44 protein-coding genes and 1 other RNA gene (2 of these 45 running past the window's edge) are annotated in these 57,671 nt (G+C 71.8%); 17 read left to right on the top strand and 28 right to left on the bottom strand.

The genetic code is table 11. The features are described from left to right. On the top strand, window positions 1-127 hold the 3' portion of the coding sequence (locus tag IEY87_RS23115) for a tyrosine-protein phosphatase (RefSeq protein WP_189140837.1). Its footprint begins 656 nt before the window's first position; 127 of the gene's 783 nt are visible here — the last part of the coding sequence; its start codon lies beyond the left edge, outside the window; its stop codon occupies window positions 125-127. Window positions 128-200: 73 nt separating this feature from the next. Here IEY87_RS23115 and IEY87_RS23110 read toward each other — a convergent pair whose 3' ends face one another. Further along, entirely contained in the window at window positions 201-1,241 is a 1,041-nt protein-coding gene (locus IEY87_RS23110; RefSeq protein ID WP_189140836.1) for a Gfo/Idh/MocA family protein, read from the bottom strand. 16 nt (window positions 1,242-1,257) lie between these two features. Further along, on the bottom strand, window positions 1,258-2,157 hold the full coding sequence (locus IEY87_RS23105; protein ID WP_189140835.1) for a proteasome assembly chaperone family protein: 900 nt from the start codon (window positions 2,155-2,157) through the stop codon (window positions 1,258-1,260). Window positions 2,158-2,252: 95 nt separating this feature from the next. Between IEY87_RS23105 and IEY87_RS23100 the strand changes: the two genes are divergently transcribed. Together IEY87_RS23100 and IEY87_RS23095 are read left to right on the top strand one after the other, a co-directional pair. Beyond that, window positions 2,253-2,636, top strand: coding sequence for an ankyrin repeat domain-containing protein (locus IEY87_RS23100; RefSeq protein ID WP_189140834.1), 384 nt, complete (start codon window positions 2,253-2,255; stop codon window positions 2,634-2,636). 70 nt (window positions 2,637-2,706) lie between these two features. Beyond that, window positions 2,707-3,705 carry a terpene synthase family protein gene (locus tag IEY87_RS23095; RefSeq protein ID WP_189140833.1) on the top strand — a complete coding sequence of 333 codons (999 nt, stop codon included), beginning with the start codon at window positions 2,707-2,709 and terminating at the stop codon, window positions 3,703-3,705. 9 nt (window positions 3,706-3,714) lie between these two features. On the opposite strand, the gene IEY87_RS23090 is transcribed toward IEY87_RS23095, so the two are convergent. The 5 genes from IEY87_RS23090 to IEY87_RS23070 all read right to left on the bottom strand — a co-directional run bounded on the left by IEY87_RS23090 (window position 3,715) and on the right by IEY87_RS23070 (window position 13,995). Beyond that, a complete protein-coding gene (locus tag IEY87_RS23090) occupies window positions 3,715-5,829 on the bottom strand; it encodes an ATP-binding protein (RefSeq protein WP_225277550.1) in 2,115 nt (704 codons plus the stop codon). Between the two features lie 228 nt (window positions 5,830-6,057). After that, entirely contained in the window at window positions 6,058-7,194 is a 1,137-nt protein-coding gene (locus IEY87_RS23085) for an FAD-dependent monooxygenase (protein WP_189140832.1), read from the bottom strand. Between the two features lie 31 nt (window positions 7,195-7,225). Next, window positions 7,226-10,606 carry an AfsR/SARP family transcriptional regulator gene (locus IEY87_RS23080; protein ID WP_189140831.1) on the bottom strand — a complete coding sequence of 1,127 codons (3,381 nt, stop codon included), beginning with the start codon at window positions 10,604-10,606 and terminating at the stop codon, window positions 7,226-7,228. 12 nt (window positions 10,607-10,618) lie between these two features. Then, window positions 10,619-11,467 carry an ABC transporter permease gene (locus IEY87_RS23075; protein WP_189140830.1) on the bottom strand — a complete coding sequence of 283 codons (849 nt, stop codon included), beginning with the start codon at window positions 11,465-11,467 and terminating at the stop codon, window positions 10,619-10,621. Continuing rightward, window positions 11,464-13,995, bottom strand: coding sequence for an alpha/beta fold hydrolase (locus IEY87_RS23070; protein ID WP_189140829.1), 2,532 nt, complete (start codon window positions 13,993-13,995; stop codon window positions 11,464-11,466). The genes IEY87_RS23075 and IEY87_RS23070 overlap by 4 nt, the downstream gene beginning before the upstream one ends. A gap of 156 nt (window positions 13,996-14,151) precedes the next feature. On the opposite strand from IEY87_RS23070, the gene IEY87_RS23065 reads away from it, so the two are divergent. Then, window positions 14,152-15,324: a hypothetical protein gene (locus IEY87_RS23065; protein ID WP_225277551.1), complete on the top strand. Its 1,173-nt coding sequence runs from the start codon at window positions 14,152-14,154 to the stop codon at window positions 15,322-15,324. Here IEY87_RS23065 and IEY87_RS23060 read toward each other — a convergent pair. From IEY87_RS23060 to IEY87_RS23045, 4 genes are all read right to left on the bottom strand, one after another. Continuing rightward, complete coding sequence (locus tag IEY87_RS23060; RefSeq protein ID WP_225277552.1) at window positions 15,282-16,310, bottom strand: CopD family protein; 1,029 nt, start codon at window positions 16,308-16,310, stop codon at window positions 15,282-15,284. The two genes, IEY87_RS23065 and IEY87_RS23060, sit on opposite strands and share 43 nt — an antisense overlap. After that, the gene (locus IEY87_RS23055; RefSeq protein ID WP_189140828.1) at window positions 16,307-16,906 is read right to left on the bottom strand and encodes a copper resistance CopC family protein; all 600 of its coding nucleotides are present in this window, start codon (window positions 16,904-16,906) and stop codon (window positions 16,307-16,309) included. Before IEY87_RS23055 ends, IEY87_RS23060 begins: the two co-directional genes overlap by 4 nt. Window positions 16,907-16,995: 89 nt before the next feature. Then, window positions 16,996-17,595, bottom strand: coding sequence for a TetR/AcrR family transcriptional regulator (locus IEY87_RS23050; RefSeq protein WP_189140827.1), 600 nt, complete (start codon window positions 17,593-17,595; stop codon window positions 16,996-16,998). Between the two features lie 148 nt (window positions 17,596-17,743). Further along, window positions 17,744-19,078, bottom strand: coding sequence for a sensor histidine kinase (locus tag IEY87_RS23045; protein WP_225277553.1), 1,335 nt, complete (start codon window positions 19,076-19,078; stop codon window positions 17,744-17,746). Between the two features lie 159 nt (window positions 19,079-19,237). On the opposite strand from IEY87_RS23045, the gene IEY87_RS23040 reads away from it, so the two are divergent. From IEY87_RS23040 to IEY87_RS23030, 3 genes are read left to right on the top strand one after another with little or no spacing between them, the layout of a single operon-like run. Then, window positions 19,238-20,404, top strand: coding sequence for an acyl-CoA dehydrogenase family protein (locus IEY87_RS23040; protein WP_189140826.1), 1,167 nt, complete (start codon window positions 19,238-19,240; stop codon window positions 20,402-20,404). Continuing rightward, window positions 20,401-21,444, top strand: a complete 1,044-nt coding sequence (locus IEY87_RS23035) for an acyl-CoA dehydrogenase family protein (protein ID WP_189140825.1) — start codon at window positions 20,401-20,403, stop codon at window positions 21,442-21,444. Before IEY87_RS23040 ends, IEY87_RS23035 begins: the two co-directional genes overlap by 4 nt. After that, on the top strand, window positions 21,444-22,937 hold the full coding sequence (locus IEY87_RS23030) for an AMP-binding protein (protein ID WP_189140824.1): 1,494 nt from the start codon (window positions 21,444-21,446) through the stop codon (window positions 22,935-22,937). The genes IEY87_RS23035 and IEY87_RS23030 overlap by 1 nt, the downstream gene beginning before the upstream one ends. Here IEY87_RS23030 and IEY87_RS23025 read toward each other — a convergent pair. The 5 genes from IEY87_RS23025 to IEY87_RS23005 all read right to left on the bottom strand — a co-directional run bounded on the left by IEY87_RS23025 (window position 22,909) and on the right by IEY87_RS23005 (window position 28,881). After that, a complete protein-coding gene (locus tag IEY87_RS23025; protein WP_189140823.1) occupies window positions 22,909-23,898 on the bottom strand; it encodes a helix-turn-helix transcriptional regulator in 990 nt (329 codons plus the stop codon). The two genes, IEY87_RS23030 and IEY87_RS23025, sit on opposite strands and share 29 nt — an antisense overlap. A gap of 52 nt (window positions 23,899-23,950) precedes the next feature. After that, the gene (locus tag IEY87_RS23020; protein WP_189140822.1) at window positions 23,951-25,384 is read right to left on the bottom strand and encodes an Nramp family divalent metal transporter; all 1,434 of its coding nucleotides are present in this window, start codon (window positions 25,382-25,384) and stop codon (window positions 23,951-23,953) included. Between the two features lie 69 nt (window positions 25,385-25,453). After that, complete coding sequence (locus tag IEY87_RS47005) at window positions 25,454-26,227, bottom strand: GNAT family N-acetyltransferase (protein ID WP_189140821.1); 774 nt, start codon at window positions 26,225-26,227, stop codon at window positions 25,454-25,456. Window positions 26,228-26,260: 33 nt separating this feature from the next. Next, window positions 26,261-27,283: a dipeptidase gene (locus IEY87_RS23010; protein ID WP_189140820.1), complete on the bottom strand. Its 1,023-nt coding sequence runs from the start codon at window positions 27,281-27,283 to the stop codon at window positions 26,261-26,263. 170 nt (window positions 27,284-27,453) lie between these two features. Then, window positions 27,454-28,881 carry a flavin-containing monooxygenase gene (locus IEY87_RS23005; protein ID WP_189140819.1) on the bottom strand — a complete coding sequence of 476 codons (1,428 nt, stop codon included), beginning with the start codon at window positions 28,879-28,881 and terminating at the stop codon, window positions 27,454-27,456. 264 nt (window positions 28,882-29,145) lie between these two features. Here IEY87_RS23005 and IEY87_RS23000 point away from each other — a divergent pair, with 264 nt between their 5' ends. From IEY87_RS23000 to rnpB, 4 genes are all read left to right on the top strand, one after another. Next, the gene (locus IEY87_RS23000) at window positions 29,146-29,946 is read left to right on the top strand and encodes a Nif3-like dinuclear metal center hexameric protein (protein WP_189141090.1); all 801 of its coding nucleotides are present in this window, start codon (window positions 29,146-29,148) and stop codon (window positions 29,944-29,946) included. 2 nt (window positions 29,947-29,948) lie between these two features. Next, window positions 29,949-30,689 carry a zinc ribbon domain-containing protein gene (locus IEY87_RS22995; RefSeq protein ID WP_189140818.1) on the top strand — a complete coding sequence of 247 codons (741 nt, stop codon included), beginning with the start codon at window positions 29,949-29,951 and terminating at the stop codon, window positions 30,687-30,689. Beyond that, window positions 30,686-32,005, top strand: coding sequence for a bifunctional RNase H/acid phosphatase (locus IEY87_RS22990; RefSeq protein ID WP_189140817.1), 1,320 nt, complete (start codon window positions 30,686-30,688; stop codon window positions 32,003-32,005). The genes IEY87_RS22995 and IEY87_RS22990 overlap by 4 nt, the downstream gene beginning before the upstream one ends. A gap of 222 nt (window positions 32,006-32,227) precedes the next feature. After that, window positions 32,228-32,620: RNase P RNA component class A (gene rnpB / locus IEY87_RS22985), an RNA gene on the top strand. Window positions 32,621-32,686: 66 nt separating this feature from the next. Here rnpB and IEY87_RS22980 read toward each other — a convergent pair. Next, a complete protein-coding gene (locus IEY87_RS22980; protein WP_189140816.1) occupies window positions 32,687-33,469 on the bottom strand; it encodes a protein phosphatase 2C domain-containing protein in 783 nt (260 codons plus the stop codon). A gap of 308 nt (window positions 33,470-33,777) precedes the next feature. Between IEY87_RS22980 and IEY87_RS22975 the strand changes: the two genes are divergently transcribed. Next, on the top strand, window positions 33,778-34,482 hold the full coding sequence (locus tag IEY87_RS22975; RefSeq protein WP_189140815.1) for a hypothetical protein: 705 nt from the start codon (window positions 33,778-33,780) through the stop codon (window positions 34,480-34,482). A 154-nt stretch (window positions 34,483-34,636) separates the two neighbouring features. Here the strand turns inward: IEY87_RS22975 and IEY87_RS22970 are convergent, their stop codons facing one another. The 3 genes from IEY87_RS22970 to IEY87_RS22960 all read right to left on the bottom strand — a co-directional run bounded on the left by IEY87_RS22970 (window position 34,637) and on the right by IEY87_RS22960 (window position 39,291). Beyond that, complete coding sequence (locus IEY87_RS22970; RefSeq protein ID WP_189140814.1) at window positions 34,637-36,850, bottom strand: SulP family inorganic anion transporter; 2,214 nt, start codon at window positions 36,848-36,850, stop codon at window positions 34,637-34,639. A 98-nt stretch (window positions 36,851-36,948) separates the two neighbouring features. Then, window positions 36,949-38,586: a hypothetical protein gene (locus tag IEY87_RS22965; protein ID WP_189140813.1), complete on the bottom strand. Its 1,638-nt coding sequence runs from the start codon at window positions 38,584-38,586 to the stop codon at window positions 36,949-36,951. A gap of 183 nt (window positions 38,587-38,769) precedes the next feature. Then, the gene (locus IEY87_RS22960) at window positions 38,770-39,291 is read right to left on the bottom strand and encodes a YbhB/YbcL family Raf kinase inhibitor-like protein (RefSeq protein ID WP_189140812.1); all 522 of its coding nucleotides are present in this window, start codon (window positions 39,289-39,291) and stop codon (window positions 38,770-38,772) included. Window positions 39,292-39,432: 141 nt separating this feature from the next. Here IEY87_RS22960 and IEY87_RS22955 point away from each other — a divergent pair, with 141 nt between their 5' ends. Continuing rightward, on the top strand, window positions 39,433-42,783 hold the full coding sequence (locus tag IEY87_RS22955; RefSeq protein ID WP_189140811.1) for an AfsR/SARP family transcriptional regulator: 3,351 nt from the start codon (window positions 39,433-39,435) through the stop codon (window positions 42,781-42,783). A 6-nt stretch (window positions 42,784-42,789) separates the two neighbouring features. Here IEY87_RS22955 and IEY87_RS22950 read toward each other — a convergent pair whose 3' ends face one another. Both IEY87_RS22950 and IEY87_RS22945 read right to left on the bottom strand, forming a co-directional pair. Further along, complete coding sequence (locus IEY87_RS22950) at window positions 42,790-43,596, bottom strand: ABC transporter permease (protein ID WP_189140810.1); 807 nt, start codon at window positions 43,594-43,596, stop codon at window positions 42,790-42,792. Further along, a complete protein-coding gene (locus IEY87_RS22945; protein ID WP_189140809.1) occupies window positions 43,593-44,558 on the bottom strand; it encodes an ATP-binding cassette domain-containing protein in 966 nt (321 codons plus the stop codon). Before IEY87_RS22945 ends, IEY87_RS22950 begins: the two co-directional genes overlap by 4 nt. Before the next feature lie 98 nt (window positions 44,559-44,656). On the opposite strand from IEY87_RS22945, the gene IEY87_RS22940 reads away from it, so the two are divergent. After that, window positions 44,657-45,175, top strand: coding sequence for a PH domain-containing protein (locus IEY87_RS22940; RefSeq protein WP_189140808.1), 519 nt, complete (start codon window positions 44,657-44,659; stop codon window positions 45,173-45,175). Next, window positions 45,172-46,818 carry a PH domain-containing protein gene (locus IEY87_RS22935; protein WP_225277555.1) on the top strand — a complete coding sequence of 549 codons (1,647 nt, stop codon included), beginning with the start codon at window positions 45,172-45,174 and terminating at the stop codon, window positions 46,816-46,818. The genes IEY87_RS22940 and IEY87_RS22935 overlap by 4 nt, the downstream gene beginning before the upstream one ends. 248 nt (window positions 46,819-47,066) lie before the next feature. On the opposite strand, the gene sepH is transcribed toward IEY87_RS22935, so the two are convergent. The 5 genes from sepH to IEY87_RS22910 all read right to left on the bottom strand — a co-directional run bounded on the left by sepH (window position 47,067) and on the right by IEY87_RS22910 (window position 54,290). Then, window positions 47,067-49,754: a septation protein SepH gene (gene sepH / locus IEY87_RS45915; protein ID WP_225277556.1), complete on the bottom strand. Its 2,688-nt coding sequence runs from the start codon at window positions 49,752-49,754 to the stop codon at window positions 47,067-47,069. A gap of 160 nt (window positions 49,755-49,914) precedes the next feature. Continuing rightward, the gene (locus IEY87_RS22925) at window positions 49,915-50,880 is read right to left on the bottom strand and encodes a S8 family serine peptidase (protein WP_189140807.1); all 966 of its coding nucleotides are present in this window, start codon (window positions 50,878-50,880) and stop codon (window positions 49,915-49,917) included. Window positions 50,881-50,976: 96 nt separating this feature from the next. After that, window positions 50,977-52,263: a D-arabinono-1,4-lactone oxidase gene (locus IEY87_RS22920; protein WP_189140806.1), complete on the bottom strand. Its 1,287-nt coding sequence runs from the start codon at window positions 52,261-52,263 to the stop codon at window positions 50,977-50,979. A 49-nt stretch (window positions 52,264-52,312) separates the two neighbouring features. Then, entirely contained in the window at window positions 52,313-53,032 is a 720-nt protein-coding gene (locus IEY87_RS22915; RefSeq protein ID WP_189140805.1) for a polysaccharide deacetylase family protein, read from the bottom strand. Window positions 53,033-53,087: 55 nt separating this feature from the next. Continuing rightward, a complete protein-coding gene (locus tag IEY87_RS22910) occupies window positions 53,088-54,290 on the bottom strand; it encodes an MFS transporter (protein ID WP_189140804.1) in 1,203 nt (400 codons plus the stop codon). A 91-nt stretch (window positions 54,291-54,381) separates the two neighbouring features. Here IEY87_RS22910 and IEY87_RS22905 point away from each other — a divergent pair, with 91 nt between their 5' ends. Then, window positions 54,382-55,539: a lytic transglycosylase domain-containing protein gene (locus IEY87_RS22905; protein WP_225277557.1), complete on the top strand. Its 1,158-nt coding sequence runs from the start codon at window positions 54,382-54,384 to the stop codon at window positions 55,537-55,539. Here the strand turns inward: IEY87_RS22905 and IEY87_RS22900 are convergent. Next, on the bottom strand, window positions 55,536-56,510 hold the full coding sequence (locus tag IEY87_RS22900) for a ferrochelatase (protein WP_225277558.1): 975 nt from the start codon (window positions 56,508-56,510) through the stop codon (window positions 55,536-55,538). The two genes, IEY87_RS22905 and IEY87_RS22900, sit on opposite strands and share 4 nt — an antisense overlap. A 68-nt stretch (window positions 56,511-56,578) precedes the next feature. Between IEY87_RS22900 and IEY87_RS22895 the strand changes: the two genes are divergently transcribed. Then, window positions 56,579-57,671, top strand: the 5' portion of a protein-coding gene (locus IEY87_RS22895; RefSeq protein WP_189140802.1) for a S9 family peptidase. Its footprint extends 884 nt past the window's final position; only the first 1,093 of its 1,977 coding nucleotides appear in the window; its start codon is at window positions 56,579-56,581; the stop codon falls past the right edge of the window.

The raw sequence follows: 57,671 nt of genomic DNA, 5'->3' as shown, positions 1-57,671 counted from the left end.
GCCGCGCTACATCGAGCAGTTCCTGAGTGTGCTGGACGAGCGCTTCGACGGGCCGCAGGGGTGGCTGGCGCGCAACGGCTGGACCGCCGACGACAGCGCCGCCATGCGTGCCCGCCTGCGCGAGTGACTGAGCCGGTCCGCACCGGTTTGCCCGCGCGAGTGGCTCAGCCGGTCCGCACCAGCCTGCTCGCGTGGGTGGCTCAGCCGGTCCGCACCACGATCCCCTGGGTGGCGGACAGCTTGGCCGCCTCGATCACGGCCAGCGCCTCCAGCGCGCTGTCCGCGCTCACCGGCGGCGGCGCCCCGGTCCACAGCGCCGTCGCCACGTCGCGGTAGAAGTCGAGGTAGGCGCCGGATTCGGTGGGCACCGGGCGCGCGTCGGCGTCCGTCCCGGCGACGCCCCACCGCTCCTCGCCCTCGTCGCCGAACCCCGCCGCCAGCGGCGACAGGCCCGCGCGCAGCCGCTCCTCCTGTACGTCCAAGCCGTGCTTGACGTACGCCCCCGCGCTGCCGAGTACCCGGAAGCGCGGCCCGAGCCGGGCCGTCATGGCGCTGACCCACAGATGCGAGCGGGCGCCGCCGGCATGCTTGAGCGCGATGAAGGTGTCGTCGTCGGCCGCGACCCCCTCGCGCCGTACGTCGCTCTCGCAGTAGACCTCCCGCACCGGCCCCAGCAGCCGCACCGCCTGGTCGACCAGATGGCTGCCGAGGTCGTACAGCAGACCTCCGACCTCCTCGGCGCCGCCCGCCTCCCGCCAGCCGCCCTTGGGCGCCGGCCGCCACCGCTCGAAGCGCGACTCCAGCCGCAGCACCCGGCCCAGCGCCCCCTCGTCGAGGAGCCGGCGCACCGTGAGGAAGTCGCCGTCCCAGCGCCGGTTCTGGAAGACGGTCAGCATGAGCCCCCGCTCCCGGGCCAGCTCCACCACCCCGCGCGCCTCCTCGACGGTCCGCGCGAAGGGTTTGTCCACGACCACCGCCTTGCCCTGCGCCAGCGCCTCGCCGGCCACGGCCACGTGGGTCCGGTTGGGGGAGGCGACGACGACGAGGTCGCACAGCCCCCACAACTCGGCGACGTCGCCCACGGCCGCGGCCCCGTAACGGGCGCGCACCTCGGCCTGCCGCCGCGGATCGCGCGTCACCACGGCCGCCAGCGCCAGCCCGTCGGCCGCCTCGATCAGCGGCGCGTGGAAGACGGCGCCGGCGGTCCCATAGCCGACCAGCCCCACCCTGATCTCATCCATCGCCCCAGGCTAAGGCCTATTCGTCGTCGCGCTCGGCGAGGAACCGCTCGAACTGGGCGGCCAGCTCGTCCCCCGTGGGCATCGGCGTGCTGTCGGCCATGAGGTTCTCCCGGTCGGTGCCCGCCGCGAAGGCGTCGTACTGCTGCTCCAGCCCGGTGATCGCGCTGGACAGCTCGGCGGAGGCCTGGATCTGCTCCTCGATCTCCGACGTGGTGCGCTGGGCCGCCTCCCGCAGTCCGTCCATCGGGAAGACCAGGCCGGTGTTGCGGGTGATCGCCTCCAGCGCGGCGACGGCCGCGCTCGGGTATTCGGCCTGCGAGAGATAGTGCGGTACGTGCACCGCGTAGCCGGCCACGTCGTGCCCCTCGGCGCCGAGCCGGAACTCCAGCAGCGCGGCGGCACTGCCCGGCACCTGGACCCGGCCGAACGCGCTGGCCTGCGGGCTGATCAGCTCGGGACGGCTGGCGTGCACGGTGACGCCGAGCGGGCGGGTGTGCGGCACGGCCATCGGGATGCCGTGCATGGTCACCAGCCTGCTCACGCCCAGCCGCTTGACCAGCGCGCCGACCGCCCGGGTGAACAGCTCCCACTGCACGTCCGGCTCAGGCCCGCTGAACAGCAGGAACGGGGTGCCGGTGGCGTCCTTGACGATGTGGACGATCAGTTCGTGGCTCTCACACTCCACCCATCTGTCGGTGTCGAAGGTCATGATCGGCCGTCGCGAGCGGTAGTCGATCAACCGGTCCACGTCGAACGTCGCGACAACCCGGTGCTCCAGCTCGGCCAGCAGGTGCCCCAGCGCGAGGCGCCCCGTGGATCCGGCATCGACAAAACCGTCGAAGTGGTACAGCAAAACCGGATCGGCCAGCTCGGGCACATCATCGGCGAGCTCATATAGATCCGTCGGGTCGAACACGGTTGGACAGCCTTTCCCTAGGTACTCTCATCCAGAACCTACGGCGAGCCGGAACGATTCCGTGCAGGGCACCCTATCGAGGCAGAACGCGAAGTATGGACGGGGACCCAGAGCTGGAAGAGTTCGCCACCAAGCTGTTCGCGCTGGCCAGAGCCGGGGAGACGGATGACTTGCGGGCTGATGTGGAAGCCGGCGTTCCGGCCGACCTCACCAACGGCAAAGGTGACACTTTGCTGATGCTGGCGGCTTATCACGGTCACGCCAGGACGGTCCGAATGCTGACCGGGCTGGGCGCCGATCCGGGCCGGGCCAACGACCGGGGCCAGACGCCGCTCGTGGGAGCGGTGTTCAAGAAGGAGTCAGAAGTGGTCCAAGCCCTGCTCGACGCGGGTGCCGACCCGCACGCCGGGACGCCGTCGGCGGTCGGCACCGCCCGGATGTTCGGTGTCGAGAGCTGGTTCGCCACCGACTCGCCGTAGCGAGAAGACGAAGAAGGGGCATTGCTGCGGCCGTATAGGCAGAATTGACGGTTATTGCGATGGTGGAGGCATGGCTACAACATCCGTACCCCCTGCCCCCCTCCGGATCCCGCCCTTACGCTGTCCGTTCGCCAACGAGGTCAACCCGCACGTGGCCGAAGCCAGCGAGGACAGCTTCGGCTGGCTCCTCGAGACGGGCATGCTCGGGGAGGCCGACATGCTCGAACGCTACAAGAGCGCTCGCTTCGGCTGGCTCACCGCGCGCGCCTACCCGCTCGTCGAACGCGACATGCTCAAGCTGCTCATGGACTGGTGCATCTGGCTGTTCGCCTTCGACGACGGCTTCTGCGAGTCGGAGGACCTCAGCACGCACACGGCGCTCATCGCCAGGGCGCTCCCGGAGATGTTCCGGGTGCTGCACGACATCGAGTCCGACGAGCCGATCACCAACGTCTTCGCCATCTCCCTGCGGGAACTCAAGAAGCGCATCGCCGTCCACGCCCAGCCCGACCAGCTCGACCGCTGGTGCAACGCCACGAAGGAGTACATCTTCGCGCAGGTCTGGGAGGCCGCCAACCGGGAGTCGGACGTGGTGCCGACCCCCCAGGACTACGTGTTCATGCGCCGCCGCACCGGGGCCATGTATCCCGTGTACGCGCTCATCGACATCGCCGGGGGCCACCGGCTGACCCCGGAGGAATGGCACCACCCCGACATCCGCGCGCTCACCGAGCACGCGAACGACCTCGTCGTCTGGGACAACGACCTGTTCTCGTACGCCAAGGAACGCATCCACGACCAGGCCCGCCACAACCTGGTGAACGTCCTGGTCACCCATCGCGGCTACTCCGTCCAGGAGGCGCTCGACGAGGTGGCGGCCATGCACGATCACGCCGTGGCGGAGATGGTGCGGCTACGCGGCACCGTCGAGACATGGGCCACGCCCGCGGTGCTGGCCTACGTCCAGGGTCTCGAGCACTGGGTCCGGGGGCACATCGAGTATTCCCTGGGCAGCGCACGCTACATCCGTGCCTGGCCGTCGGGCACGCAGTGGACGCAGACCCACTGACCTGCCCGTCTAGGACGAGGCGTCCAACTCGCCCAGCGCGAGCGCGGACGCCTCGTCCAGGTCGAGCCGCGCGCCCTCCTCGAAGGCCGCGTTGTAGCCGTCCAGGCCCATGATCCGCTGGCACTCCTTGACGCACTTCTCGTGATCGGTCTCCAGGAACGGAGCGCCGAGCATGGGCAGCCCGGCCGACTTCCAGTTCTGATGGAGGGCGCCGAGCAGCTGGGCCGCCATGTCGACGCGTTCGAGCGCGGTGAAGATCCTGGCCGTGGTCTCCAGCGCGATCAGAATGCCCAGCGTGTCGTGGAAGTGCCGCTTGATGCGCAGGCTCTCCTGGATGTTGCTGAGCGCCTGATCCGTCTTCATCGAGTGCAGCTGGGTCAGGGCCAGCGCCCAGTGCGCGTACGAGCTCACGAACAGCTCGCCACGCTCGGTGCAGACCTGCAGGCAGTCGGTCAGGAGCGATTCGGCCTCGTACATCTCACCCTGGGCGGTCAGCACGATCGACAGCTCGACGATGGCCGGCAGCAGGCCCGGGTTGAGCTCCTTGTTGTCGGTGTTGAACTCGATCGCCACACCCAGCAGCGCGCTGGCCTTCTGCAGGTCGCCCTGGAGGACCGCCGCGGTGCCCTGCATCTTGGAGGCGAGGATGACGGCCTTGGAGTCGCCCACCCTGACCGCTTCCTTGCTGCAGCGCTCGGCCGCCTCCAGCGCGCCCACGCTGTCGCCCTGGGCGCTGCGCACGTAGGACAGCACCCACAGCGCCTTGCACCGCTCCTTGCTCACGCCGCGGTTGGCCTCCAGCGCCCGCTCCAGGTAGAGCCGTCCCTCCCGCTGGAAGCCGCAGCACACCCACATGAACCAGAGCGACGACAGCAGTTGCAGCGACTGCACCGACTCGCCCGGTGTGCGCAGCGCGTGCTCCAGCGCCAGCCGTACGTTGTCGTGCTCCTGGCGCATGCGGATGAACCAGTAGATCTGCCTCGGCCCGGACCAGGCGTCCTCGCTGCGCTGCGCCAGCGCGAGGTAGTAGGCCAGATGCCGGTGCCGCAGGTCCTGTGTCTGCCCGAGCTTGTCCAGCCACTCCTCGCCGTACTCCGCGAGCGTGTCGATCAGCTTGTAGCGGACCCCGGCGTGATTGCTCCTGATCAGCAGGATCGACTTCTCCACCAGCCCGGTGACCAGGTTGGTGATGTGCTCGGCGGGCAGCCGGTCGTCGGAGCACACGTAACGGGCGGCGTCGAGCTCGAAGTCGCCGGAGAACACCGACAGCCGCGCCCACAGCAGCCGCTCGGCGGGCTCGCACAGCTCGTGACTCCACCCGATGGCCGCGCGCAGCGTCTGGTGCCGGGGCAGCGCCGTCCGGCTCGCGCCCGCCAGCAGGCTGAACCGGTCGGCCAGCAGGCCGAGGATCTGCTCGACGGAGAGCGCGCGCAGGCGGACGGCCGCCAGCTCGATCGCCAGCGGGATGCCGTCGAGCCGGCGGCACAGCTCGGCCACCGCGGCGATGTTCTGCTCCTCCAGCACGAAATCGGGCACCACGGCCCCGGCCCGCGCCGCGAACAGCTGCACCGACTCGTTGGTGAACAGGCTCTCCACCGGATCGTCGCCGGGCACCTGCAGCGGCGGCACCGGCACCACGTGCTCGTACGGCAACTGCAGCGACTGGCGGCTGGTGGCCAGCACCTTGAGGTTGGGCGCGGCCTCCAGCAGCTCGTGGACCAGCTCGGCGCAGCCCTGCACCAGATGCTCGCAGGTGTCGATGATGAGCAGCATGTCCCGCATGCCCACCCACTCCGCCAGCGACTCCGTCTCACTGCGGGAGGACTGGTCGGCGATGCCGAGCGCGGAGGCGATCGTGTGCCTGACCATCCCGGCGTCCTGCAGCCGGGCCAGGTCGGCGAACCAGACGCCGTCGGGATATTGCGCCCGGATCTGGTGCGCCAGCCGGAGCACCGTCCGCGACTTGCCGACCCCGCCGATCCCCGTGACGGTCACCAGGCGCGAGTCGCCGAGGTGCCGCTTGAGGTTGGCGAGCAGCCGCGTCCGCCCCACGAAGCTGGTCAGCTCCGCCGGTAGGTTGCCGTCTCGCCGCCATCCTGACGGGGTGGCCATGGGTAGCCTCACGGGGGATAGGCGACACATCTGCGTAGGCATCGTACCCCGGCCTTCGCCGCCTGTCCCGGCACCGGAAAGGGCGCTGGGGTCGGCTTTGTAGCACTGAGTAGCATGTATGCCGTGACGGAATTTCTCCCGGAGCAGACCTCCGATGACACCGACCAGGGCTGGGGCGAATGGCGCGAGGCCGACCCCGACGACTTCTACCGGGAGAACAAACCACCCCACTGGGATTGATCAGTAGTCCTTGAGCTCGATGTCCGTGGCGAACCGGTCGGTCATCCTGAGCATCCCGCGCAGCAGCAGCCGGCGCTTGAAGACCCAGTTGCGCATCGTGATCCGCGCGCGCGTGCCGGGCGCGAGGAACGGTCCGGCGCTGCCCTGCCTGGCCACCTTCGCATAGCCGCGGAACGCGCTCTCGTAGCCGGCGAACCCGGCCCGGTGATCACCGCGCGCGGCCGCCAGCTCTCCCGCCAGTACGTACGCCCCGACGACGGCCAGGCCGGTGCCGAAACCGCCCAGGGTGTTGCCGTAGGCGGCGTCCCCCAGCAGCACCACCCGGCCCTCGGCGTAACGGTCCAGCTCCACCCGGCTGATCGAGTCGAGATAGACGTCCGGCGCCTGCGCCACCCTGGCCAGGACCTCGGGGATCCGCCAGCCCCCGCCCCGGTAGGCGTCCAGCAGGATCCGCCGCTGCTGCTCGACGTCGTAACGGTCGTAGTCGAGCGGCTCGGAGGCGAAGACGAAGAACGACGGCGCCTTCGGCCCGCCCAGCGCCACCATCCGACCGGGCTCGTTGTACATCTGCCCGCCTTCTCCGGCGTCGATCTGGGCCAGCGCGTAGTAGTGGCCGAGGAAGCGCACGTACGCCTCCTCGGGGCCGAACGCCAGCCGCCGCACGTTCGAGTGGATGCCGTCCGCCCCCACCACCAGATCGAAGGTGCGCGGCGCGGCTCGCTCGAAGGTGACGCGTACGCCGTCGCCGGTCTGGGTCAGCGAGCTGATGGAGTCGCCGAAGACGTATGCGCACGTGTGCGCGGTCCGCTCGAACAGCAGGGCCGCCAGATCGCCGCGCGGGATCTCGATCTCCCCGCCGGTGAACTCGCCCGGCATGACCGCCAGCCGCCTGCCGTTCGCGTCGACGATGACCTGGTCGGAGCCGCCCGTCTGGCGTCGCCGTACCTCCTCCAGGATGCCCATGCGGGCCAGCACCGTGCGGTGCGTCACGCCCTTGAAGTCGACCGCCTGCCCGCCCGTCCGCAGGGCCGGCGCCTTCTCCACCACGGTGACGTCGCAGCCGTAGCGGTCGAGCCAGTAGGCGAGCGCGGGGCCGGCGATGCTCGCGCCCGAGATGAGGACCTTCATGTTCTGCATGGTCAGGACTGTGCCGGGGGCCGCTGACAGCTCACCCTCGGTCGGCTGACACCCAGGCCCGCGCCTGGTCCAGCACTGTCAGCGCCTCCTCACGGCCCGCCCGCGCGCCACGCGCGAACGCGACCGCGAACCCCTCCGCCCCGGCCTGCCGCCTGGCGGCCTCGGCGGTGCGAGCGACATGCGGATCCCCGGCCACGGCCACCCCCCGCAACGCCACGGCCACCCCCAGCAAAAGCGCCCCCCGCCGCCCCGCCACAGCCGAAGCCGCCGTGCTCCGGTGGGTCCGCGCCGGCGCTGGGATCCCGGTACGGCGGTCCGTGTCCCCATCCAGCCCCGCCAGAACCGCCTCGGCCTGCCACTCGGCGGCGTCGGCGAGATCCGACCCCAGCGGCGACCGACACGCGGCGGCGACCGCCCGCTCGTAAAGCACCCACGCGCCGCCGCCCTGGCCGCCACCGGCCCTGCCGGACCCGCCGGGCAGTCGGGCGAGGGCCGCCAGGACGTGGGCCTGGGCCTGCTGGGCGCCGAAACCACCGCCCTGGGCGGCGGCCAGCGCCGCCTCCAGCCTCATGAGGGCCTCGGCCGAATCCCCTGCGGCCCACGCGAGCTCTCCCAGCCCCAGCCCGGCCATGACAGGAGCCTGCGAGCGGCCCGCCCGCGCGGCGGCCTCCCCGGCACGCCGGAAGTCGACGCTCGCGGCCGCGAGCTCACCCGCCCGTACCAGCGCCTCACCCCGACGCGCCAGTACGTCCGCCGTCTCCTCCAGCGCGCCCAACTCGTCGAGCAGTTCCAGCGCCTCCCGCCACAGCACCCGGCAGCGGTCCCACTCCCCACGCCAGCTCGCGATCACCGCCAGCCAGTCCAGCGCCTGCGCGATGCCCCACCGCTCACCCAGGGCCCGGAACCGCGCGAGCACCTCCTCCAGCTCCACCTCGGCCTCGGCCGGCTCGCCGTCGAGCAACCGCAGCAAGGCCCGGCTCAACCGCCCCAGAGCCACGCTCCACGGATCGGAGCCGAGCATCCCATCCCGCTCCGGCCCTACCGGCAAGGCGGGCGGCCCCACGGTCATCCCCCACAGCGCGGCGGTGAACGGATGACGCAACGGCCGTTCCAGCCCGCTCATGTACGCCTCCGCCCGCGCCCAGTGCTCCGGCGCGGCCCTGGGCACGGCATGCAGCACGCACATGACGTACGCCTCCTCCAGCCCGGGAAACGGCGCGCCGGTGACCTTGAGCAGCTCGGCGGCCACGTCCCCGGCCTGGCTCTGCCGCCCGCTCAGCCACCAGCAGGTCGCCAGCTCCGTCACCATCCGCAGCGCCGCCTCCGGGTCATGCCGCACGGCCCAGCGCAGCGCGGCCATGAGGTTGCCGTGCTCGGCGGTCAGCAGAGCCAGCCAGCCGAGCTGCTCACCCCGCCGCAGCCACGGATCGGCCCGCCGCGCCAGCCCTTCGTACCAGCGAGCATGCCGCCCGCGTACACCGTCCTCCTCACCCGCCTCGGCCAGCCGCTCGGCACAGAACAACCTGATCGTCTCCAGCATCCGGTAACGCCCGCCGTCGACGCCGACCAGCGACTTGTCCACCAGATCCGCCAACACCCCGGCAACGTCGTCGGTGGCCCGCTCGCACACGGCTTCGACGGCCGCGATCGTCGCGCCTGCGGTGAACACCGCGAACCGCCTGGCCAGTGTCTGTTCCTCGGGGGTGAGCAGGTCCCAGCTCCACTCCACCACCGCCCGCAGCGCCCGATGCCTCGCCGCGCCCGTCCGATCGCCTCGGGACAGCAGCCGGAACCGGCCATGCTCGGCCAGCCGCGCGGCGATCTCCGCGACGTCGAACGACCGCAGCCGCGCCGCCGCCAGCTCGATGGCCAGCGGCAGCCCGTCCAGTGTGGCGCAGATCCGCACCACCGCGTCCACGTTGTCCTGCCGCACCTCGAACGCCGGCCGCACGGCTGCCGCTCGGTCGGCGAACAGCCGCACGGCGGGATACCCAAGCGCTTGCACCGCCGACATGCCGACCGTCGGAGCTTTCGCGGCCGGGGAGCCGGATGGGGGGATGCCCTCGGTGGGGAGGCCGGGGGGTTCGGGAGGGGGGATGGCCAGCGGCGTCAGCGGCACCAGCGCTTCGCCGGTGATGCCCAGCGGCTCGCGGCTGGTGGCCAGGACGCACAGCCGGGGACACTCGGCCAGCAGCGTGCGGACCAGCGCGGCGGCAGAGGCGATGAGATGTTCGCAGTTGTCCAGGACGATCACCGTGTCCCGCTCGGCGAGCGCCGACACCAAGCGCTGGACGGGATCACGCAGCTGAGGCGTGCGCAGCCCGCCTTCCCGCACCCCGAGCGCGCCCAGCACCACCCGAGCCACCTGCTCCACCCCGTACGAACCGGCAGCCGCTGAACCCTCCACCCCCGTAGGAGGGAGCGCGTCCCAGGCTGCTTCCGCATCCGTGGGTGTGGGGCGGGGGGCCGCTGAATCCTGCGCCTTCGGGGGTGGGAGGGGGGACAGGTCGGCGAAGTAGGTTTCGCGGCTGTCGCGGGCGGCCGCTTCGATGGCCAGCCGGGTCTTTCCGATGCCGCCGGGCCCCACGATCGTGCGCAGCCGGGAGCCGGGCGAGGCGAGCAGGGCGAGGTCGTGTTCGCGCCCCACGAAGCTGGTCAGCTGCGCCGGCAGTCTGCGGGGCGCGGGGGCGGGCGGCTCGGCGCGCAGGACGGCCAGGTGGGCGGCGGCGAGCTCGGGGGAGGGGTCGGCGCCGAGCTCGTCGGCGAGCAGGCGGCGGCCTTCCTCGAACGCCGCGAGCGCCTCCGCCTGCCGCCCGGCCGCGTGCAGCGCGCGCATCAACTGGGCCCTCAACCGCTCGCGCAGCGGATGGGCCGACACCAGCCGCCGCAGCTCCGCCACCGGGGCGCTCCCGGGCAGGGCCAGCTCCGCTTCGGCGAGGTCTTCTCCGGCGGTGAGCCGCAGCTCTTCCAGCCGTGCCGCCTGCGCCTGCCCGAACGGCAGGTCGGGGAGGGCGGGCCCACGCCAGAGCCCGAGCGCCTGGCGGAGCGTCCCGGCGGCGGCCTCGAACCGGCCCGCCGACAGCAACTCCCGCCCCTGCCGGGCCAGCCGTTCGAACCGGTGCGCGTCCACGGTGCCGGGGTCCACGGCGAGCAGGTATCCGCCGCCCCGGAACTCGATCTGGCCGGCCCCCAGAGCGCGCCGCAACCGGGACACCTGGGCCTGCACGGCGTTGGCCGCACCGGCGGGCGGGTCCTCGCCGTACTGGCCGTCGATCAGTGCTTCCACGCCGACCACCTGTCCGGCGTTCAGCAGCAGCATCACCAGCAGGGCGCGCGGCCGCGGCCCGCCGACGGGGATCAGCTCCCCGCCGGGGCCGCGCACCTCCAGGGGACCCAGAACGCCGAACCGCATGGACGCCAGTATCTAGCTGACCACGTCCTTACGGCGAAACCGGAGGAAGGCGGCGGCGATGAGGAGGGCGGCGTACGTGATCGACAGCGACGCGCCCCTGATCATGCCGCTCCAGTCCAGCTCCGGCGCGAGGGCGTCGAGCCAGGCGTTGTTCCAGAAGGTCGGCAGGAACTCGCGCAGCGCCCCCAGCGCCTCCACCGCCTGCAGGATGGTGCAGATGATCCACAGGCCCACGGCCCCGCCCACCGCGCCGAGCGGCGAGTCGGTGATGGTGGAGATGAGGAAGGCCAGGGCCGCCACGACGAGCTGGCTGACCATCGCGTAGCCGATGGCGATGCCGAAGCGCGGCAGGACGCTGAACGCCGGGATGGTCTCTCCCGTGCCGGGCACCTGGATGTCGGCCCAGCCGAACGCCAGCGTGCCCGCGAGCAGCGCCATCAGCGGCAGGCAGATCACGGCGGCGGCGGAGTAGCCGAGTGCCACGATGAGCTTCTGCCGCAGCAGGCGGTCGCGCGGCACCGGCGCCGCCAGCAGATAGCGCAGGGAGGACCAGCTCGCCTCGCTGGCCACGGTGTCACCGCAGAACAAGGCGACGGCGACGACCAGCAGGAAGCTCGCGGAGACCGACAGGGCGAACGCCGCGAAGTTGAGGCCGCTCGCGGTGGCCAGGTCGGAGATGCGCAGGGCGGACTGCTGGTTGCCGCCGCCCTGCGGGCCGAACTGGAAGGCCACCACGAGGATCCACGGCAACGCCAGCAGCAGCCCGAACATGACCAGGGTGCGCCGCCGCTTGAACTGCCGGACGATCTCCACCCGCAGCGGAAGGGTGCGGCGGGGCGCGTAGCCCGTCGCGGCGGTCATGCCTTGTCTCCGATCAGGTCCAGGAACACGTCTTCCAGGCGCGGGCCGTGCCCGTTGGTGGCGGTGGCGGAGCTGAGCAGCACCGACACCGGTCCGCTCGACACCAGCCTGCCCCGGTGCATGACGACGACGTGGGTGCAGGTCTGCTCGACCTCGGCCAGCAGATGGCTGGAGACGATGACGGTACGGCCGTCGCGCGCGTAGCGCTTGAGCACCTCGCGCATCTCCCTGATCTGGGGCGGGTCCAGGCCGTTGGTGGGCTCGTCCAGCACGAGCAGGTCGGGCATGCCGAGCATGGCCTGCGCGATCGCCAGGCGCTGGCGCATGCCTTGTGAGTAGGTGCGTACGGCCCGGTCCAGCGCCTTGCCGAGCCCGGCGATCGCCAGCGCCTCGTCGAAACGGGCGTCGGCGGTGGGGCGGCCGGTGGCGGCCCAGTAGAGATGGAGGTTGTCGCGGCCGGACAGGTGCGGCAGGAACCCGGGGCCTTCGACGAACACGCCGAGCCGGGACAGCACCGGCGCCCCCGGAGTAACCGTTTCACCAAATATCCGGATCTGGCCGTCGTCGGGGCGGATCAGGCCCAGCATCATCCGCATCGTGGTCGTCTTACCCGCGCCGTTCGGCCCGAGCAGACCCAGCACCTCGCCCTGCTCCACCCGGAACGACAGCCCGTCGACGGCCAGCTCACCGTTGCGGTAGGCCTTGGTGAGCCCGCTGATCTCCAGCGGGGCCACCGGCCCGCCCGGCGCGGCGGCGGACGCCGGGGCGGCGGCCCGCCGCCGGCGGGTGACCAGCAGGACACCGGCGAGCACGATCGATGCGAGCGGCATCGCCCACACCCACCACGCGACCCCGGTCACCGGCGCGGCCAGCGTGGCCACCGTCGGGACCGAGAGCGCGGGGGAGGCCAGGCCGATCCGGTAGGAGGCGGGCTCGGCGGGCGTGGCGAACCCCATGTCGGTGGTCGCCACCACCAGCCGGAGCCGGTGCCCGACGGCGAAGCGATAGTCCACGACCGGCAGCTTGACCTCGACCTCGACGAACTCGGCCCCCTCGGGGACGCTCACCCGCAGCGGGGCGACCAGGCCGGCGGGCAGGGCCGGCGGCTGGAGGGAGTCGGAGACGTCGAAGAGCTTGGCGAACAACGTCACCTCGCCGCTGCCGTACACCTTGATCTTGGTGGTGGGGCTGCCGGTGAGCTGGAGCGGGGCGGTGAGCGGCGCGGAGTCGAAGGCGGCGCTCTGGCCGGGCATGTCGAGCGAGACGCTCGCGGTGCCCTGGCCGCCCAGCAGGCCGCCGACGCCCGGCACGGTGGAGATCGAGGCGGGGGAGCCGCCGGGCGGGTTGACGATGTTCTGCTCGGGGCCGGTGAGCGTGACGGTGGTGACGTCGGTGCCGCTCAGGCCGGGGTAGGCGGCGGCCTCGGGATGCAGGCGGATCCGCTGGCGGGTGCCGGGGTCGCGGCCGCCGTCGCGGGTCACGGTGAAGGCGCTGACGGAGGCGGGCTCGCCCTTGAGGTGGCGGGCGAACCAGGCGGTCGTCTGCTCGTGCAGCCAGTCCGCCTCGCCGTTGCCGCCGTCATGGCCGCCGTCGTACCAGGCCAGGCTGACCGGGGTGCCGGCGGCGGCGATCGCCCTGGCGTTGGCGTCGGCGTGCTCCAGCGGGAACAGCGAGTCGCGCTGGCCCTGGATGAGCAGCGTCGGCGCCTTGATCTGCCCGGCCACCGCCACGGAGCTGGACTTGGCCAGCAACGCCAGGGCCTCGGGCGTGGCCCTGCCGGTCTTGGCGATCTCCTGGTAGGCCTCGCAGATGGCGGGCAGGAACCGGCCGCACCGCGCCTGCTCGGCGGTCAGCGCCTCGGGCTGCCGGTTGAGGGCGTCCAGGCCCTGCGCGACCCCGGCCCCGGCGCCGCCCCGGCCGAAGAAGATGCCTGCCCACATGCGCTTGAACACGCCGTTCTCGGGGCCCTTGCCGGTGACGTCCGGGAACAGCGCGTCGGCCAGGTCGGACCAGGTGATCTGGGGCACGATCGCGTCGACCCGGGCGTCGTGGGCGGCCGTCATCAGCGCGATGGAGCCGCCGTAGGAGCCGCCCGTGATGCCCACGCGCGGGTCGCCGGCGGCGTCGAGCCGGACCTCGGGCCGCTTGGCCAGCCAGTCGATGAGCTGCTTGACGTCCTTGACCTCGTAGTCGGCGGTGTTGAGCGCGATCTCGCCGGTGGAGGCGCCGAAGCCGCGCGCCGACCAGGTCAGCACGGCGTAGCCCGCCTCGGCCAGGCGGACGGCCTCCTGGCGGACGCTCTGCTTGCTGCCGCCGAAGCCGTGCGCGAGAAGCACCGCGGGCGCCTTCTCCCCGCCGGGCGGGGCGAAGAAGGTCGTGTCGAGCTCGACCCGCTGGTCGTCAGCGGGTCCGTCGACGACGGCGATCCGCTGATGCCGGCCGCTGACCTCCGGCCCCGACGGCCACACCGACCACGTCACCACCCCTACGAGGGCGAGCACCGTGACCAGCACGGCCGTACGTTTCATGGCGGTGAGCCTACTTTCCGCACCTGAGAGATCGCTGAGACGGCCTGGCAGCCGATTCTGACCAGCTGGTCAGGGTTCGCGGTCATCTCATGACCGAAAACTTGCCAGGCGAGGGGTGTAGCGGCCCCCGGGCCCGATGACCGTAAGATTTCGGCCGTGAAGTCACCAGCGACGCTTAAGACGGCCGCCCAGTGGGCCCTGCCGTACTGGACCAGAGGCCCGGCGGGACGCGCGACGCCGCCTGATCTGCTCCGGGTGCTCTACGTCGGATGGCTGGTGGCGTTCTCGCTCAAGGTGCTCGGCTCGGCGTGGGACGTCTCCTGGCACTTCATGTGGCTGCGCGACGACCTGGCCCCGCCCCACCTGCTCAACTCCGCGGGCACCGCCATCGTCCTCGCGTTGACGATCATCCACGGCTACACCGGCTACGGCGTCGACCGGGCGGCGCTGCGGCTGATCCAGTGGGGCACCGGCGTCTTCCTGGTCGCGGTGCCGCTCGACCTGATCAACCATCGGGTCAACGGCCTGGACATCACCTCCTGGAGCCCGTCGCACCTCGCGCTGTACATCGGCACCTTCTTCATGATCGCGGGCGTGGTGCGCGGCTGGTTCGTCAGCGCGTCCCCGGGGCGGACGCGCACCGTGATGCTGGGCGCGTTCCTCGCCTTCTTCCTGGAGAACGTGCACTTCCCCGAGCAGCACCAGGAGTACGGCATCCTGTCGCTGGGGGCGTGGAACAACGGCGTCGTCTACGCCGAGAAGATCCTGCTGGACTTCGCCGCCGACCAGATGGGCCGCCCGGTGGACCACATCATGGTCACCAACTTCACGCTGCCCGTCCCCGACCTCCTGTACCCGGTGTACGCGGTCGTCGTCGGCGTCGGCGTGCTGGTGGCCGCCCGGATGATGATCGGCGGGTTCGGCGCGGCGACGCTGGTGGCGGCCGCCTACGTGGGCGTCCGCGTGCTGTTCTGGCCGATGCTCACCTTCACCGGCTTCCCGCCGTCGGCGCTGCCGTTGTTCCTGGTGGCCGCCGGGCTCTGCGTGGACCTGGCCTTCCTGCTGCGGCATCCGCTGGTGCGGGCCGTGCTCGGGTCCGTCGTGGCGACGGCCGCCGTCTACGGCGGCCTGGTCGCGCAGAGCACGCTCATGGGACCTGTGTACGACCTGCTCATGGGCCAGGAGGACCTGCTGGGGGCGCCGCCCCTGGCCACGGCGTCGGCCGTCTGGGCCGGGCCCGGCCTGCTGGTCGTCTGGCTGGCCTGCGAGTGGTACGCCACCCGGCGTCAGCCGACGGCGGCCCGGGTGATCGCCACCGCCACGCCGTAGGCCAGCCCCATCACGGCCAGCTCCGCGGTCGCCCAGCCGGCCACCGTCGTGGCCTCGCCCCTGCGGATGCCGGGCATCAGCCGGAACCGGATGTGCGCCGCCAGCGGCACCAGCAGCACGGTCAGCGTCACCTTGGTCAGCACGAGGAGGCCGTACTGACTGGTCAGGATCGCGCCGGGCAGCTCGACGCCGGGCGTGAGCGCCATCGTGCCCAGCCCGCTCACCAGCCCGGACATGGCCACCATGAGCAGGCAGACGGTCGCCAGGCGGGAGAAGCGCGGCAGCACGACGGCCAGCAGCTCCCTGCGTGAGGCGACGAACACGACCGTCGCGACCAGGCCGCCCGTCCACGCGGCGGCGCCCATGACGTGCACCTCCATCATGATCATGATGGGGTCGTGCCAGACGGAGTTCACGGCGTGCCCGGTCACGGGGATGGGCAGCAGGCCGAACAGGGCCACGATGATGCGCAGCTCGGCCGGCACCTTCTCGCCGAACCGCACCGCCATCAGCCCGATCCCCGCCGCGGCCAGCGCGCAGGCGGCGCTGAAGAGCAGTCCCTGGCCGGTGCCGACGGTGTCCACGTAGGAAGCGATCATGCCGAGGGTGGGCACGCTGCCGGGGTTGAGCTCGGCCGTCTGGAGCACGATCGTCAGCAGGGCGCAGACGGCCCACGCCCAGGCGGCGGTGACGGTGAGCGGCCGCACCCGGCGCATGACCGGCTCGGTCCTGTCCGGCGCGTCGAAGCCCAGCAGCTTGGCCAGCAGGCTCAGCCCCACCACGGCCACGGCCGAGACGTCGAGCAGCACCCGCACCACGGGCAGCCCCACGGTCACGATCGCCCCGGGCATGGGGATGCCGGGCACCGCCTCCTGCGCGGTGAGCGTGCCGGCCACCACGGTGGCCACGACCGCGCTCACGGCGAACACCCCGGCGCTCAGCGACCCGCCGACCCGCTGCTCCCGCGGGGCGTCGGTGACCGTCACGCGCGCGCTCCCTCTCCGGGCCGAACCGGCGCGTCATCGGACCCGCCCTGGTCATCGGGGGAGGTGCGCGGGCCGGCTCGCCGTAGGGCCACGGCGGTGCCCGCCGCGAGCACCAGCAGGGCGGCCACGATCCACACCACGGCCATGCCCGCCCCGCCGTTCGCGGCGGCCTCGGCCGCCGCCGCTCCGGCGTCCGTCCCGGCGCCGGTCTCCTGCGGGGCCGGGGCGGGGGCGCCGCCGCCGGCGAGGGTGAAGTCGATCTTGCCCGTGACCGGGTGCCCGTCGGCCGACAGGATCCGGTAGCCGACCACGTACGCCCCGTCCGCCGTCAGCGGCTTGACCTTGACCGTCACCCGCTCGGCGGCCACCGTCGCCGCCCCGTCGGCCCACGCCGACCCGTCCGCCCCGGTCACGCCGATCTGCGCGTAGCCCTGGCGTACCGGCTGGTCGAACACCAGCGTGATCTGCTGGGGCGGGGCCGACAGCGCCGCCCCGTCCTTGGGGTCGCTGCTGATCAGCACGTTGTGCGCCTGTGCGGGGGGAGCGATCCCCAGCGCCGCGCAGGCGAGCAGCAGGACCGTGACTAGCCGCCTCACCGATCAAACCCTTCCGTGGTCGCGTCCGGACCCGTATATGCTCCCATCCCCCGGTGCGGCCTGTTCGCCGCCCTGCACCCCGGGATCGCTCAGAGGTCCTCCACGGCCACGCCCAGTTCCATGGCGGCCGCCGTACGGACGAGCTGGGTGACGCGGCGGCGCGACAGGAGCTTGCCGTGCACGTTGATCTGGATCGCCAGCCCGTCGCTGAGCGCGAAGATCCGCCAGGTGGCGGCCTCCGGGTCGGCGCAGGTGAAGACGCCCGACTCGACGCCGGCCTCGATGATGCCGCGCAGCACCACCCGCCCCTGTACGTCCAGCCGCCGCGAGGTCTCCTCCAGCTCGTCGCTGCGCATCGACTCAGCCCAGGCGTCGATCCACAGGCGCCAGCCCTCGGGCGAGCCGGTGGGCGAGCAGAGCCGCAGCAGCGCCCGCAGCCGATCCAGCGGTGGCCGCTGCGACCGCTCGACGCCGTTCAGCGATTCCAGGTGACGCCGGGCCGCGTACGCGAACGCCTGGGCGAAGAGCCGATCCTTCGTTTCGAAGTGATAGAAGAGCAGGCCCTGGCTGACACCGGCGGCTCGGGCGATGTCCATGGTTCGGGTATGACCGAAACCCTGAGCCGCGATCACCTCGCATGCGGTTTTCAACAAATCCTCGCGCCGTAACCGGCTGAAACCTGGAGTCACATGTAGTGACTTTAATCATTGCGCAAAGTCATTTGTAGGACAAAGCGGGCACCAGGGGCGGAGTCTTCGATCGTGAGAGAGACGTTATGTGCGCGCGCTATCTCGCGGGCGCTGGGCCGCCCTGTCGCAGCGGCGGTCGCAGTGCGGCTCAGTCCTGCCGCAGCGGCAGTCGCAGCACGAACCGGGCGCCGCTGTCGGAGTCCTCGATGGTGAGAGTGCCGCCGTGCGTCTCGGCGACGTCGCGCGCGATGGCCAGGCCGAGCCCGGTGCCCCCGGCGTCACGGCTGCGTGAGGCGTCCAGCCTGGTGAACCGCCGGAAGACCTCCTCGCGCTGTTCGGGCGCGATGCCCCCGCCGTCGTCCAGCACTTCCAGCGTGGCCTGGTCGTTCTTCCGGACGGAGACGTAGATCATCTTCTCCGCGTGCCGCTCGGCGTTGTCGAGCAGGTTCGTCAGCAGGCGGGCGAGCCTGAGCCGGTCGCCGGTGACCGTCACGCCGGACTGAAGCGTGATGACCATCAGCTTGGAGCGGTGCCTGGCGGTCTCCATGGTGACCAGCTCCGCCAGGTCCACCGGGTCCTTGGCGGCCAGGGTGCCCGCGTCGAGCTTGGCCAGCGTGAGCAGGTCGGCGACCAGGGCCTGCAGCCGCTCCAGGCTGGCCAGCAGGGCCTGGCCGGTCGCGGGCCAGTCGGTGTCCTCCGGGTAGAGCAGGGCCTCCTCGATCCGGGTGCGCATCGCGGTGATCGGGCTGCGCAGGTCGTGCGAGGCGTCGGAGGCGAACCTGCGCTGCTGCTCCATCGCCGCCTCCAGCCGCTCCAGCGTGTCGTTCGCGGTCACGGCCAGGGCGCGGATCTCGTCGTCGGTGGCGGGCACCGGCACGCGCATGCCGCCGCCGCCGGCGGCGATCTCGGCCAGGTAGGTGCGGATCCGATCCACCGGCGCGAGCGTGTCGGCCACGATCCGCGAGACGCCGAACCAGGTCAGCGCCACCAGCCCGAACGAGAGCACGAGCAGGGCGGTCGGCAGGCTCGGCGTGACGTACCAGGGGATCATCTTCTCCGTGCTGTACACCAGCCAGTCACCCGACGACCGGTAGGCGCGGAAGACGGCCAGGACGTTGCACTGGCCGGGAAACGGGGGCAGGTCACACCTCTCCTGGAGCAGTCTGGTCCCACGGGGCGGCTCGAGCGTGCTCATGCGCGGCGCTCCGGCGAGGTCCGGCGTCGAGGACGCCACCCGTCCCTGGCCGTCGATCGCCTGGATGCTGGGCTGGCCGGAACGCAGCACGTCGGGCAGCCGGTCCCGCTCGATCAGGTGGATCACCCGCAGCGCGGCGTTCGTCACCGCGGCCCGCTGTCCCTCGGCGGCCGTGGCATGCACTATGTAGAGCACGAGAGAGCTGACCACGACGCAGAGCAGCGCCATGGCCACGGTGGCGAGCACCGTCAGCCGCGCGCGCACGGACGTGCCGAACCGCTTGATCACACCTTTCCCCCCGGTGACCAGGTGATCACACTAAGCCGCATCGTTGCCAGTTAACGGAGATTCAGCGACAAATCTGGATAAAGCACCACCAGAGCATTGCTCTGTACGCCCTCCGCGCCGCTGGTTAGAGTAAGTGGGCACTGATGCCGAGGAGTCGACGTGAATCTCACTGATTACCGCCGTACCGCCAGGGCCTGGCTGGTGGCCAACACCCCGTCGGACGACCGTCCGCAGGGCGATCCGACCGCCCGGGCCAAGGAATTCATGGCCAAGCTCTACGACGCCGGCTACAGCGGCATCACCTGGCCGCGCCAGTGGGGCGGCCAGGGCCTGACCCAGGCCGAGGAGCGCGCCTTCGCCGCCGAGGCCACCCACTTCACCCTGCCCCTGTACGTCTTCTCCATCGGCCTCGGCATGACCGGCCCCACCCTGGTCGACCGCGGCACCGACGAGCAGCGCGCGCGCTTCGTCCGGCCGCTGCTGCGCGGCGAGGAGATCTGGTGCCAGCTGTTCTCCGAGCCCGGCGCGGGCAGCGACGTGGCCGCCCTGCAGACCAGGGCGGTGCGCGACGGCGGCGGCTGGATCGTCAGCGGCCAGAAGGTGTGGACCTCGGTCGCCCAATACGCCGACTGGGGGTTGCTGCTCGCCCGCACCGACGTGGACGTGCCCAAGCACAAGGGCCTGACCATGTTCGTGGTGGACATGCGCCACCCCGGCGTCACCGTCAGGCCGCTCCGGGACATGAGCGGCCGGGCGAACTTCAACGAGATCTTCTTCGATGACGTGCCGATCCCCGACGAGCACCGCGTCGGTGAGGTCAACGACGGCTGGAGCGTGGCGGTCACGACGCTGCTGCACGAGCGGCTGTCGATCTCGGCGGGCGTCGGCATGGGCGGCCAGAAGGACAACCCTGCCTCCGTGGCGGCGCTGCGCGAGGTGCTCGACACCAGCGACCCGCTGGTCCGCGACGAGCTCGTCGAGCTGCACATCCGCTCGCGCGCCCTGGCGCTGTTCAACCAGCGCCTGGCCCAGGAGACCAACGCGGGTGTCTTCCCCGGCGCCCGCGGCAGCGCCGCCAAGCTGCTGCTGGCCGAGCTCTACCTGTTCCAGGCCGACCTCGCCACCCGGCTGGCCGGCCCCGCCTCGGTCGTCGGCGGCCACCCGCTCGGCCACGCGCTCAGCCTCGCTCCCGGGATGGCCCTGGGCGGCGGCACCAACGAGATCATGCGCAACATCATCGGTGACCGCGTGCTCAACCTGCCGCCCGAGCCGAGGGTGGACAAGACCGTGCCGTTCAAGGACCTGAAGGTGGGGACGCAGACGTGAAGCTCGTACTCAGCCAGGAGCAGCGGGAACTGCGCGCGGCCGTCCGCGCCTTCCTGGGCGCGGCCTCGCCGCTGCCCAAGGTCCGCGAGGGCTACGACCCCGAGGTGTACGCGCGCCTGTCCGGCGAGCTCGGCCTGTCCGGGCTGATCGTCGCCGAGGAGTACGGCGGAGCCGGCGCGGGCTTCGCCGAGCTGGCGGTCGTGCTGGAGGAGACCGGCGCGGCGCTGCTGCCCGGCCCCTTCCTGGCCACCACGTTCGCCGCCATCGCGCTGGCCGAGGTGCCGGACAAGGAGCTGCTCACCGCGATCGCCGAAGGCCGGATCGCCGCCACCCTCGCCCAGCCGTCCATCGACCTCATCGCGGACGAGGTCGCGGGGGAGTCCGCCACCGTCACCGGGACACTGGCCCAGGTGCTGTCCGGCATGGAGGCCGACGTGCTGGTGTCGCCCGCCCTGACCGGAGACGGTGTGATCATGGTCGCCGTCGAGCTCGCCGGCGAGGGCGTCACCAGGACCGCGCTGGAGACGCTCGACCTCACCCGGGGCCAGGCCAGGGTGGAGCTCGCCGGCGCCCGTGCGCGGGTGCTCGGGCCCCGCACCGAGGGCGGCGTCGGCGACCGGCTGGCGGTGGCGCTGGCGGCCGAGCAGCTCGGCGTGATGCGGGCCGCGCTGGACGCCATCGTGGCGTACGCCAAGGTCCGGGTGACTTTCGGCCGATATATCGGCTCCTATCAGGGCGTCAAGCACAAGCTCGCCGACATGCACTGCAAGCTCGAACAGGCCGAGTCCATCGTCCGCTACGCCGCCTGGGCCGCCGACGAGTCACCCGGCGAGCTGCCCGAGGCCGCCGCGCTGGCCCAGGCGTACGTCGGCCGCGCCTGCTTCGAGGTGGCCCGCGACCACCTGCTGCTGCACGGCGGCATCGGCTACACCTGGGAGCACGACGCGCACCTGTTCTACAAGCGGGCCAAGACCGACGAGGTGCTGCTCGGCCCGCCCCGCGTCCACCGCGCCCGCCTCGCCGAGTCCCTGGGGCTGTGATGGACGTCAGCGCGCTGCCCGGCTTCTACGCGATCGCCCAGGCCGACCCCGACCGGCTCGCGGTGATCGACACCGACGGGTCGCGGACCACCTACGGCGAGTTGCTCGCAAGGGTCGACCAGGTGTCACACGGGCTGCGCGACCGCGGGCTCACCACCGGCGACGTCGTGGCGGGCGTGCTGCCCAACGGCCTCGACGCGATCGTCATGCTGATGGCCACCGGGCAGCTCGGCCTGTACTACGTGCCCGTCAACTGGCATCTGACCCAGGCCGAGGTGGCGTACATCCTGGATGACTGCGACGCCAGGCTGGTCGTGGCGGGAGAGGCGGAGGCGGCGGCCGTGCCGGGGGCCGAGATCGGGACGGACCGGCTGGCCGCGGGGCAGCCGGCCACCGCGCCGGAGGAGCGGGCCGCCGGGGCGGTCATGTGGTACACCTCCGGCACCACCGGCTTCCCCAAGGGGGTGCAGCGCCCGCTGCCGGGCGCCGCGCCGGAGAGCATCGTGCCGCTCTACACCTGGTTCCTCGGCGAGGTCCTCGACCTGCGGCCGGGCGACGGCGTGCACCTGGTGACCTCGCCGATGTACCACTCCGCGCCGTGCGCCCACACGCAGTTCGCGCTGCATCTAGGGCACACCGTGGTGATCGCGCCCCGGTTCGAGCCGGCCGCCGTCCTGGAGCTGATCGACCGGCACCGGGTGACGAACGCGATGATGGTGCCGACCATGTTCCACCGGATGCTGCGCCTGCCCGCGGAGGTCAGGCAGCGCTTCGACGTCTCCAGTCTCCGGCAGGTCATCCACACCGCCGCCGCCTGCCCGGTCGCGGTCAAGCAGGCGATGATGGACTGGTGGGGGCCGGTGCTGTACGAGTACTACGGCTCCACCGAGTCCACCATCGCCTTCGCCGTCCGGCCGCACGACTGGCTGGCCAGGCCCGGCACCGTGGGCCGGCCCGCGCCCACGTTCGAGGCGAAGATCCTGGACGCGGCGGGGGAGGAGGTGCCCGTGGGCGAGCCCGGCCTCATCCACGTCAAGTCCGGCCTGGGCGCCTTCGAATACCGCAAGGACCGGGCCAAGACCGCCGCCAGCATGCGCGGCGAGTGGTACGCCCCCGGCGACATCGGCTATCTGGACGAGGACGGCTTCCTGTTCCTGTGCGACCGGCGCACCGACCTGATCATCTCCGGCGGGGTCAACATCTATCCCGCCGAGATCGAGGCCGCACTGCTGGAGCACCCGGCGGTGGCCGACGTGGCCGTCATCGGGGTGCCGGACGAGGAGTGGGGCCACCAGGTGGTCGCCCTCGTCGAGCCGGCCGAGGGCGTCACGCCGGGGCCCGAGCTCACCGCCCGGCTGCTCGACCACTGCGGGCCGCGGATCGCCAAGTTCAAGCACCCGAGGGTGATCGAGTACCGCGAGCGGCTGCCCCGCACCCCCACGGGCAAGCTGTCCCGTTCCAAGGTCAGGCAGGCGTACCTGGAGGCGCGCTGACGGCCCCGCCGACCGCCCGGCCGTAGCGCTCCGCCAGCAGTCGTACGGCGTCCGCCAGCTCGGGCGGGTCGAGCACCTCGAAGTCCACCCCGAGGAGGCCGACCCAGGCGGCCATCCCGACGAGGTCGTCGCCGCCCAGCCGGAGCAGGCAGGTGCCGTCGTCGACCGGCTTGACGTCCAGCTCGGGGGAGGACAGCCGGGCCCGCAGTTCCGCCGCGGAGAGGTGCACGCGCACGGTCCCCCGATGCCGCCACATGGCGGTGTTCACGCCCTTCTCCACGAACGCCGCCACATCGCCGTCCGCGGGCAGCTCGCGCGCGGTGAAGCGGGGACCCGTCGGCGTGCGCGGCCTGAGGCGGTCGACCCGGAAGGTCCGCCAGTCCTTCCGCTCGCTGTCATAGCCGACGAGATACCACCGGCCCCGCCGGTGCACCAGCCGGTACGGCTCCACGTCCCGCACGCTCCCGGCGCCGTCGTGTCCGGTGTAGTCGAAGCGGAGCCGCTCGCGGTCGCGGGCCGCGTTCGCGATCGTGGTCAGCACCTCGGGTGCCACCAGCGGCGACCTGCCGGGGATCTGCACGGTGAAGGCGTTGAGCGTGCCGACCCGCCGCCGCAGCCGGGACGGCAGCACCTGCTCCAGCTTGGCCAGCGCGCGCACCGACGACTCCTCGATGCCCGCCACACCGCCGCCCGCCGCCCTGCCGAGCCCGACGGCGACCGCCACGGCCTCCTCGTCGTCGAGCAGCAGCGGCGGCAGCGCGGCCCCGGCGCCCAGCCGGTAACCGCCGGCGACGCCGGGCGTGGCGTGCACCGGGTAGCCGAGCTCGCGCAGCCGATCGATGTCGTTGCGGATCGTCCTGGTCGAGACCCCGAGCCGATCGGACAGCTCGGGGCCGGACCACTCCTTGTGCGCCTGGAGCAGCGACAGCAGCTTGAGCAGGCGGGCCGAGGTTGTCAGCATGCCTGCCAGTCTGCCCGCTATCGCGGCAAGGTGGCTTCCGCGTTGAGCACGGTCAGCCGCCGAAGATCCGCTGGATCTGCTGGAACACCACGATGACGGTCAGCGTGCCGAAGAAGGCCACCGACCAGATCAGCGCGCCGAGCCGGTAGGAGCGGACCTTGATGGCGTCGGGCAGCGACCTGCGGTTCAGGATGATCAGCAGGATCGAGTAGACGAACATCATCACGGCCGCGAAGCTCGCCGAGAACACGAGCAGGATGAGCGGCTGGTCGAAGCCCGCCAGCAGGATGAGCGTGCCGACCACCGCGGCGCCCCAGACCAGCAGGAAGTAGATCCGGTTGACCGAGATGGCGCGGTCGCGCAGGTAGACGGTCTTGAGCACGTCCGAGGCCAGCCGCGAGGTGTAGTCGACGATGCCCATCGCCGAGGCGAACAGCGCCAGCGCGCCGATCACCCAGAACAGCACACCGAACCACGGCGCCACGACCTCCTGCAGCACCTGGCCCTCGACCTGAAGGAAGTCGATGCCGTTGGCCAGGCCCTCCCGGCCGAACACGGTGGAGTAGGCCAGCATCGACATCAGCGCGATCGTCAGGAACGACACCAGCGCGAACGTGGACGCCTGCTCGATGTTGGCGAAGCGCCACCAGGCCCGCCAGCGGTCCAGGTTCGCCTTCGTGGGCGCGAACTGGAAGCCGGTCGACGCGGCGGCCTCCTCTTGCCCGGTGACCGGACTGACCAGGCGCGGCACGTACAGGCCCATGCCGAAGCCCTTGTCGCGGATCCAGTTGCTCTGGCACAGGTTCTGCCCGCCGCCCGCGCCCGCGTAGGCGATGGCGCCCATGAGCAGGGCGAAGTCCAGCGGCGGCACCGGGAACTGGGCGCCGACGGTCAGGCCGCGGCCGAGCTGCACCCAGCTCTCGGCGGTGATCGCGAAAATGATGGCGACCACCACGAGGATGATCACCAGGCCGATCTTGACGAAGATCACTCGTTCCAGCGCGTTGTAGATGACCGGCGCCAGCGTCAGCCCCAGCGCGATCACCAGCAGCATGCCGATGGCGATCCAGCGCACGCTCTCCTCGCCGGAGCCGGTCAGGTAGGTCACCATGGTGGCCGACGTGGTCACCCACCCCGGCCAGACGTTCGAGCCGAGCGTCATGAGGACGAACACGAGCCCCCAGTGTTTCCACATCCGGCTGAACCCGGTGAGCGCGGTCTCACCGGTGGCCAGCGTGTAGCGCTCGATCTCCATGTTGAGGAACCACTGGGTGACGATGCCGATCAGGGCGCCCCAGATGAACACCAGGCCCACCTGGGAGGCGATGTACGGCCACAGGATGAACTCGCCCGAGGCGAGTCCGACCCCCGCTCCCACCAGGCCGGGGCCGATGATGCGCCACTGCGACCGAGGCGGGTCGGGCAGATCACGGATGGCGACGGGGGGTAGGACTCGCGCAGGAACCGTTGGAGTGAATTCCGTCATGCGGCTCTCCTTGCTCGCTTTCCTTAACGCCACATTACAGAGACCCGAAACTCAGGTGGAATACCCCGGTCAACGATGATTCAGGATGTATTTTCCGTCGGTGGTGAAACCCGTGACCCGGGCCCCTTGGCCGAGCGGCCCGCCGAGCGCCTCCCGTACGGCCAGCCGCCACTCCCGCGCCGCCGCCGGATCTTCCCGCCGCAGGGTCTCGATGTCGCGCGGCGTCGCCACCAGCACCACCGGGCCGCGGACCGCGGTCACGACCGGCCGCTCGTCCACCGCCTCCAGCGCGCTCGGCCACGCCGGCGCGACCGCCTCGCCGCCGGGCGGCTCGGCCAGGTGCCAGACCGCCAGCAGCCGGTCCGACTCGTCCCCCTCGTTGATCGCGTCGACCATGACGCCGTAGAAACTCCTCAGGTACGCCTCCGGCCTGGCGCCCAGCTTGACCAGGTTGAAGTGCGCGTTCCTGCGCACCAGCGGGTCGAACGTCCAGGTGATCCGGTCCAGCCCGCGCTCCCGGCACCAGGCGCGCTGGTGCAGCTTGAGCGCGTGACCGACACCGCGTCCCATCACCGCCCCGGTGACGTGCGAGTGCAGCGTCCGATCCGCGGCCAGGAACCCCACCGACGCGCCCACGAGGGCGTCGCCCTCGAAGGCGCCCGCCACGTACCCGCCCGTGTGCGAGAAGGCGACCAGCAGCTCCATCGGCACGGGCGCGTTGCCCGGTTCGGGATGCCAGATGTCGTCGAAGAGCCGGTACACCCGCTCCCACTCGGCGAACTCCCGCAACTCGCGGATCACCACGCCGCCGCGCGCGGCCGCCTCCGCCGCCAGGTCTGTCACGAGGTCGTCATACCCACCTCGTGCCCACCGAGGTCACGCCAGCAGCTCGGTGAGGAGCCGGTGCACGTTCCCCCCGATGATCTTCTGTACGTCCTTGTCCGGCAGCCCGCGCCCGAGCAGCCCCTCGGTCACCATCGGCAACCCCGCCGGGCCGTCCAGGCCGGGCACCGCCGCGGTCGGGTCCAGGCCGTAGGAGTGCTCACAGCACGGCGGCGTCAGCTCCGTGATCACCTCGCGGACGAAGTCCGGCCCCATGCCGACGTGGTCGATCCCGGCCACCTCCGCGACGTGCTCGATGTGGTCGAGCAGGTGGTCCAGGGTCGCCTCGTGCTCGCGCTCGTGGAGGAACCCGGCGAAGAAGTTCACGCAGACCACGCCGCCCGTGGCGGCCACGCCGCGCAGCTGCTCGTCGGTGAGGTTGCGGTGGTGGTCGCGCAGCGCGCGGGCGGCGGAGTGGGTCGCGATCAGCGGCTTGGTGGCCAGCTCCAGGACGTGCGCCACCCCGGACGCGCCCAGGTGGGAGATGTCGAAGACGATGCCGAGCCGCTCCATCTCGCGCAGCGCGGCCACGCCGTCCGAGGTCAGCCCGCTCCCGGTGGCGTCCTCGCCGCTGCCGTCGGCCAGCGGCGTGCGCCCCCAGTGCGCCAGCGAGGCCACCCGCACGCCCAGCCGGTGCAGGGTGGAGATCAGCTCCACGCTCGCGTCCAGCCCCGGCATGCTCTCCATCGCCAGGACCAGCGCGATCCGCCCGGCGTCGAGCGCCGCGTCGATCTCCGCCGCGTCACGGCACAGCCGTACGTGCTCCTGATTGCCCTCGGCCAGCACGTGGGCGGCCTCGATCATCCGCAACGTCTGCCGCAGCGACCCTTCCGGCCGGTAGCCGTCGTCGATGAACACCGGCAGGACCTGGAGGTTCACCCCGCCGTCGAGGAGCTGCGGCAGCCAGCGCTCGCGGAAGAAGGCGGACCACTGCGCGGGCGGCCGCGCCGCGACGGCCATGAGCAGGTCGTTGTGGGTGTCGGCCACCAGGGAGCGCTGGTGCAGAGAGGTCGTCATGGCTCGGACGCTACCTCGTGCGCCCGGCCACGGACATGTGGCGCCGTACGAGATCCCCCGCCCCCCATTGGCGACGCGTCACACCTGCCTCCCGCCATCGGCGGGCGCGCCGCACCTGCCTCCCGCCATCGGCGGCGCGCCGCACCTGACCTCCCGTCGTCCGCGGCGCGTCATACCTGCCGGTACGCCGGTCTCGGTGGTCTCGCCGTCAGCCTGCGGTACAGCGTGGACGGGCCGGGCCAGTTGTTGGTGATGCGGCCCTCCGCCGTTTTGTACCAGCTCTGGCAGCCGCCCCACACCATCCGCGCCATCGACGCGTCGAGCTGGGCGCGCCAGGCGGCCATCACCTCCGGCCGCACCTCCAGCCGCCTGCCCGGCGACAGGTACGGCAGGCACGCCATGATGTGGTTCACCTGGCACTCGATCATGAAGACGATCGAGTTGTGCCCCAGGTTCGTGTTGGGGCCGTACAGCATGAAGAGGTTCGGGAAGTTCGGCGCGGAGATGCCGAGATAGGCCTCGGCGCCGTCCGCCCACTGCTCGGCGAGGTCACGGCCGCCGCGTCCGGTCACCCGCATGGGGGAGAGGAACTCGGTGCTCCTGAAGCCGGTGGCATAGATGATCGTGTCCGCCTCGTGGGCCGACTCCGCGGTCTGCACGCCGTTCGGCGTGACGCGGACGATCTTGTCGGTCACCACGTCGACGTTGGGCCGGCACAGCGCCGGATAGAAGGCGCTGTCGATGACCACCCGCTTGCAGCCGACCGGGTAGTCGGGCGTGAGCTTGGCCCGCAGGCGCGGATCGCGTACCTGGGCGTGCAGGTGGGCCAGGGCGCGCTTCTTCAGCAGGTCGCGGCTCCAGCCCTGGGCGAGCGCCGGGTAGAGGGCGTTCTCGGCGTAGCGGTAGGTCCACTCGCGGTAGGCGCGCTGGAGGCCGGGGAGGTAGCGGAAGGCCTGCCTGGTGGCCGGAGGGAAGGTGGCGTCGGGCTTGGGGATCACCCAGTTCGGGGTCCGCTGGAACACCTCCAGGCGCGCGGCCCGCGCGGCGACATGGGGGATGAACTGGGCGGCCGAGGAGCCGTTGCCGATCACGGCCACCCGTCTGCCGGTCAGGTCGTGCTCGTGGTTCCAGCGGGCCGAATGGAAGGACGTGCCGTTGAACTCCGCCATGCCGGGGATACCGGGTAAACGGGGGCGGTTGAGCTGGCCCACGCTCATCACCACCACGTCGAACGCCTCGGGCTCGCCGTCGGTGGTGAGATGCCACTGGGAGCCGTCGAACGTGGCGGCGGTGACTTCAGCCCCGAACCGGATTTTTCGCCTGACGCCGTATTTATCGGCGCAGTGGTGTAAATATCCGAGAATTTCGGCTTGGCTCGGATAGCGGCGGGTCCAGCTCGCGTACTTCTCGAAAGAGTACGAGTAGAGGTGCGAGGGGATGTCGCAGCCCGCGCCCGGATAGCCGTTGTCCCGCCAGGTGCCGCCGAGGTCACCCGCCTTCTCGAACACCGTGTACGACCCGATCCCGGCCCGTTCCAGCCGGATCGCCATGCACAGCCCGCCGAACCCCGCTCCGATGATCGCGACCTTAGGTGTCATGCCGGCCCTCCACCCGCGTCAGGATCCACTTACGGTACGTCGGCCGGCGCCCCGTGCCCACCCCCGAACCGTCGCGGCCCGCGCCGGGTACACCCCCTGAACCGGCGCGGCCCGCGCCGGGCACACTCTCCGAACCGGCGCGGGCCCACCCCGGGTACACCATCCGAACCGGCGCGGCCGTTGGTCACGGCGGCCGCGGTGGCGGGCCGTCGTCGTCCTCCACGGCGCGTGCCGGTGACCCGGTAGTCTGCGCGGGTGGCTGCTGTGACACTGACCGACGTGATCGACGTGCTGGAGGCGGCCTACCCGCCCGCCCGGGCCGAGTCCTGGGACGCGGTGGGCCTCGTCTGCGGCGATCCGGCCCTGCCGGTGAGCCGGGTGTTGTTCGCGGTGGATCCGGTCGCCGCCGTCGCCGAGGAGGCCCTTGACTGGGACGCCGACCTCATCGTCACCCATCATCCGCTCTACCTGCGCGGCACCACCAGCGTCGCCGCCACCACGCCCAAGGGCCGCCTGCTCCACACCCTGATCAAGCACGACATCGCCCTCTACACCGCGCACACCAACGCCGATGTGGCCAATCCGGGCGTGTCCGACGCCCTGGCCCGAGCCGTCGGCCTGGTGGGCGACCTGGTGCCGCTGCGGCCGTTCCCGGACGATCCCTGGCGCGGGCTCGGCCGCATCGGCGACCTGCCGGCGGAGACGACGCTCGGCGCGTTCGCCGAGCGGGCCGCCGCCGGGCTGCCGCGCACCTCGTGGGGGATCCGCGTCGCCGGCGACGAGTCCCGCCGCGTCTCCCGGGTGGCCGTCAGCGGGGGAGCGGGCGACTCGCTCCTGGCCACGGCGCGTGCCGCGGGCGTGGACGTGTTCCTCACGGCCGATCTGCGGCACCACCCGGCCAGCGAGTTCGTGGAGGCGGGCGGGCCCGCGCTGATCGACGCGGCGCACTGGGCCACCGAATGGCCGTGGCTCGACAGCGCCGCGTCCATCCTGGGCTCCAGTGGCATTAACGTTGAGACACGTGTCTCCGCCACGGTCACCGATGCTTGGACAAGAGGATATTGATCATGAAAGCAGCCCCTGAGGCCCAGAAGCGACTGCTCGACCTGGCTGAGCTCGACTCCAAGCTCTCCCGGCTGGCCCACCGCCGCCGCACCCTGCCCGAGCTGGCCGAGATCGACGAGCAGTCCAAGCGCTACGCCAGGCTGGTCACCCAGGCGATCGAGGCCGAGACCGAGGCGAGCGACCTGGCCCGCGATCAGATCAAGGCCGAGGGTGACGTCGACACCGTCCGCACCCGCGCCGACCGCGACCAGAAGCGGCTCGACTCCGGCGCCGTCGCCTCGCCGCGTGACCTGGCCGGCCTGCAGTCCGAGATCGCCTCGCTGCAGCGCCGGCAGGGCGACCTCGAAGAGGTCGTACTGGAGATCATGGAGCGCCGCGAGGCCGCCGACGCCCAGGTGCGCGCCTTCGGCACGCAGCGCGACGAGCTCGCCGCCGTCTTGTCCACCTCCGAGGCGCGCCGCGACGCCGCCTTCGCCGAGATCGACAAGGAGGCGGCCGAGCTGCGCACCAACCGCACCGCTGCCACCGAGGACATCCCCGCCGACCTGCTGAAGCTCTACGAGAAGCTCAAGGAGCAGTACACCGTCGGCGCCGCGATGCTGCACGGCGGCCGCTGCCAGGGCTGCAAGGTGGCCCTGTCGATCGCCGAGATGAACCGGATCAAGGCCGCGCCGCACGACGAGGTGCTGCGCTGCGACGAGTGCCGCAGGATCCTCGTCCGCACCCCGGAGTCAGGCATTTGACCTCGTACGTCATCGAAGCCGACGGCGGCTCACGCGGCAATCCGGGCCCGGCGGGTTACGGCGCCGTGGTCATGGACGCCTCCGACGGCCAGGTGCTGGCCGAGGCGGCCGAGGCGATCGGCGTCGCCACCAACAACGTGGCCGAGTACCGCGGACTGATCGCGGGCCTTCGCTCGGTGCTGGAGCTGGCCGGCGACGGCGCCGAGGTGGCCGTGCGGATGGACTCCAAGCTGGTCGTCGAGCAGATGGCCGGCCGCTGGAAGATCAAGAACGAAGGGCTGCGCCCGCTGGCCCTGGAGGCGGGCAAGCTCGCCAGGCGGCTGCGGGTGACGGAGTGGACCTGGATCCCACGCGCCCGCAACCAGCACGCCGACCGCCTGGCCAACGAGGCCATGGACGCCGCCGCCAAAGGACTGACGTGGAAGGCGGGCGGCTCAGCCACACCCCGCGAAACGATCACTGGCGCCTCACCCGCACAAGGCGCGGGCGGGCCCGCCACGAGCGATGCGGCCGCACGTCGGGCGGCGAGCGACTCGGGTGCGCAGCGGACGGGTGGTTCGGTGGCGCGGGGGGCGGCGTCTCTGGCGGAGCAGACGGACCTGCTGGATGCGGGCGACATTGCGGAGTTGTCCGCGCCGACCGCCTCCGTTGCCGCAGCCCAGCAGCGCACCCGAGGCACCGGCTGGTCCCCTCCCACCCATGTCGCGACCTCCCTGGTGCTGCTCAGGCACGGCGAGACGCCGCTGTCGATCGAGCGGCGCTTCTCGGGCCTCGGCGACCCCGACCTCACCCCCAACGGCCTGGCCCAGGCCGCGGCGGCCGCCGAGAAGCTGTCGCGTGACCCGTACCGACCCGACGTGATCGTCGCCTCCCCCCGCACCCGCGCCCAGCAGACGGCTCAGGCCGTGGCAGCCCGGACGGGCCTCGACTACGAGGTGGACGAAGACCTCAGGGAGACCGATTTCGGCGCCTGGGAAGGGCACACGTTCACCGAGGTCCAGCGACGCTGGCCCACCGAACTGGCCGCCTGGCTGACCGACCCGGACACCCCGCCGCCCGGAGGTGAGAGCTTCACCGCCGTCGCGCACCGCGTCGAACGAGCCGAGCAGCGCCTGAAGGACACCTACGAGGGCCGTACGATCCTGGTGGTCTCGCACGTCACGCCCATCAAGACCCTGCTGCGCCTGGCCCTGCTGGCACCCCCGGCGGCCCTTTACCGCATGCACCTCGACCTGGCCTGCCTGTCCCTGATCGAGCACTACGCCGACGGCCAGTCCGTCGTCAAGACCTTCAACGACACATCCCACCTGCGCTGACCGGCCGCCCGACCGGCCCTCCCGGGGCGGTCCCCCGAGACGATCGTGCCGAGACGATCGTGCCGGGGCGGTCGTGCCGGGGCGGTCGTGCCGGGTGCCGCCAGAACACCCGGCACGACCATCGTGCACCGCCCCCCTCAGGCGATGACACGTCCCCATCCCATCGCTCCGATCTTGTCATTTGCTTGCGAACAGCTTGCATGCGATAACCTCGACCCCAGACGAGCCGGCCGGGCGGCCGCGTCGGGCCCGCGAGGGCCCGCCGAGGAAGGTCCGGGCTCCACAGGGCAGGGTGGTCGGTAACGCCGACCCGGGGTGACCCGCGGGACAGTGCCACAGAAAACAGACCGCCTCCCGGTCTCCGGGAGGTAAGGGTGAAACGGTGGTGTAAGAGACCACCAGCGCCCACGGTGACGTGGGCGGCTCGGTAAACCCCACCTGGAGCAAGGTCAAGAAGGGACGCCTTCCGAGGCGTCCCGCGTGCACCGCTTGAGGGCTGCCCGCCCGAGGCGCACGGGTAGACCGCTTGAGGCCGCCGGCAACGACGGCCCTAGATGGATGGTCGCCCCTTCGCACCGCGAAGGACAGAACCCGGCCTACAGGCCGGCTCGTCTGCATTTTTCCCCGCCGGCTGTCGATGTGATCAGGTGTCGATCGACCTTTAAGCTCTTCCGGCGAAGGTCAAGCCTCGTTGAGATCGGTGCAGTGCGCGATCGACGCGTCGTCCGGAGTCACCGCGTGGTCTGCCTCCGCCAGTCGGACCCGGCGGATGATCTCGGCGGGTCCGCCGGCCGTCAGGACAGCCAGGGCCCCTGGCCAGTCGGTGAGCCGGAACCGGTCCACGATGCGGCTGGCGCCATTGCTGAGCAGGGCGGCGCTGGTCAGGTCGGAGATCGGGCAGGCGCCGGTGATCGCCTCGTACGCCGCCTGTGGGTCGTCCTTGGCCACCCAGAAGCCGCCCGGCCGGTTCCGGTTGGCGCGCAGCGCTCGCAGGAGCCGGTGGTACTCGTCGCTCCCCTGGGCGGCGGCTTCGAGCGCAGGCTGGTACGACCGGCTGATGATCACCTCCCGGGGGTCGGAGACGACGAGCGGCGTACCGTCCGCTCCGTCGAGGACGACGAACGCGTCGCCGAGCACCAGGTGCTCGACGAGGCCGCCGGACAGGCGCAGGATGGCCACGGCCGCCGACGGGCTGATGGGGTCGGCGACGTCGCAGGTGTCCCGGTGATCGTCCGTCACCTGCTCGATGGCCTCGGCGAGCAGCGCCGGAAGGGCGCGGTCCCGTACGCGTGACAGAAGGTCGAGGAGACGGCCTCCCAGGCGGGCGGCGTACCAGGCCACGCCGTGCCGGCAGATCGATGCGGTGCCGGGGATGCCGGCGCCGTCGATCAGCACCGCTGCCGTCGGTACGGCGCCGGTGAAGTCCTCGTTCGCGTGGCCGGTCCTGGCCGCAGCACTCGTCATCGTCACCCGCATGGTCCGGCGCCCCTCTCACTGATCAAGGCACCGACTCTAACAAGCGCTTGGGCCGGATTCCCCGGCTGCGGGCGCCTCGCCGGTCAGGGGGCCACCGAGCTCAGCAGGGGCCGCCGAGTTCGGCAGGGGGGCCACCGCGCTCAGCAGGGGCCGCCGATCTCAGCGCCGCCGTACCCGAGCTGCCCCGATCCGTGCTGCGCGCGCGTCCGGGCAGGGTCCTCGTCCGCCGAGAAGACGACAGGCGGTCATTCCGCAGGCGGACGACCGCCACGGCTTCCCCGCCTAACGTCGGCGACATGCTGAACAACCAGGTGACCTTCCGCCGCGTCGCAGCAGGTCTGCTGCTCATCGTGGCCCCGCTGCTGCAAGCGCTGGCCGTCCTCGTGGACCCCGGCACGTGGGGCGATGACCGCGAAGCGGTCAGCTTCGGCGACAACCCCGTCCTCGCCCAGACCCAGTCCGTGCTCTATCACTGGAGCTGGATGCTCATGGCGGTGGCCGCGTTCGGGCTCGTCCATCTCACCAGGCGCAGGGCGACCCGGCTCGGGCACGTGTCCGGCGCGCTGACCGTGATCGGCTATCTGTCGCTCTCCGGTCTGCTGCTGAGCGACCCCGTGGAGTGGTGGCTGGGCCAGCGCTACACGCCGGAGCAGGCGCAGAAGATCCTCGACGAGATGCTGGGCCTGCCGGGCGTCCTCTTCGGCTTCCAGATGCCGTGGATGTTCTTCGGGTTCCTCGGCCTGCCGGTGCTCGTCGCCGCGGTGTGGCGGGCGGGGTTCGCCGGCTGGTGGGTGCCGGCGCTGGTCGCCGCCGGTTACCTGGGGTCGTTCCTGGTGGAGTACGGGCCCGCCACGGCGGTCTTCTGGACCGTGCCGGTGATCGGGCTGGGCTGGCTCGGGGTGAAGGTGCTGCGCATGGGAGACGAGGCGTGGGCGGCCTACTATCCGGCCGTGGCCGCCGGACACCCAGGGGAGTCGTACGCGCGGACCAGCGCTGAATGAGGGGCGAAGGCACCCGACACCTCCGCCCCTCCGGCCCCTGGGAGACAGGACCCACCGCGAAGCGAGCCATGGGCATGGGGGACGACCTCGCGGATGCCGATGACGCTAGCCGCGCACACGAGCCCGTTCTGCGGAGGAATACGCAGAAGCGGGCTCACGTCTTCACCGAGAGCGTGGAGGGCACCGGCGGCAGCATGTGCACCCTGGCCGAGCCGATGTCGAAGTAGAGCCCCACCAACTTCAGCCGCCCGGACCGGATCTGCTCGTCCACTTTGCGGTAGGTGCGCAGATTCTCCAACTGCTGTTGTACGTTCACCCGGCAGAGCGTGTCCAGCGCGTTGCCGTCCAGCCGGTCGCCCTCGGTCTCGATGAACCGGGCCAGGCTGTGGTTGCCATGGCGCAGCCAGCGCCGCATCGCCGGGAGGCTGCCCGCCTTCACCCCGCCGCTGAGCAGCCCGGCCATCGCCCCGCAGCCCGAATGCCCGCACACCGTGATCGTGTGCACGCCGAGCACCTGCGTCGCGTACTCGATCGCCGCGCCGACCGAGTCGTCGTACGCCTCGGAGCCCTTGCGCGGCACCAGGTTGCCGATGTTGCGCACGGTGAACAGATCCCCGGGCCCGCTGGCGGTGATCAGGCTGGGCATGACCCTGGAGTCCGCGCATGTGATGAACAGGTGCGTGGGCTGCTGCTTACGGGCCAGCTCGGTGAAGATGGGACGCACCAGCGGAGCCGTACGCCGGTGAAACTCCCGCGCGCCCGCGGTGAGCTGGCAGTCCGGCTGCACGGGATTGCCGTGCAGCGGCATGACCCGGTGGGCAGGGCCGCGACGCCGGTGCGCCCACGGCAGCCACGAGCGGTCCGGCGCCCTGGCCGGGTTCTTCGCGGGATACATGCGGACCCCGCTGACCGCCATGGCGTACCACTCCTCGTGGAGCTCGTCGATGTCCACGGTGCCGCCGAGCCGCTCGTGGTCCTGCCGCCAGGAGTGGATCGCCTCGAAGGCGGCGTTGTCCATGAAGTCGATGTCCAGGTCGAGGTCCACGGCCGCCCCCGCCGGGATCGCCCGCAGGTCCTGGGTGAGCCGCGGCACGCCGAGGAAGGTGAGGGAGCCGGAGATCGTCGCGTGGTGGCGGCCGTCGGGCTCCACCCGGGTCTTGACGGTGACCCAGGTCAGCCGGCGCAGCGCGAGCAGCGCGGCCAGGGCCAGACCGAACAGCACGCCCTCGGCCAGCCCGAGGAAGATCACGCCCGCCATCGTCACGAAGTAGGCGGGCACCTCGCCGTGGCCGTGCACCTTCTTGATGTGGCCGAGATTGACCATCTGCACGCCGATGAACACCAGCAGCGCCGCCAGCGCCTCCACCGGGATCAGCTGGATCGTCCAGCCGAAGCCGATCGCGAACACCAGCACCCACACGCCGTGCAGGATCGTCGAGGCCCGGCTGCGCGCGCCCGCGCGCGCGTTCGCGGTGCTGCGGACGATCACACCCGCCAGCGGCAGGCCGCCCAGCGCCCCGGCGACCATGTTGGCCACGCCCTGCCCGGCCAGCTCCTGGTCCAGATCGGCGCGGGGGCCGGTGTGCATGCTGTCGACCGCGACCGAGCACAGCAGCGACTCGACCCCGGCCAGCAGCGCCACGAGCAGCACCGAGGCCATGATCAGATGCCAGTCTCCCTGCGGCAGCACGGGGAAGGCCCACTCGGTGAAGGTGCCGGACAGGTCGATGCGGGTGACGTCCCAGCCGAAACCCCAGGCGCTGGCCGAGGCGATGAGCAGCGCCGCCAGCGGCGCGGGCACCGCCTTGACCGGTTTGGGCATCCGCAGCCAGACGGCCAGCACCCCGATCGTGAGCAGACCCACCGCGATCTTGTGACCGTGCAGCTCGGCGAGCTGGCGGGGCAGCTCGATCAGGTTGGCCAGCGCCGAACGCTGCGGGCTGCCGCCCAGCACGATGTGCAGCTGGGACAGGGCGATGACCACGCCGACGCCCGCCAGCATGCCGTGCACGACCGCGGGGGAGACGGCCAGCGCCGCCCTCGCCGCCCTGAACACCCCCAGCAGCAGCTGCACCGCTCCCGCGAGCAGGGTGATCATGCAGGTCGCTCGCCAGCCGTACGTCTGCACCAGGTCGGCGACGACCAGGGACAGACCGGCCGCGGGCCCGCTCACCTGAACGGCCGAGCCGCCCAGCGCGCCCGCCACGATGCCGCCGACCACGGCGGCGATCAGTCCAGCGGCGAGAGGGGCCCCCGAGGCCATCGCGACGCCCAGGGAGAGGGGCACCGCGACGAGGAAGACCACGAGCGAGGCGGGCACGTCGTGCCTGAGAGTACTCAGGGCGCTACTGTCGGTCACGCGGGTCATGGTGCAAACCCTAGTGCCGACCCGGTTGTGTTTAAGACGCGGACAACGGGTTTTGCAAAACTATGCCTTGCCCGTCGTGTCGCTCGACGTCGCGCCGATCAACGGTAGTAGTCGGGGAACTCCTGCTCCGGTGTCGTCCGGCGGTGGCCGCCGGTCTGCTCTGTAGCGCTGCCCGTGCCGGACTCGGCGGCCGCGTTGTAGCCGGGCCAGGTGCCGGCGGCCGCGGCGGGCTGCTCCGGCCACGCGGCCACGGTGTAGGCGCCGGTCTCGTAGGCGTACGGCTGGCCGGCGGGCTGCTGAACGGGCGACGGGGCCGACAGCACGTCGTCATAGGCGGAGACGGTCCTGGCCGGCGCCGTGGGCGTGCCGGCGGCGGGGGAGGGGCCGGTCAGCGGGTCGGAGTCGTCGGCCACGGCCCAGCCGGGACGCACCTCGTAGGAGCTGGGATAGGTGGGTGCGGGCACGGGCTCGAACGCGGGCCAGGACCCGCTCGGCGTCGAGCCGGTGGGGGCGGGGTCGTCGAGGATGTCGGGGGAGGCCGCCCAGGAGCCGGACGTGGTGGCCGGCGTGCCGGACCAGTTGGGGTCGAGCGGGCCGGTGCCGCCGCCGGTGTAGGCGGGGAACGGGTCGCTGGTCGGTGCGCCGTGCAGGGGCGCGGCGGGCACGGCCGGGAAGGAGCCGCTGGACGCCGGGTGCACCGCAGGGAAGGAACCGCTGCCGGGAGAGCCGTTGCTGGACACCGACCGGTAACGCGAGTCGCCGCCGGAGGCGGGCTGGCCGTTGTTCGACAGGGACTGGCTCTGCGCCGCGGGGCTCGCGGGGGAGGAGCCGCCGGTCCGCAGCGGGTCGGGCCGGGTCGGCGGCACCGACTGGGCGCCGGCGCCCAGGATGCTCATCACGTCGGCGGTCGGGGCGGCGAACGTCACCGTGCGCTGGTCCGCCAGCTGACCGCTGGACTGCGCGGGGCGCTGCTGCACCGGCTCGACCAGGTCCGCCAGTCCGGCGGCGGCGGCGGCGGGAGCCGGAGCCTTCGCGGGGCGCTGGGGAAGCGGCGCCTGTACGGTCGCCGCGTTCGGGTCGGCGGCGACGGGCTCACGCCTGCTCCTGCGGGCGGGCCGGGCGGCCGGCCGGTCACGCTCTGCCGGGCCGGGGCGTTCGGCCCGGGCCGCGGGGCGCTCACGCTCTGCCGGGCTGGGACGTTCGGCCCGGGCCGCGGGCCGCTCACGCTGCTCCGCCGGGCCGGGACGCTCGGTTCGGGCCGCGGGCCGCTCGCGCTCTGCCGCACCGGGGCGCTCGCCTCCGCCGGGCTGATCGGCGGGCCGTTGACGATCGACGGGGCGGGAAGCGCCCTTACGAGCGGCGACCGTGCCGCCGGCGCCGAAACCACCCTCCTCGGCGTCGCTGCGGATGTTGGCCCAGAACTCCTCGTCCTCGTCATCAGAGTGGGGGTTGCCCCATTCGTCCACGCCACGCTTGCCACGCTGGCCGGTGCGCACAGGTTTGGCCTTGCGCTCGTCGATAGGGCTGAAGTCCGGGCTGAACTTGCTCATCTTGGGCTCCGATGCGGCGAACTCGTCCGTCGAGCGCGCGTGGGTCAGCCCTTCCTTCTCAGCCATCTCCTTCAGCCGCTCGGGAGGGAGCGAACTCTCCCGGCGATTCATGGAACGCATGCCCAGTGCCACGACGACGAGCACGAGGAGCACGACAGCGACCAAGCTCACGACGACCGCGATCATTGCACCACCCTCAAAGCCATGGCCTCCCTGTGGCGCCGGTGAGATCGCGCGGCCATCGACGCGACCTGCCCCCTGTGATCACCAGCACCTAACAATTTGATCTGATTCTGTCGGACCACTATGAGCGTTGTCACACCCTAAGTGAAGAATTGGTAACCACTAACACGTGCAGTATTCGGATTTTCACTCAATGTCCACAACTGTGAGCCGCCCACGGGCGATGGTCTTGTCCGCGATCTTCTTCAAGATCTCCGAGAGGGAGGCGCCCTCCTGGACGTCGACCCGCGCACTCAGCGTGTAGACGCTGAACCGGTACGTGCCCTTGTCGTTGCAAGGAGGCTCGTAGCCGACCTTGCTGCTGGTGACCTTCGCCTGACTGGAGCCTTCTGGCAGGCTCTCGGCGGAATCGGGGCCCAGCTCGGTCGTGGTGGCGGGGATGTTGTAGAGCACCCAGTGCACGGCCGAGGTGGACGGAGTATGGGAGTCGACGACGATCGCGATGGACTTCGCCTTGGACAGAGGCTGACTGGACCAGCGCAGCGCCGGGCTGCCTTCGCGGCCCTTGCAGGAGTGCTGGCGGGGCAGCGGTTTGCCCTCGCGCAGGTCCGGGCTCGAAACGTTGATCCTCGCGATCTCGCTGGCTTCGGACCTGCCGAAGAAGGCGGTGCAACCGGTGGAGGCGAGCATCGCCAGCACCGCTGTCACAATGACAGCAGCGTGTCGCACGCGCCTCGCGTTGTTACACAGCCCCATGCCGCATGATGCTACGCGGGTCCAGGCGCTGCGAAGACCGTTTCGCGATGGTCGGTGGCCGGTAAAGGACGCGAAATCCGTCAGAATCGAGGCATGGAGCGGGTGAGTTCGGACCCAAGCCTGACCTTCGCCATCCTCGGCCCGCTCGAGGTTCGCCGAGACGGCGAGGTCGTGGAGATCGCGGGGCAGCGGCTGCGGACCTTGCTTGGCCTGCTCGTTCTCGACGCGGGCCGGACTGTTCCGGTCGAGCGGCTGATCGCCGGGATTTGGGACGAGCAGGTGCCGTCGGGCGTCGGCAACGCGCTGCAGGCGCTGATCTCACGGCTACGCTCCGCGCTGGGAAAAAATCATGCCCGCCGGCTCGTGGTTGCCGAACCCGCCGGATACCGGCTGGCGGCCGGACCCGACCAGGTCGACGTACGCAGATTCGCGCTTCTCGCGCGTGCGGGTCAGGCGGCGCTGGCGGCCGGTGACGCCCGCACGGCTGCCGCCACCCTGCGGGAGGCGCTCGCGCTGTGGCGCGGTCCGGTGCCGGCGGAGCTGGCGGGCGCGGGGCTCGCCGCCGACGTCGCCCGGCTGGAGAGCGGGCGGCTGTCGGTGGCCGAGGACCGCATCGAGGCCGAGCTGCTGCTCGGCCGGCCCGCCGGCCTCATCGACGAGCTCTCCGGCCTGCTGACCGCGCACCCGCTGCGCGAGCGCCTGCACGCACAACGGATGAGAGCCCTGTACGGCGCGGGCCGGCGAGTGGAGGCCCTGGCCGCGTACGAGACGGCACGACGCACCTTCCGCGACGAACTCGGCGCCGACCCCTCACCGAGCCTGACAGAACTGCACCTGACCATGCTGCGCGACGACCCGCCCCCGCCAGAAGACGTCACCCCTACGACCGGCCCGCACGCCGGCCAGGGGTTGGAGGGGGCGTTGTCGGCGGGTGGGCGGCGGGGAAATTTACGGGCGCGGCTGACCAGCTTCGTCGGACGGGAGGACGATCTCGACCACACCGCCGATCTGCTGTCCGCGCACCGGCTGGTGACGCTGATCGGGCCCGGGGGCGCGGGCAAGACGCGGCTGGCCACGGAGGTCGCGGAGGCCGTGGCCGCGACCATGCCCGACGGGGTGTGGCTGGCCGAGCTGGCCTCCGTGAGCGACGAGACAGGGCTGGTGCAGAGCCTGCTGAGCGCGCTCGATCTGCGCGACGGCCGGCCGCTGCCGCTGGCCTCCCTGCCGCGGGACCCGTTCGAACGCCTGGTCAGGGCGCTGCGCGGCAAGCGGCTGCTGATCGTGCTGGACAACTGCGAGCACATCGTGGAGCAGGCGGCGCGGGTCGCCGACCAGGTGCTCGCCGACTGCCCGGACGTCCGGATCCTGGCCACCAGCCGGGAGCCGCTCGGCATCACCGGTGAGGTCACCTGGACGCTGCCGCCGCTCGGCCTGCCACCGGCCGGCGCCGACCCGGCCGACGCCGCCGGCTACCCCGCCGTGCGGCTCTTCGCCGACCGGGCCGCCGCCGTACGGCCCGGTTATCGGGTACGGCAGGACGCCGGGCCGGTCGTCGCCATCTGCCGGGCGCTGGACGGGCTGCCGCTCGCCATCGAGCTGGCCGCCGCCCGGCTGCGCTCGCTGACCGCCGAGGAGATCGCCGCCCGGCTGGGGGCGCGGGAGGGCAGGTTCCGGCTGCTCAGCTCGGGGAGCCGCACCGCCCAGGCGCGCCACCAGACGCTCCGCGCCGTCGTCGAGTGGAGCTGGAATCTGCTGGACGAGGAGGAGCGGACGCTGGGCCGGCGGCTGTCGGTGTTCGCGGGCGGCGCCACCCTCGACTCGATCGAACACCTCCACGCCGCCACCGACGAGCGCCTGCGGAGCCGACGCGCCGACGCCACGGTCGAGCGTCTTCAGGACGGACCTTCCGATGCCACCGACGAGCGGTTCCAGGGGGGACCGGCCGATGGCGCCGCCCATGACGTGCTGGGGTCGCTGGCCCGGCTGGTGGACAAGTCGTTCGTGATCTTTGACGCGGGGCGTTATCGGATGCTGGAGACGATCCGGGCCTACGCCGCTGAACGGCTCGACGAGTCCGGCGAGCTGGACGTCGTCCGGCGGGCGCACGCCGTTCACTTCACCGAGCTGGCCGAGGCCGCCGAGCCGGGGTTGCGTACCGGCGAGCAGATCGACCGGCTGGCCGAGCTGAGCGCCGAGCACGAGAACCTGTCCACCGCGTTGCGGTGGGCGATCGAGAGCGGCGCCGGCGAGCCGGCGCTGCGGCTGGTCGGCGCGCTCGGCTGGTACTGGTGGCTGCGCGGTCACCGGCTCGAAGGCGCGCTCCGGTCACGCGAGGCGCTCGCGGTCCCGGGCGGCGGTCCCGCCCCGCTGCGCGCCATGAATCTGGCGATACACGTGCTCAACGGGGTCGGCCTGCTCCTGTCGTGGGAGGAGGCGATGGTCATGCTGACGGAGATGCGGGAGCTGCGCTCGCCGGAGGTGGCGCCGCATCCGCTGGTGGCGCTGGCCGGGCCCATGTTCGTGCTGTCCGGCGGGGGCGCGCCGCAGTCGGAGGCGCTGGTGGCGGAGATGTCCGGGCACCCCGACCCGTGGGTGGTCGCCACCGGGATGCTGCTGCGCGGGCTGACGCACTATTCAGCCGGGCGCATTGAGCAGGGTGAGCGGGAGACCCTGACCGCGCTCGACGGCTATCGGACGATCGGCGACCGATGGGGCGCCGCCACCGCGCTCGCGACCCTGTCCGACGTGCACTTGCTGCGTGGCGAGTCCGAGCTCGGCATCGAGGTGATGCGGGAGGCCCTGGAGCTGGTCGACGCGCTCGGCGCGCTGGAGGACACCGCGTACATGCGGGCCAGGCTGGCGCTCGGCCTCAACCTGCTGGGCCGCCGCGCCGAGGCCGAGCGGCTGCTGCGCGACATCGCCCAGGTGGCGGCCGACAGTGGTGACCAGCTCGGCGAGGCGGGGATCCTGGCGGTCTGGGGCGAGTTCGCCAGACAGGACGGCGACCTGGGAAGCGCCCGCGAGCACTACGCGCGGGCCCTGAGCATGATGGACGCGAGCGTCGCCGTCCCGGTCCAGATGATTTCGGCCGTCAACTCCTCGCTCGGCCTGCTCGCCGTACAGGAAGGTGATCTCGATGGGGCGCGGCGGCTGCTCACGCTGGCGTTGAAGCAGGCGACCGAGGTGGGGGACGCCCAGCTCACCGGGATCGCCGTCATCGCCTGCGCGGGGCTGGCCCTCGCGCACGGACGGGCGGAGGAGGCCGCGGCGCTGCTCGGTGGCGCGGAGGTGATCAAGGGCATCGCGGCGGTGGTGGACTTCGACCATGTACGGCTCACCGCCGACGCGAAGGCCGCGCTCGGGGATCGGGAGTTTCTCCGTCACCTCGAACGCGGCCGGGGGATGGACCAGGACGACGTCGTCGCGCTCGCGCTGCGCACGTGACCCCGGTCAGACGCGGCTGCGGAAGACTCTGATCGCCAGCGGGGCGAACACTACGACGAAGCCCGCCGACCACAGCAGCGAGATCATGGCCGAGCCGGCCACCTCGCCGCCGATCAGCAGCCCGCGGATCGCGTCGGACAGATGGGTCACCGGGTTGACGTCGGACCAGGCCCGCAGCCAGCCGGGGAAGGTGTCGGGCGACACCAGCGCGCTGCTGGTGAACGTCAGCGGCATCATCACCGAGAAAGCGATCATCTGCACCTTCTCGGGGCTGGACGCCTTGAGCCCGATCAGCACCGACATCCACGACATGGCCAGCGCCACGATCACCAGCAGGGCCAGCGCCCCGAGCAGGCCGGCCACGCCGGTGGAGATCCTGAAGCCGAGCACCATGCCGAACCCGACGAGCAGCGCGAACGCCCACACCTGCTTGAACGTGTCGGCGATGATCCGCCCGGCCAGCGGCGCCGTGCGCGCGATCGGCAGGCTGCGCAGCCGGTCGAAGACGCCCTTGGTGATGTCGGTGTTGAGGCCGATCGCCGTGGACAGGGTGTAGAACAGCGCGTTCTGGACGAGCAGACCGGGCAGCGCGAACTGCAGGTAGTCACCGGTCGAGCCGGAGATGGCGCCGCCGAACACGTACGTGAACAGCAGCAGGAACATGATCGGCTGGATGGAGAGGTCGAGCAACTCCCAGGGGTTGTGCTTGATCTGCACCAGGCTGCGCCAGGCCAGCGTCAGCGTCTGCCTGACCGTGGCCCCTGGACTCACCCTCCTGGGCAGGGCGGGCAGGGGGGTGGTGATCGCGGTCATGAGAAGATCTCCTCTTCGGCCTTCGCCGGCTCCTCGGCGCGGTGGCCGGTCAGGGCCAGGAACACCTCGTCCAGGCTGGACTTGCGCAGCGCCAGCTCCGAGGCGACGATCCCCAGATCGTCGAGGCGGCGCACGATGGCCGGCATCACCGTGGGGTCGTGCACGGCGACGGTGACCTTGCCGCCCGACGTCTCGGGCCGGTCGGCCACGAGCTCGGCGACGACCTTGCCGACCAGCTCCAGCTGATGCGCCTCCAGCGGCCGCACCTCCAGCACCTGCCCGCCGGTGGTGGCCTTGAGCTCGTCGGAGGTGCCCGAGGCGATCACCTTGCCGTGGTCGAAGACCACGATGTCATCGGCGAGCTGGTCGGCCTCCTCCAGGTATTGGGTGGTCAGCAGCACGGTCACGCCGTCGGCCATCAGCCCCCGCACGACGCCCCACAGCTCGGTGCGGCTGCGCGGGTCGAGCCCGGTGGTGGGCTCGTCCAGGAACAGCACCTGCGGCCTGCCCACCAGGCTGGCGGCCAGGTCGAGTCGCCTGCGCATGCCGCCGGAGAAGGTCTTGGCCGCCCGGCCGCCCGCGGCGGCGAGGTCGAACCTCTCCAGTAAGGACATCGCCTGCTCGCGCGACTCACGGCGGGACAATCCGAGCAAGCGGCCGATCATCACCAGGTTTTCGACACCGGTCAGCATCTCGTCCACCGCGGCGTACTGCCCCGTCAGGCCGATCAGCGACCTGACCTGGTGCGACTGGCGCCCCACGTCGAATCCCAGCACCGAGGCCCGGCCGGAGTCCGGCACCAGCAGCGTCGCCAGAATGCGCACCGCGGTGGTCTTTCCCGCGCCATTGGGGCCCAGCACGCCGAGCAGCCTGCCAGGGGGCACGACGAGATCGACGCCGTCCAGCGCCTTGGTCTCGCCGTAGCGTTTCACCAGGCCTTCAGCCTCTATCGCATATCGCATGCCTCCACAGTGACCTACGCCACTGACATTTTCCGGATACGGATCGGCATGCCGCTGACAGATCGCTGATATGCCGCGAGCCATAAGCTGGTGCTGTGATGTCATCTGGCCCCCTCCGCGATCCGGCGAACCGCGTCTCGCCCAAGGCCCGCGGCCTCTGGCTGCTCGAGGCGCTGATCGGTTTCGTGCTCCTGATCGGCGGATCTATCCTGGTCGGCGGCTGGGTGGGCGGGAGCGGGTGGTCGTGGGTGCCGGACTGGTTCGCCGCCCGGCCCTGGGCGCTGCCGGTCGCCGTCGGCGTGCTGACGACGCCGTTCCTGGTGGCCGAGCCGTTCGTGCGCTACCGGGTGCACCGGTGGGAGCTGTCCGGCGACGTCCTCTACGCCCGGCAGGGGTTCCTGACCAGGGAGTGGGTGTTCGTGCCCGTCAGCCGCATCCAGACGGTGGACAAGGAGCAGGGCTGGCTGGAACGGATGCTCGGGCTGGCGACGCTCGAGGTCCGCACCGCCTCGCACGCCGGCTCCTCCACGATCAAGGGACTCGACTACCTCGTGGCCGCGGGCCTGGCCGAAGGGCTGGCCCAGCGCGCCGAGCAGCTCAGGGACGACGCGACATGACCGGCCCGACCCAGCCCCCACAGCCCGACGACCCGTCCCCGGACGATCGCCCGCCTCCGTCCGACGGTCCGCCCTCGTTCGAAGCCCCCGCTGTGGACCCGTCACCTGTCGGCTCGCCGCCGGGTGGCGGGGGGTGGGATCCGGGTACGTTGCCGGCGCCGGCGCCGGTGACGTCGCGGCGGCTGAGTCCCAAGGTGCTGCTCATCGACCCGGTCCGGATGCTGCCCTCGCTGCTGCTGCCGCTGGCCGGGGTGCTCGTCGTCGGCGGCTTCTCCGGCAGGTCCTACCTGTGGGCCGCGCTGGGCCTGGTCGGCACCGTGGTGTTCGCGGTGATCAGGTGGCTCACCTTCACCTACGACTTCGCCGGCGACCGGCTGGAGATCAAACGCTCGCTGATCAGCCGTTCGGTCCGCACCATCCCCCTCGAACGGGTACGCGGGGTCGACGTGTCCACCCCGCCCATGCACCGGCTGCTGGGCCTGGCCGTACTCAAGATCGACACGGGCGCGAGCGGGGGCGACGGCGAGGCCACCCTCGACGGCGTCACCCTGGGGGAGGCCGAGCGGCTGAGACCCATCCTGCTGCGCCGCGCCCGCGCCGCGGGAGTCGAGGTCGAGGACGTCACGCCGGAGGTGGCGCCGTCGCCCGGCCAGGGGGCCGATGCGGACGTCATCGTCGCCGTGCCGCGCACCTGGCTCCTGTACGGTCCGCTTTCGGGCGCGTACCTGCTCACCCCGTTCGCGCTCGCGGGCGGCGCCATCGGCCTGGCCTTCCAGTGGGGCGACGAGTTCGGCCTCGGCAGGGACGCCGCCTTGACGGCCGGCGAGTGGCTCTGGGAACGGCCGTCCCTGCTGGTGGCCGCCGCGGTGCTGCTCGTGGTGGCGATGCCGTTCGTGGGCGGCGTGATGTACGCGGTGTTCAACTGGAACTTCAGGCTCAACAGGCGCGATGGCTACCTCGTCGCCGAGCGCGGCCTCATCAACAGGCGCAGCGTGTCGCTGGAGTCCAGGCGGGTGCGCGGGTACGAGATCGTCGAAGGTCTGGCCGAGCGCTGGGCCGGGGTCGCCCGGGCCTGGGCCATCGTGACCGGCCTCGGTGATTCGGAGACCCGCGGGCAACTCCTGCCGGTGGTGCCCCGGCACGTGGCCCTCAGCGTCACCGGCGACGCCATCGGCCCGTACGAGGCCGAGGTGCGGCCGCACCCGCCCATCGCCCGCAACCGCCGCCTGTTCCGGGCCATCGCCCCGTGGCTCGTCCTCGCGGCAGTCGCCGCCGCGCTGATCTGGGCGACCGGGTCGCCGCTGTGGTGGGTCCTCCTGGTGCTCAGTCTGCTCCTGGCGGCCGTCGGCGTCCCCCTGGGCATCGACCGCTACCACTCGCTCGGCCACGGCTACGACGGCGTCCGCGTGACGGTGCGTTCCGGCTCGCTACGGCGCGCGCAGGCGGTGGTGGAGCGGCGCGCCGTGGTGGGCTGGCGCCTGCGCCAGACCTGGTTCCAGCGGCGCGCCGGAGTCCTCACCATGATCACGGGTGTCGGCGCGGGCAAGGGCGGCTACTCGGCCATCGACGTCTCCGAAGCCCAGGCCACCGCCTTCCCCGCAGAGGTCACCCCAGAATGGCTGGCACCGTTCCTGAAGACATGACCTTCACGCGGCCCTGCCCTGACCAGGTCACATTCTGGCTTGGTATGGAACGGTCCCAACCCGACTCCTGACTGGCCCGATCCTTTGCGCTGGGCCAGGTGGTTCCGGGTGAGTCGGGTGGAGTGGTCGCGGGCTGGTCTCTGGCTGGCTCGGTCCTAAGGGCCGGGCCAGGGACTGAGCTCGGTGTGAAGTGGTTCCGGACTGGCTCAGTCTTGGTGCGGGCTGGTGCGGGGCGGTGGTGGGTCGGGTCAGTCCTGGCGGCGGGCGCCGAACATGATCTCGTCCCAGGTGGGCACCGACGCACGCCTGCCTCGGGAGCCCTTGCGCGGCTGACGTGCGGCCGGGGCAGGGGGCGGGGAGGGCACCGGCACCGGAGGCTCCTCCTTGGCGGCGGGCTCCTCCTTCGCCTCGTCCTCCTTGCTCGGACGTGCGGCGGGCACGGGCTTGCTCCCTGCCGCGCCCTTACCCTCGGGCTTCGCCTTCGCCGCAGGCTCCGCCTTGACCTCGGGCTCGGCCCTGGTCTCGGGCTCCGCCTTGACCTCGGACTCGGCCTTGGTCTCGAGTTCGGCCTTGGCCGCGGGCTCCGCCTTGGTCTCGGGTGTCGCGTCCTTCGCCGGTGCCGCGTCCTCACGGGGGGCGGCCGGCGTGGCGTCCTGTGTGGGCGCTGCGGAGGCGGCCTCCTTCGCGGGCGCGGGCGTCGTCTCCTTTTGAGGAGCGGCCTCCTGCTGAGGAGCGCTCGACGCGGCGTCCCGCTGAGGCGGGTCGGCGGGCCTCTGCTGGGGTGCCGGTGAGGCGTCCTTCGCTGGTACGGCGGCTGCGACGTGCTTGTCGGCGGCGGGTGGCGCTGCGTCCTCCTGGCGCGCGGCGAGCGCTGGGTCCTTCTCCGGTACGGCGGGCTTCGCAGTCTCGGCCGTGGCCGGTGCCGTCTCTGCGATGGCGGCCGGTGTCGCCTGGCCGGAGGCGCTCACCGTCGGCTTCTCGGAGGTGGTTCCCGTTGCTGCAGGCGCCTCTTGCGGGGCGTGGTCCTTGGTCTCGGCGGTGTGGCTCGTCACCTCGGTCGGGGAGGTCGCCGCCTCCACAGTGGGACTCGGTGCCTGTGCCACCTCCTGGCCGGCGGATACCTGCGACGGGCGCGCGTCGGCGGCGGATGTGTCGGTTGCCTGCACGTCGGTGCCATCGGCGGACCCTGCGTTGACGGCCTGAGGCGTCGAGTCGGACACTCGGGCTTCGGCCTGAGGCTCCGGGTCGGACTCGGGCTCCGGAGCGGAGGATGCATCCGAGGCGGCGGACTGGGAGGGGGACGTCGCGGCGTCGGTGTTGGGCTGCGGGCTGGTGGCGTCGGCGGTGGACCCGGGGCCGTCCTGGGCGACTGCTGGTGCGGGGGTCCCGGCGCCAGGGCCGGTCTCCGTGGCACCGCTGGTGAGCGACTGTGCCTGGGCAGGTGCTTCAACGGCCGACTGTGTCCGCGGGGTGGTGTCGATGACCCCCTGTGACTGCGAGGCAGTCTCGGTGGCCTGCTGGTGCTGCCCTGGAGTCTCGGTGGCGGAGCGTGACTGAGTCGGTGCCTCCACAACACGCATCGTGTCTACAGCGGACGTCTCCACAGCAGGCGTCTCTGTGACAGTCGTCTCTGCAGCGGGCGCCGTCGTTGCGGACGCGGTCTCGGCAGGGTGTGCCGGCGCGGACGTAGGTGCAGGCGTGCTGTCGGCGCCGGGCGTGGCGGGCGAGGTCGGGAGGGGGTCGGTCGCGGGGGGCTCGGGTGCCGGAGAGGTTCTCGGGGGCTGCGCCGTTTCGGGCTCGACAGCACGGGAGACCTCGGTGGAGGCCGCTGCACCGCTGGTCCCGGTGTCGGTGGTGGAAGGGCGTTCGACCGGTGCGGCCTCGACGGACGGTGTGCGGTCGTCGGGGCGTGGGCCGGGAGTGGCGGGCGAGGAGGGGCGGGGGGTGTGGAAGGGCTCGCGGGACTGCCCGAAGTCGGGCAGCCATGGCGAAGACCCGCCTCGCCGGGAGATGGTCTCGCCGGGACGGGTGTGGCCGGTCTCCCTGGCGGGCGGCTCTGTCCGGTGGGTGTCGGATGCGCGGGAGCCGTCGCGGTGCGCCGGGTCGTTGTCGCGGGCCGGCGACCGGTCGTACGGGGCGTCCATGGCGGGGGTGGGCGGCGGCACCTCGTAGGAGGGAGGGTAGGTCTCGGGGCCTCTGACCTGCGGCTGGTAGCCGACGGCCGGCTCCTCGTGATCCTGCTGCCGGATGACGGACGGGAACGGCAGCGGGTCGGCGGCGAGCGGCGGGACCGGCTGGAGCTTGGCCACGCGCGGGGCGAACGGCGTGACGGTGGTGTCCTCGACCACGGGGTCGGGGTCGAAGTCGGCCGACGACAGCCGCAGCGCCTCGTCGTCGTTGGGGCTCACGTGGCGGCGGCGCGGGTCGAAGAGCCATTCGGCGTGCCTGGTGTGACCGTTCCAGACGTAGCCGAGCTTGACCCGCCACAGGCCGTCGTCGCGCTTGGCGGAGTCCCAGTCGATCTCGTCGGTGGGCACGCCGCGCCGGTTGAGCCGTTCGGCGACGAGGTCGCCGAGGACGGGACCGGAGGAGGACTCGCCGGGCATCCGGACGGCGGCGCGCTGCGCCTGCTGCGCGACGTACTCGCGCTCCTGGAGCACGGGCCCCTCGAACCAGCGGACACGCTCGACCGGGATGCCGGCGGTCGCGGCGATCTCCTCCGCGGTTTCGCCGGCACGAATGCGGGCCTGGATCTCCTTGGGGCGCAACGGACTCTCCACTTCGATCTCGTACTGGCCGAGACGGGAGAAGTTGCCGCGGACGGCAGCACGGAGCCGGTCGTCCACGGGAAGTGTGAAGCGCGTGCCTCGCCCGGCAGTAGCCAGCACGAGATAGGTGCCGTCCTCACTCACCGCGACGAGTCGGAGCTCCTGCATGCGAGTCCCTTCGTCAGCGTGCTCATTCTTCCCCCGGACCCTTGAGTCTCTCGCGTGTGCCGGTTGCCTGCCAGCACCGTACCCGGCATGTCCGAACATCGCCTTCGTGGGATAGCCTCGGGGCGTTGTGACGCCGGTCACATTTGACGAATCCATCCTTTCAGAGCCCGCCGCCGCGCATGAGGAGGTTCGAGGTCCTCGACGGATTCTGGCGAATATCTCCGCGTGCCGCCGTGCAGTTCAGCGAAGACGCCAAGGTGGCGGGACTCGCGTTCGGATGGAGCTCCAACTCGCGGGCGGCGGTGCCGGCGAGTTGCGGCGCGGCCGCCGAGTACGCCTGCCCGCCGGGAGTGGTCCGGCAGCCGCCGGAGTCCGCCGCCGCGGTGACGAAGACGCCCGAGCGTACGAGCTCGCGCGTGGCGGCGTTCAGCGCGGGGGAGTCGGCCCCGTCGAGCGAGAGGATGGTGACGGCCGGGCCGCGCGCGTGCCGGTGCACCCAGTCGAGGCCGGCCAGCAGGTCCGACAGGGTGCCGGAGCCGCGGCAGCCGAGCACGCGCACCGAGGCGATCCTGGCCTGCGGCGCCACGCCGTGCGAGCGGCCGGCGACGGCGCGGGCGACCTGGGTGCCGTGTCCGGTGCAGTCCTGCCCGGTGCCGCCGGTGGCGTCGAAGGCCCGCCAGGCGCGGTCACCGAACTCGCTACCGGTGAGGTCGAGGCCGCTGTCCATGACGTAGACCGTGACGCCTTTGCCGCCCTCGGCCGGCACGGTGGCGGGCGCGCGGCCGGTCATGGGGTGGATCTCGCGGTCGGGCTCCAGCGCCCGTACGCGCGGGTCGGCGCGCAGCTCCGTCTCCTCGGCGGCGCTCAGCCAGGTGGCGAAGCCGGGCAGCGCGGCGGTGTAGTAGCGCCGCACGCGCCAGCGCACCTCGCCGACGAGATCGCGGGCGGCGGCCCGGTCACGCGCCGTGACGATGTAGGGCCGGGTGGGCTCGGTCACGGCGGGGCGGCCGGCCAGGCCGGCGGCGGGGGTCATGGCGAGGGGCACAGCGGTGGTCACGGCCGTCGCCGCGGCTGTGACCACGGCCGCCGCGAGGTATACGGAGGGCAGGCCGAATCGTCGGGGCACGAGCGACGAGGGTGCCCCGCGCGCGGCGCGCGGGAACCACGGGACACGCGCTCGCGGCCGATCAGGGTACGTTTTTTACCTTCGCCATGGCCGCGATCAGCCGAGAACCGTGTCCAGGTAGGCGTTGCCGAACAGGCGGCCCGGGTCGAGCCGGTCGCGCAGGGCGACGAAGTCGGCGAAGCGCGGATAGACGCCCCGCAGATAGGCGGCGTCCTTGGTGTGCAGTTTGCCCCAGTGCGGCCGCCCGCCCAGCCGGGTCATGATCTCCTCGACGCCCTCGAAGTAGGCGGGGTTGGGCGTGCGCCGGTAGACATGGCAGGCCAGATAGGCCGTCGGCCTGCCGTACGCGGTGGACAGCCACGCGTCGCTGGCGGGCGTGACCCGCACCTCCACCGGAAAGGTGATCGTCCAGCCCGTCCGCTCGATCAGGTCGCGCGTCTCGCGCAGCGCCTGTCCCAGGCGCTCGCGCGGGATGGCGTACTCCATCTCCAGAAAGCGCACGTCGCGCCGCGCGGTGAAGATCTTGTACGAGGCGTCGACGGCCTCGGAGTCGCCGAGGGCGGCCGCGCTGAGGGCGTTGATCCGCGGGATCAGCGCGGGGAAGCGGGCGCCGGTGGCGCAGGCGGCGCCGAAGAGGGTGTTCTCCAGGAACACGTTGTCCAGCCAGTACTTGAAGGAGCTGGGCGGCCGGGCCGGGCCGGGGTGCCGGTTATTGGTCTTGACCAGGCAGGCGTCGGTGTGCGGCAGCCAGAAGAAGTCCAAGTGCTCGTTGCCGGAGGTGGTGGCGTCGAGTGCGCCGAGGATGGCGCTCAGCGTCATCCGCCGCCGCTGGTTGCGCAGCAGGAACGCGGGCTCCACCCGGAACGTCACCGCCGTCAGCACGCCGAGCGCGCCGAGGCCCACCCGGGCGGCGTCGAACAGGTCCTGTTCGACGCCGCCCGGCCCGGCCGTCACCACACTGCCGTCGGCGAGCACCAGCTCCAGCTCGGTGATCTGGTCGGCCAGGCCGCCGGTGTCGCGGCCGGTGCCGTGCGTGCCGGTCTGGATCGCGCCGGCGACGGTCTGCTCGGTGATGTCGCCCATGTTGGCCAGGGCCAGGCCGCGCTCGTCGAGCAGCTCGTTCAGCGCCTTGAGCGGGGTGCCGGCCAGCACGGTGACGCGGTCGTGGTGCCAGGACCTGACGCCGGTGAGCCCGCCGGGGAGCAGCAGGATGCCGTCGGTGAGGGCGACTCCGGTGAAGGAGTGCCCGGTGCCGGCCATGCGCAGCCGCCGCCCGCTCGCGGCGGCGGCCCGCACGGCGTTGACGATCTCCTCGGTGGAGGCCGGGGTACGAACCTCGGCGGGGACGCCGGTCTGGTTACCTGCCCAATTGGTGAAGACCATGAGCCGCGTCCCTGCCTAGAAGAGCACCGTGATTAAACGTGAACGGTACTCAGTTTTCCCAGCCTGCGGGAAGGGGGAAGGTGTCGCCGGGCTTGAGGTTCTCGTGCTTGGTGATGTCGGTGACCTTGACGAGGTGGTAGCCGTTCTTCTGCAGCGTCTGGATGATCGACGGCATCGCGTCGACGGTCTGCTTCACCCAGTCGTGCATCAGGACGATGCTGTCGTCCTTGGCGACCGCGAGGGTCTGCTTCTTGATCGCGGCCTCGTTCTTGGACTCCCAATCACGGGAGCCGCCGGTCCACAGGATGATCGGCATGTCGAACTCGGCCGCGACCTCCGAGATCAGCACGCCTCCCAGACCGTACGGAGGGCGCAGCAGCTTGGGCTCGGCGCCCGAGGCCTTCTTGATCGCGTCGTTGGTCTTCTTGATCTCGGACCGGATAGCGGTGGCGCTCATCTTCGTGAAATCGGGGTGTTTGTAGCTGTGATTGCCGATCTCGTGCCCTTCCTTCACCATGCGCTTGACATAGGAAGGACGGCTTTTCACGTACTGCCCCTCCAGGAAGAACGTCGCTTTCGCGTTGTACTTCTTGAAGGTGTCGAGCAGGGTCCCCGCGTACTGGCCCGGGCCGTCGTCGAAGGTCAGCGCGACGCATTTCACCTGCGTGCAGTCGACCTCCTTGGGGGTGGGCTGGGCGAGCGCGGGTGCCGGGGTGAGGGTGACGGCAACTGCAGCAATGGCCAGAAGTGAACTGAATTGTCGGGACATGAAAAATAGCTTCCAGTGTGAAGGGTGATGCGAGGGATGTCTCGACGGTAGCGGATCAGCTCTCGGCCGGTGAAGCCGCTCCGGGAAGTCTCAGCAAACCCGAACCTGCCAGTCCCACGGTCACCGCGACGAGCGCGCAGGCCAGCGAGAAGCCGTAGGCGTTGGAGGCGCCGAACTCCTCGGTGAGCCTGCCGCCCGCCCACGCGCCCATCGCCACGCCCAGCCCGATCGAGGTGGAGATCCAGGCCAGGCCCTCGGTGAGCAGCGACGCCGGCACCAGTCGCTCGGTCAGCGAGAAGCCGGTGATGAGCGTCGGCGAGATGGCCAGACCGGCCACGAAGAGGCCCGCCGCCATGACCCGCACGTCGCCGATGAACATGATCGGCAGCAGGCCGACCACGAAGACGCCCAGGGATCGCACGAACCGGCCGCGCAGGGAGACCCGCCACCGCCGCGAGCCGAACCAGAGCCCCGACACCATCGAGCCGCCCGCGAAGGCGGCCAGCAGGAACCCGGCGGCCCACTTCACCCCGTGGTCCTCGGCGTAGGCCACGGTGATCAGGTCCACCGAGCCGAAGACCCCGCCCACCGCCAGGTAGACGCAGGACAGCAGGGCGATCCCGGGAATGAGGATGGGCGTGCCGCCGGCCGCCCGGACCGGCTGGACGACAGGCTGGGTGCGCCGCTGCAGCGCCAGCGCGACCGACCCGCCGACCATGCACACCAGCGCCACGATCAGGCCCGCGTACGGGTTGATCGCGGTGGCCAGCACCGTGACCAGGGCCGGCCCGGTCACGAAGATCACCTCATCGGCGACGGACTCGAAGGCGAAGGCCGCGTTCAGCTTCGCCGAGCCGCCGTACAGGCGGGACCAGCGTGCCCGCACCATCGAGCCCAGGGAGAGCGAGGTGGCGCCGACCAGCAGGCCGGAGGCGTACAGGGTCCACTCCGGCAGGCCCAGGCGGGCGCTGAGCATGAGCGCCACGAGCGCGACCGCGTTGAGCGCGGCGAAGGGGATGATCACCCGGTTCTGGCCGAATCGGTCCACCAGGCGCCCGGACAGGGGCGCGGCGACGGCGAAGGAGATGTTGGAGGCGGCGGCCACGGCCCCGGCGATCGCGTACGACCCGGTGAGCCCCTGGACCAGCAGCACGATCCCGATGCCGAGCATGGACATCGGCATCCGCCCGATGAACCCGGCGAGCACGAAGGCTTTGACGCCGGGCCCGTTGAACAACCCCCGGTAAGGCCCGACCATGGACGACTCTCCTTACTGTGCCCGCTTACCTTTGCGTGGCGTCTGTCCGGAATGCAACTCATTTCTCGGCGAGTGGGTTAACGTGTGCCGGGTGTCCGGTCTTCCCTCCTTCCGTGGTGTCCTCTTCATGGTCGTGGCCGTACTCGCCGTCACCCTCGCGGCCGGTGGCGTCGTGCTGGTCCTGGGGGGAGACCCGCAGGAGACCGCGCACGAACCGCCCCGGCGGCGGACGCCCCAGCAACAGACCCCCGCGCTCGACAAGCTCGTCCCCACGACCGCTCCCGTCAAGGACTTCGGCGCGGGCGGCGCCGGCGTCACCCCCACCCCGCCCCGCGTGCTCGCCGTCGCGCCCGCCACGATCCCCAGGCGGACCCGCCTCGCGCTGGCGAAGCTGACGCACGTGACCAAGGCAGCCGTGGTGGACGCGGGCGCGGTCAAGATCTCGGGCACCGGGCTGAACCTGCTCGCCGTCGACCCCGCCGACTTCCGCTCCTGGACGCCCCGGCCGGTAGCCGACCAGCCCGCCGTCTGGAGCGCCCTGGCCAGGGGCGAGCTCGTCGCCGACGCCGCCGCGACGCGCGAGTTCGGCCTGGTGCTGGGCGCTCACTACCAGGTGGACGGCGGACCCAGGCTGCGCGTCGCGGCCTCGGCCCCGCTGGGCCTGTCCGGGGTCGACGGCCTGGTGAGCGCCGAGCTGGGCCGGACGCTCGGGCTGGCGCCGGGCGTCGCGGTGCTGCTGCACGGCAAGGAGGGCCGCATCGGCGAGGCGGGCGTGCGCAAGCTGCTCGGCAAGGGCGCCCAGGTCCTCCTGCTGGACGCGGGGACCCGCAAGAAGAAGCAGCGCGAGCAGCCGGTCGCCACCACCGGGCGGCCCGGCAGCTATCTGGACCTCTACAAGCTCTCGGCCACCCGCTGCCCGGGGCTGTCCTGGACGGTGCTGGCCGCGATCGGGCAGGTGGAGACCGGCCACGGGCGCAACAACGGCCCCTCCAGCGCGGGCGCGCTCGGGCCGATGCAGTTCATGCCCGCCACCTGGAAGTCCTACGGGGTGGACGGCGACGGCGACGGCACGGCCGACATCTGGAGCCCGTACGACGCGGTGCCGGGCGCGGCCAACTACCTCTGCGCGACCGGCGCCGGCCAGGGCGGCGAGAAGCTGCGCAAGGCGATCTGGCACTACAACCATTCATGGGACTACGTCGACAAGGTGATGGGCATCGCCGAGGCGTACGCCCGCACCTACGCCTAAGGAGCCTGAGAGCCTGAGGGGGCCTGCGCCGGACGGCGGCGGGGCGGCGGGCAGCAGGTCAACGCGCAGGCGACGGGCTCGGGCTCGTCCATGAGCTCGCGCACCATCCGGACGAAGGCCGGGTGGGTGCCGGCGGTCGCCGCCCGCTCCATGGGCAGCCCCAGCTCGTCGGCCACCTGCCTGGCCTCGGTGTCGAGGTCGTAGACGACCTCCATGTGGTCGGAGACGAACCCGATCGGCACCAGCACCACGGACTTGGCGTCGATGGCCCGCAGGTGGTCGCAGACGTCCGGCTCCAGCCACGGCACCTGAGGCGGGCCGCTGCGCGACTGCCACACCAGGTCGAAGCGCTCGGTACGGCCCAGCGACCGGCAGACCAGCTCGGCGGTGCGGCGCAGCTGCGCTTCGTACAGACCGCCCGAGGGGCCGGCCGTCTCGGCCATCGAGACCGGGATGCTGTGCGCGGTGAACACCAGGCGCGCGTCGTCGCGCCCGAGCCGCGCCAGCGCCTGCCGGGTGTGGTCCGTCATGGCTTCGACGAAGCCCGGGTGGTCGCCGTAGTGCCGGAGCTTGACCAGCTCGGGGCCGCCGACGACGGAGATCCTGGCGATGTCCTCGTAGTATTGGCGGCAGCTGGAGTAGCCGGCGTAGGCGGAGGTGGCGAAGACCGCCGCCTTGCGCACGCCGTCGGCCGCCATCCGCCGCACGGTGTCCTCGCCGAAGGGGTGCCAGTTGCGGTTGCCCCAGTAGACCGGCACGCCCGCGATCGGCCGCAGTGCCTCGACGAGCTCGCGGTTCTGCCGGTTGATCGGGCTGACGCCGCCGAAGCCCTGGTAGTGCTCGGCGACCTCCATCAGCCGCTCCCGGGGGACGCCGCGGCCGCGCACGACGTTCTCCAGGAACGGCAGCACGTCGTCGGGCCCCTCCGGACCCCCGAACGACAACACCAGCAGCGCGTCGTAATCTCCCACGCCATCTCCCACGCCGCCAACCCTATGCCGCAGTGCCGGTGGTCCTCGCACGAGGTAGGTTCGATCGAGTGAGCGCATTTGACGATATCCGCGACTATGTCGCCATCCCTCGAGTCCTCTCACTGAAGCTGGCGCCTGACGGCTCCCGGCTGGTCTCGGCGGTGCAGACCCTCAACCCCGACGGGAAGTCGTACGGCACCGCGCTGTGGTCCATCCCGCTGGACGGCGAGCCGTACCGGCTGACCAGGTCGGCCAAGGGGGAGACGGCGGCGGAGTTCACCGCCGCCGGTGACCTGCTGTTCACCTCCGCCCGGCCGGACCCCACCGTCAAGGACGGCGACGGTGAGGTGCCCGCGCTCTGGCTGCTGCCCCGCGCCGGCGGTGAGGCCCGCCAGGTGGCCACCAGGCCCGGCGGCATCGGCGCCTTCCGTACGGCGGGTGACGTGGTGGTGTTCGCCTCCGACGTGCTCGACGGCGAGGAGGCGACGGAGCAGGAGCGCCGTAAGGCCCGCAAGGACGCCGGAAGCAGCGCGATCCTGCACGAGGGCTACCCGGTCCGCTACTGGGACCACGACCTCGGCCCCGGCCACGTCAGGCTGTTCGCGGCCCGGCTCGGCGACGACCGGCTGGAGGAGGTGCGCGAGCTCACCCCCGACCCCGGCGAGGCGCTGCGCGAGGCCTCCTTCGCGCTCACCCCGGACGGCTCCACCGTGCTCGCCACCTGGCGGATCCCGCTGCCCGCCGGCGAGCAGCGGACGGAGCTGGTGGCGATCGACGTGGCGAGCGGGGAGCGGCGCACCCTGTTCGGCGAGGAGGGCTGGGACTTCGGCGGTCCGCTGGCCGTCTCCCCGGACGGCATGCGGGTCGCCTGCGCCCGGGAGCGGCTCACCGGCTCGGACCTCTCGGCCAGGGTCGAGCTCTGGCTGGGCGACCTGGCCACGGGAGAGGGCCGCGCCTACGCGCCCGACCTGTTCCCGTCGGACGTCGCGTGGGCGCCCGACTCCTCGGCCGTCTACATCACCGCCGACCATCAGGGCCGCCGTCCGATCTTCCGCGTCCCGCTGACCGGCGCGCACACCCGGCTCACCGGGGACGACGCCGCCTACCTCGGGCTCAACGCCTCCGCCGACGGCCGCTTCGTCCACGCGCTGCGCAGCGGTC

The organism is Nonomuraea glycinis (assembly GCF_014646515.1).
Taxonomy (GTDB): domain Bacteria; phylum Actinomycetota; class Actinomycetes; order Streptosporangiales; family Streptosporangiaceae; genus Nonomuraea; species Nonomuraea glycinis.
Note: the sequence above shows the minus strand (reverse complement) of the source record. Positions and strands in the feature narration are given on the sequence as shown.

Bases quoted from the DNA above. Each gene is read 5' to 3' on its own strand.
- IEY87_RS23110 (WP_189140836.1), bottom strand. From the start codon at position 1,241: ATGGATGAGATCAGGGTGGGGCTGGTCGGCTATGGGACCGCCGGCGCC.
- IEY87_RS23100 (WP_189140834.1), top strand. From the start codon at position 2,253: ATGGACGGGGACCCAGAGCTGGAAGAGTTCGCCACCAAGCTGTTCGCG.
- IEY87_RS23095 (WP_189140833.1), top strand. From the start codon at position 2,707: ATGGCTACAACATCCGTACCCCCTGCCCCCCTCCGGATCCCGCCCTTA.
- IEY87_RS23085 (WP_189140832.1), bottom strand. From the start codon at position 7,194: ATGCAGAACATGAAGGTCCTCATCTCGGGCGCGAGCATCGCCGGCCCC.
- IEY87_RS23080 (WP_189140831.1), bottom strand. From the start codon at position 10,606: ATGCGGTTCGGCGTTCTGGGTCCCCTGGAGGTGCGCGGCCCCGGCGGG.
- IEY87_RS23075 (WP_189140830.1), bottom strand. From the start codon at position 11,467: ATGACCGCCGCGACGGGCTACGCGCCCCGCCGCACCCTTCCGCTGCGG.
- IEY87_RS23070 (WP_189140829.1), bottom strand. From the start codon at position 13,995: ATGAAACGTACGGCCGTGCTGGTCACGGTGCTCGCCCTCGTAGGGGTG.
- IEY87_RS23030 (WP_189140824.1), top strand. From the start codon at position 21,444: ATGGACGTCAGCGCGCTGCCCGGCTTCTACGCGATCGCCCAGGCCGAC.
- IEY87_RS23025 (WP_189140823.1), bottom strand. From the start codon at position 23,898: ATGCTGACAACCTCGGCCCGCCTGCTCAAGCTGCTGTCGCTGCTCCAG.
- IEY87_RS23020 (WP_189140822.1), bottom strand. From the start codon at position 25,384: ATGACGGAATTCACTCCAACGGTTCCTGCGCGAGTCCTACCCCCCGTC.
- IEY87_RS23010 (WP_189140820.1), bottom strand. From the start codon at position 27,283: ATGACGACCTCTCTGCACCAGCGCTCCCTGGTGGCCGACACCCACAAC.
- IEY87_RS23005 (WP_189140819.1), bottom strand. From the start codon at position 28,881: ATGACACCTAAGGTCGCGATCATCGGAGCGGGGTTCGGCGGGCTGTGC.
- IEY87_RS22995 (WP_189140818.1), top strand. From the start codon at position 29,949: ATGAAAGCAGCCCCTGAGGCCCAGAAGCGACTGCTCGACCTGGCTGAG.
- IEY87_RS22980 (WP_189140816.1), bottom strand. From the start codon at position 33,469: ATGACGAGTGCTGCGGCCAGGACCGGCCACGCGAACGAGGACTTCACC.
- IEY87_RS22975 (WP_189140815.1), top strand. From the start codon at position 33,778: ATGCTGAACAACCAGGTGACCTTCCGCCGCGTCGCAGCAGGTCTGCTG.
- IEY87_RS22970 (WP_189140814.1), bottom strand. From the start codon at position 36,850: ATGACCCGCGTGACCGACAGTAGCGCCCTGAGTACTCTCAGGCACGAC.
- IEY87_RS22965 (WP_189140813.1), bottom strand. From the start codon at position 38,586: ATGATCGCGGTCGTCGTGAGCTTGGTCGCTGTCGTGCTCCTCGTGCTC.
- IEY87_RS22955 (WP_189140811.1), top strand. From the start codon at position 39,433: ATGGAGCGGGTGAGTTCGGACCCAAGCCTGACCTTCGCCATCCTCGGC.
- IEY87_RS22950 (WP_189140810.1), bottom strand. From the start codon at position 43,596: ATGACCGCGATCACCACCCCCCTGCCCGCCCTGCCCAGGAGGGTGAGT.
- IEY87_RS22945 (WP_189140809.1), bottom strand. From the start codon at position 44,558: ATGCGATATGCGATAGAGGCTGAAGGCCTGGTGAAACGCTACGGCGAG.
- IEY87_RS22940 (WP_189140808.1), top strand. From the start codon at position 44,657: ATGTCATCTGGCCCCCTCCGCGATCCGGCGAACCGCGTCTCGCCCAAG.
- IEY87_RS22935 (WP_225277555.1), top strand. From the start codon at position 45,172: ATGACCGGCCCGACCCAGCCCCCACAGCCCGACGACCCGTCCCCGGAC.
- sepH (WP_225277556.1), bottom strand. From the start codon at position 49,754: ATGCAGGAGCTCCGACTCGTCGCGGTGAGTGAGGACGGCACCTATCTC.
- IEY87_RS22920 (WP_189140806.1), bottom strand. From the start codon at position 52,263: ATGGTCTTCACCAATTGGGCAGGTAACCAGACCGGCGTCCCCGCCGAG.
- IEY87_RS22915 (WP_189140805.1), bottom strand. From the start codon at position 53,032: ATGTCCCGACAATTCAGTTCACTTCTGGCCATTGCTGCAGTTGCCGTC.
- IEY87_RS22910 (WP_189140804.1), bottom strand. From the start codon at position 54,290: ATGGTCGGGCCTTACCGGGGGTTGTTCAACGGGCCCGGCGTCAAAGCC.